At 67.2% G+C, this 57671-nt stretch carries 43 protein-coding genes and 1 pseudogene (1 of these 44 running past the window's edge); 25 read left to right on the forward strand and 19 right to left on the reverse strand.

Annotation, left to right across the window (positions count from 1 at the left end; genetic code table 11):
- Together CXZ05_RS12900 and lipB are read right to left on the reverse strand one after the other, a co-directional pair.
- Positions 1-816, reverse strand: an 816-nt coding sequence (locus tag CXZ05_RS12900; protein WP_102973005.1) for a lipoyl synthase, incomplete at its 3' end; no start/stop codon positions are given.
- Complete coding sequence (lipB, locus tag CXZ05_RS12905) at positions 813-1481, reverse strand: lipoyl(octanoyl) transferase LipB (protein ID WP_102973006.1); 669 nt, start codon at positions 1479-1481, stop codon at positions 813-815. The genes lipB and CXZ05_RS12900, both read right to left, overlap by 4 nt.
- A 162-nt stretch (positions 1482-1643) precedes the next feature.
- Here lipB and CXZ05_RS12910 point away from each other — a divergent pair, with 162 nt between their 5' ends.
- A complete protein-coding gene (locus tag CXZ05_RS12910) occupies positions 1644-3518 on the forward strand; it encodes a protein kinase (protein ID WP_258006574.1) in 1875 nt (624 codons plus the stop codon).
- 21 nt (positions 3519-3539) lie between these two features.
- Here the strand turns inward: CXZ05_RS12910 and CXZ05_RS12915 are convergent, their stop codons facing one another.
- Positions 3540-4433, reverse strand: coding sequence for a TIGR01777 family oxidoreductase (locus tag CXZ05_RS12915; RefSeq protein WP_102973007.1), 894 nt, complete (start codon positions 4431-4433; stop codon positions 3540-3542).
- Positions 4434-4506: 73 nt separating this feature from the next.
- On the opposite strand from CXZ05_RS12915, the gene CXZ05_RS12920 reads away from it, so the two are divergent.
- Positions 4507-8079, forward strand: coding sequence for a S41 family peptidase (locus tag CXZ05_RS12920; RefSeq protein WP_102973008.1), 3573 nt, complete (start codon positions 4507-4509; stop codon positions 8077-8079).
- 100 nt (positions 8080-8179) lie between these two features.
- Here CXZ05_RS12920 and CXZ05_RS12925 read toward each other — a convergent pair whose 3' ends face one another.
- From CXZ05_RS12925 to CXZ05_RS12945, 5 genes are all read right to left on the reverse strand, one after another.
- Positions 8180-8608, reverse strand: a complete 429-nt coding sequence (locus CXZ05_RS12925; protein ID WP_102973009.1) for an OsmC family protein — start codon at positions 8606-8608, stop codon at positions 8180-8182.
- Between the two features lie 193 nt (positions 8609-8801).
- Complete coding sequence (locus tag CXZ05_RS12930) at positions 8802-9152, reverse strand: hypothetical protein (RefSeq protein WP_102973010.1); 351 nt, start codon at positions 9150-9152, stop codon at positions 8802-8804.
- A 131-nt stretch (positions 9153-9283) separates the two neighbouring features.
- Positions 9284-11050 (reverse strand): 2-oxoglutarate dehydrogenase, E2 component, dihydrolipoamide succinyltransferase, encoded by a 1767-nt coding sequence (sucB, locus tag CXZ05_RS12935; RefSeq protein ID WP_102973011.1) that lies wholly within the window; start codon positions 11048-11050, stop codon positions 9284-9286.
- A gap of 117 nt (positions 11051-11167) precedes the next feature.
- Positions 11168-12550, reverse strand: a complete 1383-nt coding sequence (gene lpdA / locus CXZ05_RS12940; RefSeq protein WP_102973012.1) for a dihydrolipoyl dehydrogenase — start codon at positions 12548-12550, stop codon at positions 11168-11170.
- Positions 12551-12806: 256 nt separating this feature from the next.
- Positions 12807-14324 (reverse strand): leucyl aminopeptidase, encoded by a 1518-nt coding sequence (locus CXZ05_RS12945; protein WP_102973013.1) that lies wholly within the window; start codon positions 14322-14324, stop codon positions 12807-12809.
- A gap of 206 nt (positions 14325-14530) precedes the next feature.
- Between CXZ05_RS12945 and CXZ05_RS12950 the strand changes: the two genes are divergently transcribed.
- The 4 genes from CXZ05_RS12950 to CXZ05_RS12965 all read left to right on the forward strand — a co-directional run bounded on the left by CXZ05_RS12950 (position 14531) and on the right by CXZ05_RS12965 (position 20018).
- Positions 14531-15469, forward strand: coding sequence for a proteasome assembly chaperone family protein (locus CXZ05_RS12950; RefSeq protein ID WP_102973014.1), 939 nt, complete (start codon positions 14531-14533; stop codon positions 15467-15469).
- 93 nt (positions 15470-15562) lie between these two features.
- Positions 15563-16903, forward strand: a complete 1341-nt coding sequence (locus CXZ05_RS12955) for a nitrate/nitrite transporter (protein ID WP_102973015.1) — start codon at positions 15563-15565, stop codon at positions 16901-16903.
- 178 nt (positions 16904-17081) lie between these two features.
- On the forward strand, positions 17082-18467 hold the full coding sequence (locus CXZ05_RS12960; RefSeq protein WP_102973016.1) for a DUF4192 domain-containing protein: 1386 nt from the start codon (positions 17082-17084) through the stop codon (positions 18465-18467).
- 282 nt (positions 18468-18749) lie between these two features.
- Positions 18750-20018, forward strand: coding sequence for an RNA polymerase sigma factor (locus tag CXZ05_RS12965; RefSeq protein WP_102973017.1), 1269 nt, complete (start codon positions 18750-18752; stop codon positions 20016-20018).
- Between the two features lie 140 nt (positions 20019-20158).
- Here CXZ05_RS12965 and CXZ05_RS12970 read toward each other — a convergent pair whose 3' ends face one another.
- Positions 20159-21817, reverse strand: coding sequence for an HNH endonuclease (locus CXZ05_RS12970; protein WP_258006575.1), 1659 nt, complete (start codon positions 21815-21817; stop codon positions 20159-20161).
- 130 nt (positions 21818-21947) lie between these two features.
- Complete coding sequence (locus tag CXZ05_RS12975) at positions 21948-22169, reverse strand: hypothetical protein (RefSeq protein WP_102973018.1); 222 nt, start codon at positions 22167-22169, stop codon at positions 21948-21950.
- A 225-nt stretch (positions 22170-22394) separates the two neighbouring features.
- On the opposite strand from CXZ05_RS12975, the gene CXZ05_RS12980 reads away from it, so the two are divergent.
- On the forward strand, positions 22395-24500 hold the full coding sequence (locus tag CXZ05_RS12980; RefSeq protein ID WP_102973019.1) for a type IIA DNA topoisomerase subunit B: 2106 nt from the start codon (positions 22395-22397) through the stop codon (positions 24498-24500).
- A gap of 49 nt (positions 24501-24549) precedes the next feature.
- Here CXZ05_RS12980 and CXZ05_RS12985 read toward each other — a convergent pair whose 3' ends face one another.
- Positions 24550-25536 (reverse strand): M56 family metallopeptidase, encoded by a 987-nt coding sequence (locus tag CXZ05_RS12985; RefSeq protein ID WP_102973020.1) that lies wholly within the window; start codon positions 25534-25536, stop codon positions 24550-24552.
- Between the two features lie 6 nt (positions 25537-25542).
- Positions 25543-25929 carry a BlaI/MecI/CopY family transcriptional regulator gene (locus CXZ05_RS12990; RefSeq protein WP_102973021.1) on the reverse strand — a complete coding sequence of 129 codons (387 nt, stop codon included), beginning with the start codon at positions 25927-25929 and terminating at the stop codon, positions 25543-25545.
- Positions 25930-26199: 270 nt separating this feature from the next.
- On the opposite strand from CXZ05_RS12990, the gene CXZ05_RS12995 reads away from it, so the two are divergent.
- From CXZ05_RS12995 to cydD, 3 genes are read left to right on the forward strand one after another with little or no spacing between them, the layout of a single operon-like run.
- Positions 26200-27801 carry a cytochrome ubiquinol oxidase subunit I gene (locus CXZ05_RS12995; RefSeq protein ID WP_102973022.1) on the forward strand — a complete coding sequence of 534 codons (1602 nt, stop codon included), beginning with the start codon at positions 26200-26202 and terminating at the stop codon, positions 27799-27801.
- A gap of 34 nt (positions 27802-27835) precedes the next feature.
- Positions 27836-28885: a cytochrome d ubiquinol oxidase subunit II gene (gene cydB, locus CXZ05_RS13000; protein ID WP_102973023.1), complete on the forward strand. Its 1050-nt coding sequence runs from the start codon at positions 27836-27838 to the stop codon at positions 28883-28885.
- A 6-nt stretch (positions 28886-28891) separates the two neighbouring features.
- The gene (cydD, locus tag CXZ05_RS13005) at positions 28892-32422 is read left to right on the forward strand and encodes a thiol reductant ABC exporter subunit CydD (protein ID WP_102973024.1); all 3531 of its coding nucleotides are present in this window, start codon (positions 28892-28894) and stop codon (positions 32420-32422) included.
- On the opposite strand, the gene CXZ05_RS13010 is transcribed toward cydD, so the two are convergent.
- Positions 32419-32649 carry a zinc-ribbon domain-containing protein gene (locus CXZ05_RS13010; protein WP_102973025.1) on the reverse strand — a complete coding sequence of 77 codons (231 nt, stop codon included), beginning with the start codon at positions 32647-32649 and terminating at the stop codon, positions 32419-32421. The two genes, cydD and CXZ05_RS13010, sit on opposite strands and share 4 nt — an antisense overlap.
- Positions 32650-32792: 143 nt before the next feature.
- Between CXZ05_RS13010 and CXZ05_RS13015 the strand changes: the two genes are divergently transcribed.
- Complete coding sequence (locus tag CXZ05_RS13015; RefSeq protein ID WP_102973026.1) at positions 32793-33860, forward strand: GNAT family N-acetyltransferase; 1068 nt, start codon at positions 32793-32795, stop codon at positions 33858-33860.
- A gap of 19 nt (positions 33861-33879) precedes the next feature.
- Here the strand turns inward: CXZ05_RS13015 and CXZ05_RS13020 are convergent, their stop codons facing one another.
- Both CXZ05_RS13020 and CXZ05_RS13025 read right to left on the reverse strand, forming a co-directional pair.
- Positions 33880-34398 (reverse strand): DinB family protein, encoded by a 519-nt coding sequence (locus tag CXZ05_RS13020; RefSeq protein WP_102973027.1) that lies wholly within the window; start codon positions 34396-34398, stop codon positions 33880-33882.
- A gap of 9 nt (positions 34399-34407) precedes the next feature.
- Complete coding sequence (locus CXZ05_RS13025) at positions 34408-36924, reverse strand: DNA topoisomerase (ATP-hydrolyzing) subunit A (RefSeq protein WP_102973028.1); 2517 nt, start codon at positions 36922-36924, stop codon at positions 34408-34410.
- A 56-nt stretch (positions 36925-36980) separates the two neighbouring features.
- Here CXZ05_RS13025 and CXZ05_RS13030 point away from each other — a divergent pair, with 56 nt between their 5' ends.
- The 4 genes from CXZ05_RS13030 to CXZ05_RS13045 are packed head-to-tail and all read left to right on the forward strand — an operon-like array spanning position 36981 to position 42483.
- Entirely contained in the window at positions 36981-39671 is a 2691-nt protein-coding gene (locus tag CXZ05_RS13030) for a bifunctional GNAT family N-acetyltransferase/acetate--CoA ligase family protein (protein WP_102973029.1), read from the forward strand.
- A 44-nt stretch (positions 39672-39715) separates the two neighbouring features.
- Positions 39716-40456: a DUF5998 family protein gene (locus CXZ05_RS13035; RefSeq protein WP_102973030.1), complete on the forward strand. Its 741-nt coding sequence runs from the start codon at positions 39716-39718 to the stop codon at positions 40454-40456.
- 1 nt (position 40457) lies between these two features.
- Positions 40458-41726 carry an alkaline phosphatase family protein gene (locus CXZ05_RS13040; RefSeq protein WP_258006576.1) on the forward strand — a complete coding sequence of 423 codons (1269 nt, stop codon included), beginning with the start codon at positions 40458-40460 and terminating at the stop codon, positions 41724-41726.
- On the forward strand, positions 41719-42483 hold the full coding sequence (locus CXZ05_RS13045; protein ID WP_102973031.1) for a thymidine kinase: 765 nt from the start codon (positions 41719-41721) through the stop codon (positions 42481-42483). Before CXZ05_RS13040 ends, CXZ05_RS13045 begins: the two co-directional genes overlap by 8 nt.
- Positions 42484-42486: 3 nt before the next feature.
- On the opposite strand, the gene sepH is transcribed toward CXZ05_RS13045, so the two are convergent.
- On the reverse strand, positions 42487-43974 hold the full coding sequence (sepH, locus tag CXZ05_RS13050) for a septation protein SepH (protein WP_102973032.1): 1488 nt from the start codon (positions 43972-43974) through the stop codon (positions 42487-42489).
- Positions 43975-44232: 258 nt separating this feature from the next.
- Here sepH and CXZ05_RS13055 point away from each other — a divergent pair, with 258 nt between their 5' ends.
- On the forward strand, positions 44233-44532 hold the full coding sequence (locus CXZ05_RS13055; protein ID WP_102973033.1) for a DUF4193 domain-containing protein: 300 nt from the start codon (positions 44233-44235) through the stop codon (positions 44530-44532).
- Between the two features lie 28 nt (positions 44533-44560).
- On the opposite strand, the gene CXZ05_RS13060 is transcribed toward CXZ05_RS13055, so the two are convergent.
- Complete coding sequence (locus tag CXZ05_RS13060; RefSeq protein ID WP_102973034.1) at positions 44561-45049, reverse strand: DUF3093 domain-containing protein; 489 nt, start codon at positions 45047-45049, stop codon at positions 44561-44563.
- A 77-nt stretch (positions 45050-45126) separates the two neighbouring features.
- Here CXZ05_RS13060 and dut point away from each other — a divergent pair, with 77 nt between their 5' ends.
- From dut to CXZ05_RS13080, 4 genes are all read left to right on the forward strand, one after another.
- Positions 45127-45687 carry a dUTP diphosphatase gene (gene dut / locus CXZ05_RS13065; protein ID WP_102973035.1) on the forward strand — a complete coding sequence of 187 codons (561 nt, stop codon included), beginning with the start codon at positions 45127-45129 and terminating at the stop codon, positions 45685-45687.
- A gap of 73 nt (positions 45688-45760) precedes the next feature.
- Entirely contained in the window at positions 45761-46474 is a 714-nt protein-coding gene (locus CXZ05_RS13070) for a DUF3710 domain-containing protein (RefSeq protein WP_102973036.1), read from the forward strand.
- Positions 46467-46796 carry a hypothetical protein gene (locus CXZ05_RS13075; RefSeq protein ID WP_102973037.1) on the forward strand — a complete coding sequence of 110 codons (330 nt, stop codon included), beginning with the start codon at positions 46467-46469 and terminating at the stop codon, positions 46794-46796. The genes CXZ05_RS13070 and CXZ05_RS13075 overlap by 8 nt, the downstream gene beginning before the upstream one ends.
- On the forward strand, positions 46793-47548 hold the full coding sequence (locus CXZ05_RS13080; protein ID WP_102973038.1) for a DUF3159 domain-containing protein: 756 nt from the start codon (positions 46793-46795) through the stop codon (positions 47546-47548). Before CXZ05_RS13075 ends, CXZ05_RS13080 begins: the two co-directional genes overlap by 4 nt.
- Here the strand turns inward: CXZ05_RS13080 and CXZ05_RS13085 are convergent.
- Both CXZ05_RS13085 and CXZ05_RS13090 read right to left on the reverse strand, forming a co-directional pair.
- On the reverse strand, positions 47518-48306 hold the full coding sequence (locus tag CXZ05_RS13085) for a TrkA family potassium uptake protein (RefSeq protein WP_102973039.1): 789 nt from the start codon (positions 48304-48306) through the stop codon (positions 47518-47520). The two genes, CXZ05_RS13080 and CXZ05_RS13085, sit on opposite strands and share 31 nt — an antisense overlap.
- Positions 48307-48978: a TrkA family potassium uptake protein gene (locus CXZ05_RS13090; protein ID WP_102973040.1), complete on the reverse strand. Its 672-nt coding sequence runs from the start codon at positions 48976-48978 to the stop codon at positions 48307-48309.
- Positions 48979-49072: 94 nt separating this feature from the next.
- Between CXZ05_RS13090 and CXZ05_RS13095 the strand changes: the two genes are divergently transcribed.
- The 5 genes and pseudogenes from CXZ05_RS13095 to CXZ05_RS13115 form a co-directional block, all read left to right on the forward strand.
- Complete coding sequence (locus tag CXZ05_RS13095) at positions 49073-51049, forward strand: APC family permease (protein ID WP_258006577.1); 1977 nt, start codon at positions 49073-49075, stop codon at positions 51047-51049.
- Positions 51046-52419, forward strand: a complete 1374-nt coding sequence (locus CXZ05_RS13100; protein WP_102973041.1) for a class I SAM-dependent RNA methyltransferase — start codon at positions 51046-51048, stop codon at positions 52417-52419. The genes CXZ05_RS13095 and CXZ05_RS13100 overlap by 4 nt, the downstream gene beginning before the upstream one ends.
- A gap of 154 nt (positions 52420-52573) precedes the next feature.
- Positions 52574-55399 (forward strand): aconitate hydratase, encoded by a 2826-nt coding sequence (locus CXZ05_RS13105; protein WP_102973042.1) that lies wholly within the window; start codon positions 52574-52576, stop codon positions 55397-55399.
- Between the two features lie 158 nt (positions 55400-55557).
- The gene (gene dxs / locus CXZ05_RS13110; protein WP_102973043.1) at positions 55558-57531 is read left to right on the forward strand and encodes a 1-deoxy-D-xylulose-5-phosphate synthase; all 1974 of its coding nucleotides are present in this window, start codon (positions 55558-55560) and stop codon (positions 57529-57531) included.
- Positions 57528-57671: pseudogene (locus tag CXZ05_RS13115) on the forward strand (DUF402 domain-containing protein) (its annotated part continues 399 nt past the right edge of the window); the annotation flags it as partial. The gene dxs and the pseudogene CXZ05_RS13115, both read left to right, overlap by 4 nt.

Below are 57671 nucleotides of genomic sequence, written 5' to 3' on the forward strand. Positions count from 1 at the left end.
CTGGAGGTCCACGAATTCCTGCGGCTTGACCCAGCGGTCCACGGGGAGGTGGCGTTCGGAGGGGCGCAGGTACTGGGTGATGGTGATCAGGTCGCAGCCGGCCTGGTGCAGGTCGCGCAGGGCCTCGGAGATCTCTTCGCGGGTTTCGCCCATGCCCAGGATGAGGTTGGACTTGGTGACCATGCCCAGGTTCCGGCCCTGGGTGATGACGTCCAGGGAGCGTTCGTAGCGGAACGCGGGCCGGATCCTTTTGAAGATCCGCGGCACGGTCTCGACGTTGTGCGCGAACACCTCGGGTTTGGAGTCGCAGATCGCGGCGATGTGTTCGGGTTTGCCGGAGAAGTCCGGGATGAGGAGTTCGACGCCGGTGCCGGGGTTCAGTTCGTGGATCTTGCGGACCGTTTCGGCGTAGAGCCAGACGCCTTCGTCCTCGAGGTCGTCACGGGCGACGCCGGTGACCGTGGCGTAGCGCAGCTGCATGGCCTGGACGGAGCGGGCCACCTTGGTGGGTTCGAACCGGTCCACGGGGGAGGGTTTGCCGGTGTCGATCTGGCAGAAGTCGCAGCGGCGGGTGCATTCGGAGCCGCCGATCAGGAAGGTGGCTTCCTTGTCTTCCCAGCATTCGAAGATGTTGGGGCAGCCGGCCTCTTCGCAGACGGTGTGCAGGCCTTCTTTCTTGACCAGGTTCTTGAGCTGGACAAATTCCGGGCCCATCTGGACCTTGGCCTTGATCCAGTCCGGTTTGCGTTCCACCGGGGTGGCCGCATTGCGCTGCTCGATCCGCAGCATTTTCCGGCCTTCTGGTGCCAGTGTCACAGGAGTGCTCCTTCGGGGGTTGCAACTAGGGCGTCTTCATTGTTGCGCAGTTCTTCGGTGATCCGCGAAACGAGATCGGCCGGAGACACGTCGCGGCCCGTTTCCGCGGCGATGGTGGTCACACCGGCATCGGTGATCCCGCAGGCGATGATCTGGCCGTAGGGAGCGAGGTCGTTGTTGCAGTTGATGGCGAAGCCGTGCATGGTCACCCCCTGGCTGACCCGGATGCCGATGGCGGCGATCTTACGGGCGGGGCCCTTGGCATCCTCTTCGATCCAGACGCCCGCACGCCCCTTGATCCGGACCGCCGCGATGCCATAGTCCGCGAGTACGGCGATGATCACGGCCTCCAGACGCTCCACGTAGTCGCGGATGCCGGCCTTGTTCTTCAGCTTGATAATCGGGTATCCGATGAGCTGGCCCGGCCCGTGCCACGTGAGTTTGCCGCCGCGGTCCACCGGAACGACGGGGGTGCCGTCGAAGGGCCGCTCGTGATCCTCCGTCAGTTTTCCGGCCGTGTAGACGGCGGCATGTTCCAGGAGGAGTACCGTACTGGGGGCCTTGCCGGCCAGAACATTTTCATGGATTTCGCGCTGGAGGTCCCAAGCGTGGCTGTAATCAACGAAATCCGGGGCAAGACCGAGCTTTGTGAACTCAAGAGTCATGCGTTCCAGCTTAGACCTCGGCCGGCGTCCTGCCCGATAGTGTGCCGAACCTCTCATGCCTCTCCGGTCACATTCCGCGCCATTCCCGAGGACGGCGGAGGGCCCATGCCTGCCTGTGGATAACTTCTGCAGGAATTACAGGTTTCCGGTATTCCTTAAGCCATGGACCAGCACAGCTTGGGAAGCCACAGCCTGGAAAACCACAGCCTGGAAAACCACAGCCTGGAAAACCACAGCCTGGAAAACCAGAACGCGAACATGCACGGTCCCGGGGGCGCGGCACCTGCCGTCCAGGGCTACTCCGTATGCCGCCGGCTTGGCCGTGGCGGCAGCGCGGAAGTGTGGCTGGTTTCGCAGGACACCACCGGCGTGAAGCTTGCGCTGAAGTGCTTCGGCCGCCCGCCGGGCAGTGTTGAATCAGGCGCTGCGGACTCACGGCCTGCTGTGACACGGGAGGAGGATGTCCGCCGGGAACTCCTGGTCATGTCCGTGCTTGACCACGAGCACCTGGTCAAGGCCTATGGCGTGGTCAGGACCGATAAACCCGGCCGGACGGGTGAACCCGAAGAGGGCAGCTTCGGCCTGCTGATGGACTACGCGGCCGGCGGCTCGCTCCAGCAGCTGGTCGCGGCGAGGGGCACCCTGAGTGTGGGCGAGACGGTCACGGTCCTGACGCCGATCGCGCAGGTCTTGAGCTATCTGCACGGAAAGGGCTTCACGCACTCGGACGTCGCACCCGGCAATGTACTCTTCACCGCCCATGGAAAGCCCCTGCTGGCAGACCTCGGCGTGGCCCGGATGGTGGGGGACGCTTCCGGCGTTCCGGATCTGCACACCGACGGCTTCGCTGATCCGGCTCCGGTGGACGCGGTCCGGGCCGGACTGCAGCCGGAGCGCGACGTCTATGCAGCCGCTGCCTTGGGCTGGTACTGCCTGACCGGACAGCCCCCTCCGCCATCCGCGGCCAGACCACCCCTCTCCCTGCTTGTCCCGGACGTGCCGGCGGAGCTGGCAGCGGCGCTCGAGGCGGGGCTCAGCGATGACCGGCGGCAGCGTCCGGCGGCTGCCGAGCTTGCCACGGCTGTGTACCGCAGCGCGGCCGCAGCACCTGTGGACCTGTCCCGCTCGGTCCATGACACCGTCCTGCCCGAGTTGCTGACGCGTCGGCCCGTCCCGCCATCCGGCGGACGGCTGAGGAAGCGCCTGTTCACCTGGCGAAGGCGGCTGAAGACCACGGGATGGGGCAGGTCCCCGGGCCGGCTATCACCGCGTGCAGCGCCGGCGGGAACGGTTGCGTCCCTACCACAAGCGGCTGTCAGGCATGCCGGAGACAGGAACGCTGTCAGGCACGCGGGGGTCCGGCAAACCGCTGCCAGTCACGCGGCGGTCCGGCACGCCGCTGTCAGGCACGCGGCGGCCAGGCACAGGACGGCGACGCAAAGCAGCCGCCGTCTGGCAGTGGCTGGCAGCGTGCTCACGGCAGCGGTGCTTACCGGTGCCGTGCTTCTGGGGCTGCCAGGGGTGGCGCAGGAGTCGGGCCAGGCGGCCCAGCAGCCGGGTCCAGCGGCGCGGGAAGCAGTCCTCCCGGCGGGCAGCCCCGGTTCCCCGCAAGGTTCCGGCGTGCCGAATGATGTCCGGCGGCGGCTCGCGGCAAAGGATCCGGCGGAGGCGGTCCTCGGACTGGCGCAGCTTCGTTCGCTGGCGCTGCGGGAGGGCATGCTGCACCTGCTCGATGAGGTTAACGCCCCGAACACCCCGGCCCGGGCCGCAGACAGACGGATCCGCGCCGGGCTGGAGGAAGCCGGGACAGTGCTGGCCGGGTTCACCACGAGCCTGTCCGGTGCGCGCCGCCTGCCCGAAAGCACGCCTGCGAGGGCAGTGGTGGCGGTGACGTCATCGACCTCGGCCTATGAGGAGCGATCGGCCGGAGGCGCCGTCGTGGCCACAGGAGCGCGGCAGCAGGGTATTAGGCTACGGCTGGTTCTGGTCCAGGTGGAGGGACGGTGGCGCATTGCGGACATCCTGCGGGCGGACTGAATCATCAACTGAACCGAACGGCTACTTTTCGCCGGCCACCCACCCGGCTGCTAACGCCACCGACGGATGGTCCCACGTGAACCCGCTGTCCCTGAGCAGTGTGGGCTCGATCCGCTGGCTGGCGAGCAGGAGTTCGTCGGCCAGCTTGCCCATGACGAGGCGCAGCGCCGGGGCCGGCGCGCGCAGCAGCGCAGGGCGGTGAAGCGCCTTTGCCAGCCCGGCCACGAGGGTGTTCACGTCCGTGGCTTCCGGTGCCGCAACATTTACGGGGCCTGAATTCCCGGATGTGAGGAGGAACCCGAACACTGAGGTGAGGTCGGGGAGGGTGATCCACGGCCAGTACTGCCGGCCGTTGCCCAGCGGACCGCCAATGCCTGCCCGCAGCAGGGGCAGCAGGCGTCCCAGGGCACCGCCCGACCTGCTCAGCACCACTGCGGTCCGCGGGGTCACAACCCGGACTCCGGACGGGGCCTCGTGGGCTGCCGTTTCCCACTCGACGCAGATGCGCGCCATGATGCCCTGCCCGGCGGGGGAGTTCTCCGTTAGCTGGGAGTGCCCGGCGTCGCCGTAATAGCCGGCCCCGGACTGGCTGATGAAGGTAGCGGGTGGCGAGTCGAGGCGGCGCATGGCCGAGGTAAGCGTCCGCGTGGGATCCAGGCGTGACCGGAACAGCTCATCGATCCGATGCGGTGTCCATGGCTTGGCGCCGATGTTCGCGCCGGAAAGATTGATGACGGCGTCGGCTCCCTCAAGGGAAGCCGGGTCCAGGGTTCCGGTGGCGGGATCCCAAGGGATTTCCGACGGCGACGACGGCGGCCGCCTTACCAGCCGGACGACGTCGTGCCCGTCCGAGGTGAGGCGGGAGGAGAGTGCGGTTCCAATGAGCCCGGAGGCGCCGGCCATGACGATGCGCATGATCCATCTCACCATGTCCGGCACGGCAGGGCACCTCCCCGATGGCTCATGTCCCGTTGACTATGATCGAACGATGACCTCTTCGAGTTACCTCCGGTTCCCTCATGTTCACGGCGATCTGGTCACGTTTGTGGCCGAGGACGACGTCTGGATTGCACCCGTCAGCGGCGGGCGCGCCTGGCGTGTTTCCTCGCTCCAGCTGCCGGCCCGCAACCCGCGCTTTACGCCAGACGGAACGAAGCTGGTCTGGACCGTCGTGCAGGGGACGGCCCCCGAGGTGGTCATCGCTGACGTCGACGGCGGGGGATACCGCCAGCTGACTTTCTTCGGGCACAGCACCACTCGGGTCAAGGGCTTTACCCCTGCCGGGGACATCGTGGTCACGAGTGCGTTCCGCCAGGCCGAGAGCCGCCACACGTACGCTTACCGGCTGTCCACGGAGGGCGGCTGGGCCGAGGAGCTCCCGCTGGGGCCGGTCGAGTCCGTGGCGTTCGGTCCGGAACTCGGGGACGAAAAGCCGGTAGTGGTGGGCAGTGTGCTGTCCCGCGAACCTGCCTGGTGGAAGCGCTACCGTGGCGGCACCGCGGGCAAGCTCTGGATCGACGGTGACGGAAACGGCGAGTTTGAGCGGTTCCTGCCGGAACTGGACGGCAACCTGGCTGACCCCATGTGGGTAGACGGGCGCATCGCCTTCCTCTCAGACCACGAAGGCTACGGCAACCTGTACTCGGTCCTGCCCGGCGGCGGGGACCTGCGGCGGCACACCGACCACGAGGACTTCTACGTCCGCCACGCCTCCACGGACGGCAAACGCGTCATCTTCGAATCGGCCGGTGAGCTCTGGCTCCTGCATGACCTTGGGTCCGAGGCCGTCCGGCTGGAGATAACGCTCGGATCGGCGTCCCAGGGCCGCCGTCCCTCGCTCCTCAAGGTCTCCAAGCACCTCGGGGACGTCCGGCCGGACACCGCGGGGGAAGCCAGTGCTGTGGAGGCCCACGGAACAATCCACTGGCTCCGGCACAAGGACGGCCCGTCACGCGTGGTCGAGGCAACGGCTGGCGTGCGCGCCCGCCTGCCGCGTCCTCTTCCCGACGGCCGCATCGCCTACGTGGCAGATCACGACGGCGACGAAGCCCTGTTCATCAGGGAAATCGCCCCGCAGGTCCCGGCACACGACGGAGCAGTCCGGGCAGCAAAGGCCGTGACAGCAGCCAAGGGCAACGGCGCTGACAGCGCTGCCCCGGACAGTGCACCCGCTGGGGATCAGCCGGAAGCTGCGGCTCCGGCAGTTCCGCTGCCCAGCCCTGTTTCCGCCGCCGGCGTCGCGGGGCCCCGCACCACCCACCCGGTGGCCGATGACGCTGCGGCCGACCTCGCACCTGCCGAGGCAGCAACCGAAACCACTGCCGGCCAGGCAACTGGCACCGTTGCGGCCGATCCAAGCCCGCTCACAGTCCGGTTCCCCAGGCCTTCACGCGCCAGCGCGATCGAAGCCAGCCCCGACGGCCGCTGGATTGCGATCGGGACCGCCTTTGGCGACCTGTACATCGCTAACGCCCAGGACGGGGCACTGACGGCGGTAACCAGCATTGGCGAGGGCAGCATTGAGGACCTCGCCTGGTCGCCGGACTCCGCCTGGCTGTCCTGGTCTGAACCGGTGACGTCCTTCGGGTCACGCAGCCGCCTGCGGGTGGTCCGCGCCGCAGCTGCGGAGGAGCCGGCCATTGTGGAGGTGACGGACGGGCGCTTCCGGGACGAATCGCCGTCGTTCTCCCCGGACGGCAAGTTCCTGGCCTTCCTCTCCAACCGCAGTTTCGATCCGGTTTATGACGGCCATTCCTTTGACCTGTCCTTCCCCAGCCCGATCAAGCCCTACCTCGTGGCACTGGCGGCGGACACCGCTTCGCCGTTCGGCCCCAGCGTCGCCTTGGCGGACGGCAGCGCATCCCAGTCCGGTACCTCACAGTCTGATGCAGCCAAGCCCGGTGCAGCCGCCGGAGGAGAGACGGCGCCGGCCGCCGTGAAGGTTGACGCCGAAGGCCTCGCCCACCGGGTCATCAGCGTCCCGGTTCCGCAGGGCAACTACTCGGCCCTGACCGCCGCCGACGGTGCGCTGCTGTGGCTCGACAGCGCCCTCGCCGGCGTCACCGGGGAGGGCAGGGCCAGCCTGGAGGACAAGAACGCCGCCCCGAGCCTGGTCCGCTTCGACCTGGCCAAGCGCAAAAGCACCACCCTCGTGGACTCCCTGGACAGCTACCGCCTGTCCGGCGACGGCAAGAAGGTGGTCCTGGTCCACGACAAGCAGGTCCGGGTGGTGCCCTCCGACACCAAAGCCGACGAGGACTCCGGCCAGCTGGTCAAGGTGGACCTCACCCGCATCCGCGTCCTGATGGATCCGCTGAGCGTCTGGGCCCAGGCCTTCGACGAGGCATGGCGGCTGCAGCGCGACTTCTTCTGGACCGAGGACATGGCGGGCCAGGACTGGGACTCCATCCACGCCCGCTACCGTCCGCTGGTGGAGCGGCTCGGATCGCATGACGACCTGGTGGACCTGCTGTGGGAGCTGCATGGCGAGCTCGGCACGTCCCACGCCTACGTCCGCCCGGCGGCAGCCACCGAAAACGGCAGCAACGGCCAGGGCCGGCTGGGTGCCGACCTCGCGTTCAATGGCGAGGGCTGGGAAATCGAGCGCATCCTCGCCGGCGAATCGTCGGACCCGCTGGCCACCTCGCCGCTGACCCGGCCGGGCGCGGACGCGAAGGCCGGGGACGTCCTGCTGGCAATCGACGGCGTGCGCCTTACGGAGTCGCTGACCCCGGCCATGCAGCTGGTGGGCGCGGCGGGGCGGGCTGTGGAACTGACCATCCGCAACGGCGCCGGCCACGGCCCTGCTGCCGGGGCCCAGCGGAGGATCGCCGTCGTCCCCATCAGGGATGAGGAACGGCTCCGGTACCAGGACTGGGTGAATGCCAACCGCCGCACGGTACGCGAAGCGTCGGACGGCAAGTTCGGTTACCTGCATATCCCGGACATGCTGGCCAACGGCTGGGCGCAGCTCCACCGGGACCTGGACACCGAGACTGCGCTTGACGGCCTGATCGTGGACGTTCGCCGCAACCGCGGCGGGCACACCTCCCAGCTCGTGGCCGAACTGATCGGTCGGAAGGTGACGGGCTGGAGCATGCCCCGCGGCGAAAAGCCCCGGACCTATCCGCACCACGCGCCGCGCGGTCCGGTCATCATTCTGGCCGATGAATTTGCCGGTTCCGATGGCGACATCATCACGCAGGTCTCGAAGCTGCGTGGCATCGGACCGGTGATCGGCACCCGCACCTGGGGCGGCGTCGTCGGCATCGACAACCGCTTCACGCTGGCCGACGGGACAGGCGTTACCCAGCCCCGCTACGCCACATGGTTCGGCGGCGGCGTGGGCTGGAGCGTCGAAAACCACGGAGTGGCTCCGGACATCGAAGTGACGTTCCCGCCGCACGCCTACGCTGCCCGCCGGGACCCGCAGCTGGAGTCCGGCATCACGGCGCTGAAGGAGATGGTGCAGGAGCTCCCCACGGACCGGCCGCCGGCCCGCGAGGGCTACCGCCGGCTGCGCCCGGAGCCGCTGCCGGCCCGCCGCCACAGCAAGGCGTAGCGCGGTGCCGCCGGCGTAAGCCGGCGGCACTCCGGAAAAGCACGAAGGCCCTGTTCCCGACTGGATTCACCAGCGGGAACAGGGCCTTCGGGCTTTAGGGCTAGGAAGCCAGCGTGGCGTCCAGGGTGATGTCGATGCTGGCGAGGGCACCGGAGACAGGGCAGCCGACCTTGGCTTCCGCTGCGATCTTCTGGAATTCATCTTCGGTAATGCCGGGGACCTTGGCGTTGAGGGTCAGGTGGCTGCCGGTGATGCCGGTGCCCGGCTGGAACGTGACGTCCGCCTTGGTGTGCACCTCTTCCGGCGTGTGGCCGGCCTGTGCCAGTGCGTGGCTGAAGGCCATGGAGAAGCAGGCGGAGTGGGCTGCGGCGATCAGCTCTTCGGGGCTGGTCTTGCCTTCTGAGGCCTCGGTGCGGGCCTTCCAGGTGACCTCGTAGGTGCCCAGTCCGGAACTGTCGAGTGTGGTATTGCCGGCACCCGTAATCAGGTCGCCGTTCCATACAGTGTGTGCGGTACGTGTTGCTGCCATTTCCACTCCTTAGCTTGGGATCAATCATGGCCAGGCTGACGCCCGGACCTTCCTGCATAATCCTATGGATTAGCGGGCGCGGGTGCACGGGTTGTCCGCTGTCAGAGGATTATGACCGGACGCGCCAAAACGACGACGGCGACGCCCCCTCCCAAGGGGGCGTCGCCGTCGTCGTTGGCATGGCAGAGGGCGGTTACCGCCAGAGCGTCGCGATAGCGACGTTCAGCAGTGCCAGCCCGCCGACGCTGTGGGCAAGGCCTGTGGAGATCGGCTCGCCCTTCTTGTACTTGCGGCGGCCGATGAAGGCCAGAACGCCGACGACCAGGGCGACGGCGAACTTGATGCCCAGCTTGGCGTAGTTGGCGTCCATGTCGAGCGCGGGGATCAGGCCCATCATCACGATGCCGGTGAGGAGCTGGAGTGCCGCGCCGTCGAACTGCCGGGGATGGACGGTCGGCTTCTTCATATTGCCGATCCAGATGCCGACGATCATGGCGGCGCCGACGATGTGCAGGAAGACCATGACGTTATAGACGATGTTCATGGCACCAGTCTAGCCAGATCCTTCTACACGCCGTAGTAAGACACAGCCCTTAAAAAGAAGCGGCGGCCGCCCGGAACTCCGGTGGTTTCCCACCCGGAGCCGGACAGCCGCCGCCGTCGAAAGGCTGGAGCCTAGAGTCCCAGGTCGGCTTCGAACGCGCCCTCTTCGAGGCGGGCCTTCAGCGTCTGCAGGAAGCGGCCAGCGTCCGCACCGTCCACCAGGCGGTGGTCGTAGGTGAGGGACAGGTACATCATGGAGCGGATGGCGATCGAGTCGTCACCGTTCTCGTCCTGGACCACCACGGGGCGCTTGACGATCGCACCGGTGCCCAGGATGCCGACCTGCGGCTGGTTGATGATCGGGGTGTCGAACAGCGCACCGACGGAACCGATGTTGGTGATGCTGAACGTACCGCCGGACAGCTCGTCCGGGCCGATCTTGCCGTTGCGGGTGCGGTCCGCGACGTCGGCGATCTTGCCGGCCAGGCCGGCGAGGTTCAGGCTTCCGGCGTCGGAGATGACCGGAACCAGCAGGCCCTTGTCAGTGTCGACGGCGATCGCCAGGTGCTCGGCGTTGTGGTACGTGATTTCCTGCTTGTCCTCGTCGTACGCAGCGTTGAGCGTGGCGTGCTGCTTGAGGGCCTCGGCCACGGCCTTGGCGATGAAGGGCAGGAAGGTGAGCTTGACGCCGTTCTGGGCCTGGAACGAGTTCTTGGCCTTGAGGCGGAGCTTGGCCACCTTGGTCATGTCCACTTCGTGCACCTGGGTCAGCTGGGTGGAAACATCCAGCGACTCACGCATGCGGCGGGCGATGACCTGGCGGATCCGCGGCGCCTTCTTCACGGTGCCGCGCAGCGAGGACGCTGCGGCCGACGGAGCTGCGGATGCGGCAGGCGCTGCCTGCGCTGCGGCTGCCGGAGCGGCCTTGGATTCGGCAGCGGCCAGGACGTCCTGCTTGCGGATGCGGCCGCCGACGCCCGTGCCCGAGACGGAGGCGATGTCCACGCCGTGCTGGTTGGCGAGCTTGCGGACCAGGGGAGTGACGTAGCCGGAATCGCCGCCTGCGGCCGGAGCGGCCTGCGGAGCGGGTGCTGCCTGGGCAGCCGGTGCAGCTTGCGGCGCGGGCGCTGCCTGGGGAGCGGGAGCTGCCTGTGGAGCGGGGGCAGCGGCGGGCTTCTCGGCTGCCGGGGCGGGCTGTTCCGCTACCGGGGCGGCGGGAGCCTCGGCGGGCTTTTCGGGAGCCGCAGCAGGAGCAGCGGCGCCGGAGCCGATGACGGCGAGGACAGAGCCAACTTCGGCGGTCTCGTCCTCGCTGACGCGGATTTCCTGCAGCGTGCCGGCCACGGGGGACGGGATCTCGGTGTCCACCTTGTCGGTGGAGACCTCGAGCAGCGGCTCATCAACCTCAACGGTGTCGCCAATGGCCTTGAGCCAGCGGGTGACGGTGCCTTCGGTGACGCTCTCGCCAAGTGCCGGCAGAGTGACCTCGTGGCCTTCGCCGGAGGAGGCGGGTGCTGCTTCCGCGGCAGGTGCTTCCTGGGCCGGTGCTTCCTGGGCCGGTGCTGCAGCGGGTGCCTCTTCGGCGGGTGCTGCGGGGGCTGCTGCAGGTGCCTCTTCGGCAGGAGCTGCTGCGGGTGCCTCTTCGGCAGCGCCGCCGCCCGAGCCGTCACCGATGCGCACCAGCGGCGCGCCAACTTCAGCGGTCTCATCTTCGGCCACGAGGATTTCCTCGATCACGCCGGCGATCGGAGAGGGGATTTCAGTGTCTACTTTGTCGGTGGAAACCTCGAGCAGCGGTTCGTCCACCTCTACCCGGTCACCTACCTGCTTGAGCCAGCGGGTGACAGTTCCTTCGGTGACGCTCTCACCGAGGGCGGGCAAGTTAACGGATTCAGACATGTCGTCCCCGTTCTCCTTTATTGATCTAAAGTGCGGATGGTTGCTGCATTGTTCGGGCCTGGTGCACGCGGCTGTTGGAGCCGGGTGCACCAGGCCCTGATTGTCTTGCGGAACGAATTAGCCGTGCAGGGCTTTGCCGGCGAGGGCAAGGTTGGCCTCGCCCAGGGCCTCGTTCTGGGTCGGGTGGGCGTGCAGCAGCTGGGCCACATCCTCCGGGTAGGCCTCCCAGTTCACGATCAGCTGTGCTTCACCGATCTGCTCGCCCATGCGCGAGCCGAGCATGTGGACGCCCACCACGGGGCCGTCCTTCTGGCGGACCAGCTTCACGAGGCCGCCGGTGCCGAGGATGGAGCTCTTGCCGTTGCCGGCCAGGTTGTACTCCTGGGTCTCCACCTGGTCGTCGCCGAACTTTTCCTTCGCGGCCTTTTCGGTGTAGCCGACGGTGGCGATCTCGGGCTCGGCGTAGGTCACCTTGGGGATGTTGACATCCTCGACGATGACGGGCTTCAGGCCGGCAATTTCCTCGGCCACGAAGATGCCCTGCTGGTAGCCGCGGTGGGCGAGCTGGACGCCGGGGACAATGTCGCCGACGGCGTATACGTTGCCCACGCCCGTGTGCAGGCGTTCGTTGGTGATGACGAAGCCGCGGTCGATGGTGATGCCGGCCTCTTCGTAGCCTAGGTTGGCGGTGACCGGTCCGCGGCCGACAGCCACGAGGAGCAGCTCGGCTTCGAAGGTCTTGCCGTCAACCAGGGTGACCTTGACGCCGTCGTTGTTCTGTTCGACGCCCTGGAAGAAGACACCGGTGGAGAACTTGATGCCGCGCTTCTTGAAGGCACGCTCAAAGTTCTTGACGATCGCTGCGTCCTCGTTCGGGACCAGCGACGGCAGGCCCTCAACGATGGTGACGTCGACGCCGAAGGACTTCCAGACCGAAGCGAACTCGACGCCGATCACGCCGCCGCCCAGGATGATGACGCTCTTGGGGATGTTTTCCATCTTCAGGGCTTCGTCGGAGGTGATGACCTTGCCGCCGATTTCCAGGCCCGGCAGGGAGCGGGAGTAGGAGCCCGTGGCGAGAACGATGTTCTTGCCCTTGTAGGCCGTGCCGTTCACGACGACGGTGTCGGTGCCCTGCAGCTTGCCTTCACCTTCGATGACGGTGATGCCCTTGGACTTGATCAGGCCCTGCAGGCCCTTGAACTTGCCCGCGATGATGCCGTCTTTGTAAGCGTTGACAGCGGTGATGTCGATGCTGTCCAGGGTGACGTTCACGCCGTACTTGGCGGAGTCGCGGGCGTGGTCTGCCAGTTCGGCCGAGTGCAGCAGCGCCTTGGTGGGGATGCAGCCGTTGTGGAGGCAGGTACCGCCGAGCTTGCCCTTCTCCACGAGGCCAACGGTGAAGCCAAGCTGAACGGCCCGGAGAGCCGTGGCGTACCCGCCGCTGCCACCACCGAGTACCAGGATGTCGAATTCTTGCGCAGTTGCCTGATCGGCCACTTAGACGCTCCCTCGCGTGAACGATGACACGAGAGTACGCATCATCTGGTCTTGGAAATTGCTCTGCCGTGATTATGCCAGCAGGCCATTTCCCTTTCATTTGTGACTACCGTGGTTCACCTTAGCGAACCACTTATCCATGCTCCACCTTGCCGGTGCTTTTGTGGAGCGCTTGTGTCGAGTGTCACGCGACTGTGTGGCGAGCGGATCACGCTGCCACACAGCCGCGGCGCACCGGCCTGTGTGGGCGATAGGCCTAGGCCAGGAGATCCTCGACATAGGCCACCAGCGTGCGAACAGTGCAGCCGGTGCCCTGCTTCGGCGTATAACCGTAAGGCGCCCCGTTGTTGAACGACGGTCCGGCAATGTCGATGTGCGCCCAGGGGATGGTCTGGCCGCCCTTGTCCTTGCCCACGAACTCGCGCAGGAACACGGCCGCCGTCATCATGCCGCCGTGGCGCTCACCGATGTTGGCGAGGTCCGCCACCTGGGAATCCAGGCTGGGCCGCAGCTCGTCCGGCAGGGGCATGGGCCACACGAGCTCGCCGGCCCGGTCCGCGGCCGCCTTCAACGGGCCGGTCACGCTGTCCGCGCCCATGATGCCGGCGGTGCGGTTCCCGAGCGCGATCAGCTGGGCGCCGGTCAGGGTGGCAACGTCGATGATGGCGTCCGGGTACTCCTGGCTTGCCGCGACGATGCCGTCGGCCATGACCAGCCGGCCTTCGGCGTCGGTGTTCAGCACTTCCACCGTCTTGCCGCCGAACATGGTCAGCACGTCGGCGGGACGCGAGGCGGCGCCGGAAGGCATGTTCTCGGCAATGCACAGCCAGGCGGTTGCCTTGACGGGCAGCCCCAGGCCCGCGATTGCCAGCACCGTGTTAAGCACGACGGCGGCTCCCGCCATGTCGCTCTTCATGTCACCCATGCCTAGGGCCGGCTTGATGGAAATGCCGCCGGTGTCGAAGGTGATGCCCTTGCCGACGAGTGCGATTTTCCGCGTGGCCTTGGCGGGGGAGTACTCCACCTTGACGAGCCGGGGCTGCCGGGCGGAGCCCTTGCCGACGCCCATGATGCCGCCGAAGCCTTCCTTCTCCAGGCGCTTTTCGTCCCACACCGTGACCTTGACGGGCAGCCCCTTGGCCAGGTCCCTGGCGGCGTCGGCAAACGACTCGGGGTAGAGGTGGCTCGGCGGCTGGTTCACGAGCGAGCGGGTGGCGTTGACGGCCCTGCCCAGCAGGCGCGCGCGGTCAAGAGCCGAGTTCAGGTCCTTGTCGCCGGCCAGTTCAGTGAAGATCGCGACGTCGGCCACGGGGTCCTTGAGGCCGTCCTTGGACGAACGGAACTCGGTGAAGGAGTACGCGCCCAGCGCGGCACCCTCGGCGACGGCGGCAACGTCGGCGATAGTCGCCGTCGGGAAGGCCAGCGTGACCGAGGACAGGCCGGCAAGCTGGCGGACTGCGGAGCCGGCGGCCCGGCGCAACGCCTCGCCCGAGACCCTTCCTCCGGCGTCGACCTTGCCGACGCCTGCCAGGACCAGGATTCCGGAGCCCGTTTCCGGAAGGCCGGGAAGGCGGACGGCCTGGTCCGGAGCGCCCGTGATGCCGAGGACCTTCAAGGAGTCGGCCAGTGCCTCGACGGACTTCGCAGTCAACGGGTTTTCCAGCAGGAACGGGCCGTCCGTGCCCTGTCCGACGCCGATGACCACTGCGTCGCTTGCCGCCTTCTTCAGGTCCCTTGCAATGGCACTAAGGTTGACTTCAGTATTCTTGACCACGAGGATCGGTCCTCAATTCTCTGTGATTGTTCCGGCAGGGAGCGCAGGCAAAAGAGCCAATTCCGATCGTAGTCTCTCGTTCCGCGACTGCGGGGAAGCGCCCGGGAGCCGGGCCGGTTGAGACCCGCGCCACAGCGCGCCGAGGAATGACGCCGCTCTGCCGGGCGTTATGCAGATTAACTCCCTGACCACGAAAGGAACTCGCCGTGTTTGAAAGGATTTCCGGCTCGCTGCTGGACCCCGACGCGCTCTATGCCAAGAACATTGGGCTGTTCCATAACCCTGAGCTCCGCGGGCTGAACCTGGTGATGGGTTTCACCGGTTTCGCCGATGCCGGCCACTTGGTCCGGCAGATCACGGACGAACTGCTGGACACACTCGACTCCGAGCGTGTGGCCGTGTTCGACGCCGACCAGCTGATGGATTACCGGTCCCGGCGCCCGCATGTGAGCTTTGTCGAGGACCATCTGCAGGACTACCAGCCGCCCACACTGGCCCTGTACAGGCTGGTTGACGGGCTGGGCAAGCCCTTCCTGTTCCTCGCCGGGTTCGAGCCGGACCTCCAGTGGGAGCGTTTCGCCCGTGCCGTGGTGCAGATCGTCGAGGCCCTGGACGTGAATCTGGTGACCTGGATCCACTCGATTCCCATGCCTGTGCCCCACACCCGTCCGGTCGGGGTGACTGTGCACGGCAACCGGCCTGAACTCATTGAAGGCATCTCCTCCTGGAAGCCGACCGTGGAAGTGCCGGCCGCCGTCGGGCATGTCCTGGAACTTCGCCTGACCGACGCCGGCCGCAATGTTGCCGGGTACGTGATCCACGTGCCTCACTACCTCGCCGAAGCCGAATACCCCACGGCGGCAGTGGCGGGCCTGGAGTACCTGGGGGCCGCCACCTCGCTGATGCTGCCGACCGACCGGCTCCGCGAGTCGGGCCGTGAAGTGGGCCGGCAGATTGCTGAGCAGATCGAGGCCTCGGAGGAGGTCCAGCAGGTGGTGGCCCGGCTCGAGGCCCGCTACGACGAAAAGGCCGAGGGCACGGTGCGCCGGTCCCTGCTCGCCAACGAGAACGATGAACTGCCCGATGGCGATGCACTGGGCGCCGCTGTGGAGGCCTATCTCGCCCGGGAGAATCCCGCGCCGTAAGCCCCGTCACTGGGAGGCATAAGACTTGTCACTGCTAGGGCAAAACCGGGCAAATTAAATAGTATTTTTGTTCGCGCTGAGGATAATAAAAGGGTGACTGCACCCCGCGCCTGGCTCATCTGGTCCATCGGCATCTTCTCGTACCTTGTGGCTGTGACGCAGCGTACGTCGTTTGGTGTGGTCGGACTGGAGGCCACCGAGAGGTTCCATGCCAGTGCCTCGGCCATCTCCTTTTTCACCGTGCTGCAGCTGCTGGTGTACGCCGGACTTCAGATCCCGGTGGGCGTGCTGGTGGACAGGTTCGGTTCCCGGGCCATGATTGCCGGGGGCGCCCTGCTGATGGGCCTCGGCCAGCTGCAGCTGGCATTTGCGGACAGCGTCCCCGCAGGTGTGCTGGGCCGCGTGCTCGTGGGTGCCGGCGACGCCATGACCTTCATCTCCGTCATCCGGCTGATTCCGCTGTGGTTCGCGCCCGCCCGGGTTCCGCTGCTGACCCAGCTGACCGGCATGTCCGGACAGCTCGGCCAGCTGCTGAGCGTGGTGCCGTTCGCCTTCATCCTGCACAGAGCTGGCTGGACCCCGGCGTTCCTTGCGCTGGCGGGATTCTCCGGTGTCGCCGTCGTGCTGGTGGTTCTGATGCTGCAGGACGTGCCGCCCGGCACGCCCAAGCGGGACGCGGCCAAGGGGCTGCGCGCCACGGGCGTTTCCCTGTCGCGTGCGTGGAAGCAGCCGGGGACGCGGCTGGGGATGTGGAGCCACTTCACCATCCAGTTCAGCGGCACTGTGTTCGCGATGACCTGGGGTTACCCGTTCCTCATTTCGGCGCAGGGGCTCGACGCCGGCACCGTCGCCTCGCTCATGTCCCTCTACGTGGCCGGTGCCATCGGGGCCGGGCCGCTGATCGGACGCTTTGTTGCGCGGCATCCCCTCCGTCGCTCCACCATGGTCCTCCTCCTCGTCGCTGCCACCGCGGCAGCCTGGGCGGCCGTGCTGCTGTATCCCGGCCGCTCACCGCTGTGGCTGTTGGCGCTCCTTATCGTGGTGCTGGCCATCGGCGGCCCGGGCTCAATGATCGGCTTCGACTTCGCGCGCACCTTCAACCCGGCGCACCGGATCGGCACCGCCACGGGCATCGTCAACGTCGGCGGCTTCTTTGCAGCGCTCATGGCCATCTACCTGATCGGCGCCGTGCTGGACATCCTTAACTCCACGGGCTTTTCCCGTGGGGAGCTCTATGGCCTGGAGCCGTTCCGCATCGCGCTCTGCGTTCACTTCCTGATCCTCGGCGTCGGCTCCGTCGCCATGCTGGTGGTCCGCCGCAAGGTCCGTCGGCAGATGGCGGCCCAGGGCGTGGTGGTGCCCCCGCTGTTGCAGGCAATGGCCCAGCAGCGCAGGGCACGGATCGCCCGCCGCAAGACTCCTTCCCGCGACTAGAGGGGTTATCGCCACGGGTGGCGGGGCTGTTGCCCGGGAGGGCCACAGGACTACTGGTGGGGCCACTGCTCCTCAACAGGCGCCGTTATCCACATAGCGTCAAAGTCCACATAGCTCAGTGTCCACATGCAAGAACTCCCTGTCGCGCCGGCGGTAACCGCCAGCGGAAGCTGTTTCCATGACAGCACCGGAGCATCTCACTATCAGCGGACCCGAAGACATTCTTGGCTACATCCCGCACAGCCTGGGGTATTGGCCCTCGCAGAGCCTCGTGGCCATGACCATGCAGGGCAAGCGCCTCGGAGCGACGCTTCGGGTCGACCTCCCGGAGGGCGGCGGACGCCGCGGCCGGGAGGCATTCGCCAGGACTGTGGCGGAGTACCTTCTGGCGGACACGGAAGCCGACGGCACACTGCTGGTCTTCTTTGCCGACGGCGGTTTTGGCGACAGCCTTGACGACTACGGCCTGTACGACGACGGCCGTTGCGACGACGGCAAGGAAGGTGCGGCGGTGTGGTCCTTTCGGCCCTTACTTGCCGATCTGGAATGCGCGCTCGGCCTGGCCGGCATGCCGGTGCGGGATGCCTGGCGCGTCGGCGACGAGTACTGGGGCAACGTCTACTGCACCGACAGCAGCTGCTGCCCGCCACCAGGCCGGCCCATTGCCGAGATCCGGGACAGCAGGCTCAATGCCGAAATGGTGTATCTGGGCAGCAGCGTCGGCGCGCCTCCCAGTACTCCTTCGCCCGGCGTCGCTGACACTCCGGCAGCGGAGGATGCGGCTGTCATGGCAGCTGAACGCGAGTGGACTCTGGCCTTGGCTGGTAAGGGGACTCTTCGGGCGCAATTCGACGCGGTCCTCGATGCCTGGGCAGCTGCGCTGGAAGCGGTTTCGCCTGAAGCCGTTCCGGGGGGAGGCGTCCACGGGGGATCGGCGCTGATTGCGGCCCGTCCACTCTCAGGCGTTCCCGGCGGCGGGCTTGAACCGGAACTCGCCGGCTTCCTGCGCGCGTCCCTCCGTGTTCCGGCCTGGCGCGACGCCGTCCTGGTCATGGCGGCCGCGGGGCGCGCCGCAGCGGCCGCAGGGGCTGAAGCCTTTGGGATTTTCTCGGCGGGGGAGGGATTGCCCGTGTCCTGTCCGCCCGTGCCGGAACCGCAAGTGCTTCCAAGCTGTACTGAACAAGGGCAGGCACCAAACAAGCCCGACCAGCCGCCGGTCTCCTGCGGCGGCCCGGACGCCCTCCCCGGCTATGGCGAAGTCCTGTTAGGCCTAAGTCCGCCGGTGCCGGACTGGGACACGCTGAATCGTTTGGAGGTCCTGATGGTGGGGCTCTCGTGCGGAGGGGGTGAGGCGCAGGCCGCAGTACTAACGGCCGCAGGTTGGATCGAATGGTGCCGGGGGAGGGGTTCCTTCGCGCACGCATCATTGACCCGTGCTCTGGAAGCCAGCCCGGGATACCGGTTGGCCGAGCTGCTGTCCGAGGTGGTCCGGCGTGGAACGATCTGCGGGTGGGCGGGGCGCCGTGAAGCCGCATGGCAGAAATTCGGATCGGACGCTGCCTAGAGCAAGGGGGCCTGCTGACGCCGACATGCCCCCTCGGCAGGGTGTATTACGGCCCGGTCGGCCCCCGGTGCGGAAAATCGTGAGACAATGGAGGCCGAGACCCGGTTGGGTCCGTGAATCAATGCTTGCAGTGGGTCCCATTCGGGAACATTGCGGCCGCCCCGGCAGTTCTACTTAGTGGCCCTGTCGGTCGGTTGCAGCTGATGTCAATCACGGACTTGACAGGGTCATAGTGGTGTTGCCCGAAGGTGACTCCACAGACCGCCGCTAGAAAGGTTTTCTGTGACCCCGTCTTCCGCGAAGAAGGAACCCGCCGCCCTGGCCGTTGAAACTGCCGAGGAGAAGCCGGCGGCATCCAGCGCCAAGCGTGCCGCCACCCGTGCCGCTGGGAAGCCCGAGCCCAAGAAGCGCGGACCCAAGCCCGGAGCCAAGGCTGCGGCCGAAGCTGCCGGAAGCCGCTCAACCGATGACGACACGGAAGTCGAGGAGGACCTCGACGAAGCGCAGCCCGACACCGCTGATCTGGTCGATGAACCCGACGAGGCCGGCAAGGAAGCCGCAGCGCCTACCGGTTCGGGATTCGTTTACTCTGACGCCGATGACGACGACGCACCTGTCCAGCAGGTCATGTCGGCCGGCGCCACTGCCGACCCTGTCAAGGATTACCTTAAGCAGATCGGTAAGGTAGCCCTCCTCAACGCCGAACAGGAAGTTGACCTCGCGCTCCGCATTGAGGCCGGCCTGTTCGCCGAAGAGAAGATTGCCGCCGACGACGGCTCCATGGATCCGAAGTACAAGCGCGAGCTTGAGTTCATCATCCATGACGGCAAGCGCGCCAAGAACCACCTGCTCGAGGCCAACCTCCGCCTCGTGGTGTCGCTGGCCAAGCGCTACACCGGTCGCGGCATGCTGTTCCTGGACCTCATCCAGGAAGGCAATCTTGGCCTCATCCGTGCCGTCGAGAAGTTCGACTACACCAAGGGCTTCAAGTTCTCCACCTACGCCACCTGGTGGATTCGCCAGGCCATCACCCGTGCCATGGCGGACCAGGCCCGCACCATCCGTATCCCGGTGCACATGGTGGAAGTCATCAACAAGCTGGCCCGTGTCCAGCGCCAGATGCTGCAGGACCTGGGCCGTGAACCCACGCCCGAGGAGCTGGCGCTCGAGCTCGACATGACCCCCGAGAAGGTCGTCGAGGTCCAGAAGTACGGCCGCGAGCCCATTTCGCTGCACACCCCGCTTGGCGAGGACGGCGACTCCGAGTTCGGTGACCTGATCGAGGACTCCGAAGCCGTGGTGCCGGCCGACGCCGTGAGCTTCACCCTCCTGCAGGAACAGCTGCACTCCGTGCTGGACACCCTGTCCGAGCGCGAAGCCGGTGTTGTTGCCATGCGGTTCGGCCTCACGGATGGCCAGCCGAAGACTTTAGACGAAATCGGCAAGGTCTACGGCGTTACCCGTGAGCGCATCCGCCAGATCGAATCCAAGACGATGTCCAAGCTCCGCCACCCGTCCCGGTCGCAGGTCCTGCGGGACTACCTGGACTAGGAAACGCTGGGCTAGTACACACGAACAAAGGCCAGGCCTTCGTCGGAAATCGGCGGCAAGCCTGGCCTTTGTCGTACCGTTACGACATCAACAACGTGCACGTGCACGTTTGGCTGCCCACACGGCATGGCGGCATTCGATTAGTTTCCACCCCGACCGGGTCCCGATAGTCCGCCACCGGGCAACGGCGGCGCCATGGAGTGGTATGTGCGGCCGGTGGGTGTGGTGAGTTCGATGGTGTGGCGCGGCCCTGGTCTGGGTTTTGCTTTCCAGTCGGGGAGTTCTTTGGTGTGGTTGCACGCCTCGCACAGTCCCGCGCCATTGCTCAGCGACGTGGGGCCGTCGTTGTGCCAGGGGATGATGTGGTCGTGGTGGCGGATGGGGGCGTCGCAGTAGGGGGTGCGGCAGGTGTCGTCGCGGATTTGGATGAAGCGGCGCAGCGGCGCGGGGAAGTGGCGCCTTCGCGAGTCCAGGGCGACGAGGTCGCCGGTCCCGGGTGCGGTGTAGAGCCGCCGGATCCAGGTCTTGAGTTCCTTCACAGCGGTTGAGTCGACCGGTGCCGAACCGGCCACGGTTGGCTGGAGGCGATCCGGTTCTCCTTGCCCTTGCGTGAGGAGGTTGCGCGCCCAGTCGGCGGGGACGATGCCGTAACCAGGAATCCGGGCGGGTTCGCTGTCGCCCTGGAAGAGGGTTCGGTCGGTCATGACGAGGTTGAGCTCGATGCCGGTGATGCCGCCGGGGGTGCCGGTGATCGACTCGACCAGGGTGTCGGCCTTGATCTGGTCGCGGGAGCGCGGGTCTCCGGCGGCGTGGAGGGAGTCGGCGTTCCGGGTCAGTGCCGCGTACACCGCGACGCCCTGCTGAACGGGCAGCAGCGCCGTGAAATAGGTCATGCAGTCCGGGGCCGGGCGAAGGCTTACCCTGCGCCCCGAGGCGGCATGGCTGGCCCGTTGGGCGACGGACCGGGGGTCCCTGCAGGTGGCGGCGGCCCTAACCGCGGCGATGACGGTGCGGGTCCCGGCGCCTTTGAAGGTTCCGGTGTCGGCGGCGAGTTCCTCATCAACGGCAGTCCGGTCGCTCGGGCTCAGACAGTCAGTCTCTTTAACTACGTGCATGACGCGTTCTTCGTTCAGCTGCCCGCTGTCCAGCGCGGCCAGGGTATGGGGCATCTGCACCAGGGCTTTGGCGGTGCCGAGGAGCCGATGCCCGCGATTTGGGGACTCGCCCCGCGCCAGCGCGATCTGCTCGGCCGCGCCCAGGCCCCGGTCTTTGCCGCGGTCCTTGCCCAGGTCCTCCGCGGCCAATGGCGGCCGGTCGGTGGTTTCCTGGCGGAGCCTGGCCTCGAAGGCCACCGAAAGCCGGGCCTGCTGCCCGGAAGCCCAGCACTTGACATTCTCGTACGCTCGGACTTGGTCGATCAGCCCGGCATTGTCGGCGCTGAGGTCTGCTGCCGGGAGAAACGGACCTGATGTTGTTGTAAGGGTACCGGCCGCAACATGCCAGGCAGCAGCGGCGCTGGAGGGAACGCCGTCATCAAATGCGCTGTCCCTAAAAACGCCGTCGTGATAAGCACTGTCGTCAAAGAGGTCCTCGTCGAAAGGACGGCCGGCAAACAGAAACTCCGGAAACGGGTCCTCAGGAAACGATGCCGGAAACGCGGCGTCGAGATCATCGTCATATGGCAACCCGTTGTACGGGTCGGCGTGGGGAACCGTGGCGCCAGGGAACGCGGCAGTCAGCAGAGTGCCGGCGCCTGCAACGGCCGCCAGAACCTGCTCCGGTTCCCCAAATCCATCCATACATACAGTCTGATGAGGGGGACTGACAATTAAGTGCTTGGGGCAGCTGGAGAATTTTTGCGCAGCGGAACTGGCGACAAAGAAAAAGCCAGGACCCCCGCGCGGGGATCCTGGCTTTGAGCTTTGTTGTCTAGTCGACCGGAACCGGTGCCTTTTCGTGCAGCCGGCCCGTCTCATCGTGCCAGTCGGAGCTGAGCGGCCTAAGGGTCGCTTCGACGGCGCGTGAATGGTGGGCGCAAAAGAGCAGCTCGCCCCCGGAGGACTCGAGTACAACCCGGACGTATGCCTGCGCTCCACAACGGTCACACCGGTCAGCTGCGGTGAGTGTGCGGTCGGCAACTGCTGTTGTCATGTCGGCCTCCTTAGTAGATCTGTACATCTATATAACCAGCATTCGCTGACAAAGCATGGCAAGGATGGGTCACTTTCGCTGTCCGCGTATCACGTCTGCGTAACGAACCTCCGGAGCGGTGGCTCGTGCCGGGAGTGGCAGTCAGTCGTTTGGCGGCAGCGGGACTAGGCTAGAGGGAGCCTTTTAACGCCGATCCGGCCTGTTCCTCAAAGGAGTTCACTACCTGTGGCACCGAGTTCTGATTACACCGCCCGCCACCTTTCGGTGCTGGAGGGGCTGGAGGCCGTGCGCAAACGCCCCGGCATGTACATCGGATCCACGGACTCCCGGGGCCTCATGCACTGCCTCTGGGAAATCATCGACAACTCCGTCGACGAGGCGCTGGCCGGCTTTGGCCACGACATCAGGATCATCCTGCACGCGGACAACTCTGTAGAGATCCACGACGACGGCCGCGGCATTCCCGTCGACGTCGAACCAAAGACCGGCCTCACCGGCGTCGAAGTGGTCTTCACCAAGCTGCACGCGGGCGGCAAGTTTGGCGGCGGCTCCTACACCGCCTCCGGCGGTCTGCACGGCGTGGGCGCCTCCGTCGTCAACGCACTTTCGGCACGTCTCGACGCCGAGGTGGACCGGGGCGGCAAGACGTACAGGATGTCCTTCCGGCGGGGTGAGCCCGGCCGCTTCGACGACAACGGCCGGCCCAACCCGACCGCCACCTTCGCTCCGTTCGTCGAAGACTCTGTCCTCGACGTCGTCGGCAAGGCCAAACGCGGCGTCACCGGAACACGCATCCGCTACTGGGCAGACGGCCAGATTTTTACGCCGGATGCCAGGTTCTCCTACGAGGAACTCACGGCACGGGCCCGTCAGACCTCTTTCCTGGTGCCCGGACTGAAGATCACCGTCCGCGATGAGCGCAAGCTGCCCGGCACGCCCGGTGAACTGGGGGCGCACGAGGAAGTGTTCCACCACGACGGCGGCATCTCCGAGTTCGTGGATTTCCTCGCCGCGGACTCCGGGGTCACGGACGTCTGGCGCCTGCACGGTGCAGGCAAGTTCAAGGAAACCGTCCCTGTGTTGGATGACAAGGGTCACAGTAAGATGGCGGAAGTGGAACGCGACTGCGAAGTGGACGTCGCACTGCGCTGGGGGATCGGGTACGACACCACTGTCCGCAGCTTCGTGAACATCATCTCCACCCCGAAGGGCGGCACCCACCAGGCCGGCTTCGAGCAGGCCCTTGTGAAGACGTTCCGGAAAACCGTGGAAGCCAACGCGCGGAAGCTCAAGGCCGGCAACGACAAGATCGAGAAGGACGACATCTTCGCCGGGCTCACCGCCGTCCTGACCGTGCGGCTCGCCGAGCCGCAGTTCGAGGGCCAGACGAAGGAGATCCTCGGCACGTCGGCGGTCAAGGCCATCGTGGCCCGGGTGGTGGAGAAGGAGATAGCGGCCAAGCTCAACTCCTCCAACCGCAACGACAAGGCCCAGTCCGCACTGCTGCTGGAAAAAATCGTCAGCGAGATGAAGTCGCGGATCTCCGCGCGCGTCCACAAGGAGACGCAGCGCCGGAAGACCGCGCTCGAGACGTCGTCGATGCCCACCAAGCTCGCCGACTGCCGCACCGACGACGTCGCCCGCTCCGAACTGTTCATCGTGGAGGGCGACTCAGCCCTCGGTACGGCCAAGCTGGCGCGCTCCTCCGACTTCCAGGCACTGCTGCCGATCCGGGGCAAGATCCTCAATGTCCAGAAGGCCTCCGTGGGCGATATGCTCTCCAACGCCGAGTGCGCGGCCCTCATCCAGGTGGTCGGGGCCGGTTCCGGACGCAGCTTCGCGATCGAGGCGGCGCGCTACGGGAAGGTCATCCTGATGACCGATGCCGACGTCGATGGTGCGCACATCCGCACACTGCTGCTCACCTTGTTCTTCCGCTACATGCGGCCCATGGTGGAGGAGGGCCGGGTCTTCGCTGCCGTCCCGCCTCTGCACCGGGTGGAAGTCATCAATGCCGGCCAAAAGGCCAACGAGATGGTCTACACCTATTCCGAGGCTGAACTGCACACGTTGCTGGCGAAGCTCGCCGCGGAGGGCAGGAAGTACAAGGAACCGATCCAGCGCTACAAGGGCCTCGGCGAGATGGACGCAGAACAGTTGGCGGAGACCACCATGGACCCCCGGCACCGCATGCTCCGCAAGGTGAACATTGAGAACGCCCAGCAGGCGGAAGCCACCTTCGACCTGCTGATGGGATCGGACGTCGCGCCGCGCAAGGACTTCATCATCGCCGGTGCCTCCAGCCTGGACCGCGAACGCATCGACGCCTGAGGCTCGGCGCCCAGCGCCGGCACGGCGCCGGCCCAGCCGGCAGGCCGGTTCAGCCCAGCAGGCCGGGAACGATCAGCAGGGCGGTCGGCATTGCCAGCAGCAGCGCGCACCCGGCAAGGACGGCTGCGCGGAGGCCTCCGGCGAGCGGTGGCTGGGGTGAGAGAAGGCGGCTGACGCGTGACGCCGTCGTACTCGCCGGGCCGGCGCCGCCGGCACCGTCCGGCAGCTGCAGGCCCGCCCCGGAAAAACCTGCCGGTTCGACGACGGCGGCCCCCTGGGGTGCCGCCGAGCCGCTGGCGACGATGGCTATCGCCTTGATCAGCGTCACCTTGCTCTCGGTCTTGAGGGCAACGTCGTCCGCCAGCATTTCGATCAGGGAGTTCACGGCTTCCTGGGCCAGACGCGTGGTGGGGAGCCACGGCAGTGCCTGGCGCCAGGCGGCGAAGGCCCACAGCAGCAGGTGATGGCGCTGGGTCAGGTGCGCGTTTTCGTGGATCAGGACGGCCCGCAGTTCCGCCGGTTCGAGGGCCGCCATGAGGCCGTCGGAGAGGACCGTGACGGAGCGGGCGCCGCCCGGCAGGCAGTACGCCACCGGGGAATCGTGGTTGATGACCACCGTGCCGGGCCCGTCGTCGGACGGCGACGCCAGGAGGGCCAGCAGCTCGCGGTGGCGCCTGCGCTGGCGCTCAATCTTGTAATAGGTCAGCAGCAGCGTGAAGACGAGGTGCGCCGTCAGCAGCGCCGCCGCGGAAAGCGCGAAGAGATGCCAGAATCCCAGTGCGGTGGTGGGCGCCGCAAACAGCACCATGCCTGCCAGTGCGCGCAGGCCCGCCAGGAGGTTGTCGCCGACAGGTTCGAGGCCGTACACCAGCATGGCGCCGATCATGGACAGCCCGCCGGCGAGGCCGATGGCCTGCCACAGCACCATGGCCGTGAAAGGATCACGCGCCGGCCAGTGGGCGCGCGAAAGAAGGATAGGTACCGGCCAGGCCAGTACTATCGCCAGGACCGCCAGGAAATATGAGGTCCAGAACATTAGGTGTTAGCTGTGGCCAAGCAGTTTGCGCAGCGTCTCGGCTTCACTTTCCGTCACCGATCCGATGAACCGAGCCAGCACGGCCTCGCGGTCCGGAGCGGATCCCAGCACTTCGTGCATGAGTTCGGCGGTGTGGTCTTCGCGGCTGGACACAGCCTGGTAGCGGTGCGGACGCATGCCGCGTTCGCGCTCCACGAGGCCCTTCTTTTCGAGACGCGAGAGGACCGTCAGTACGGTGGTCACCGCCAGGTCCTTGCCCTCATGCCCTGCTGCTCCGCCATGCGCTGCCGTGGTCTGCGCAAGCAGGTCCCGCAGCGTGTTGGCCGTGGCCGCTTCGTGGCCCGCCCAGAGCAGGTCCATGACTGCGCGTTCGAGTTCCCCAAGACTTGCCATCTGTACATCCTTTGACAACGCACTGCCGGGGCCGGCTGCCCGGCCCGTGCCGTGATTCCAATACTGCAACTTCAAATCTATCGTGTTTGGCCGCTCGTTTCTACATGAGGTAGAACGTTCGGCGCGTCGCGGGTGATTGCGTTCCTCTGATGTGCATGCAACCGTGTTTACAGTGTTCGCCCCGTGTTCTACAATCTGTAGAAGTTGAAGTTCTACGTCGCGTAGAAAACAACGCTGGAGAGCTAGACCCAACCGTAAGTAGGGACCGCCTTGGACGCCTTGGAAATCGCACGCTGGCAATTCGGAATCACTACCGTCTACCACTTCATGATGGTGCCGCTGACAATCGGCCTGGGCCTGGTCGTCGCCGTGATGCAGACCATCTGGCACCGCACCGGGAATCCGGCCTATCTGCGGATGACCAAGTTCTGGGGGAAGCTCTTCCTCATCAACTTCATCATGGGCGTGGCCACGGGCATCGTCCAGGAGTTCCAGTTCGGCATGGCCTGGAGCGAGTACAGCCGGTTTGTGGGTGACGTCTTCGGCGCCCCGCTGGCCCTTGAGGCACTCCTCGCCTTCTTCGTCGAGTCGACCTTCCTGGGTTTGTGGATCTTCGGCTGGAAGCAGCTCAAGCAGGGCGTCCACCTCGCGTGCCTCTGGATCGCGGTGGTGGGCTCCTTCTTCTCCGCGTACTTCATCATCGTGGCCAACAGCTGGATGCAGCACCCAGTCGGCGTCACGATGATTGACGGCCGCCCGGTTATGACCGACGCCTGGGCCGTCTTCACTAACAACACCGCCCTGGTGGCCGTGCCGCACACGCTCTTTGGTGCACTTGCCGTGGCCGGCGGATTCCTGCTGGGCATCGCCTGGTACCACCTCTGGCGGCGGCGCCGCGACGGCATCGACGCCGTCGGGGCGGACGGCAAGGTCATCGCCGGTGAGGCCGCGATCCCTGGCCGCGACCGCACCGACTACACAGTCTGGATCAAGTCGCTGCGGATCGGCGCCGTCGTCGCCATGATCTCCTTCGCCGGGACCGCGCTCACCGGAGACCTGCAAGGAAAGCTGATGTTCGAACAGCAGCCCATGAAGATGGCCGCCGCCGAGGCCGCGTGCCACGACGGTACGGGATTCTCCGTCCTGAGCGTCGGCAACGTCGGCTCCCGCAACTGCGACGACATCGTGGCGCTGATCGAGGTGCCGGGAATCCTGTCCTACCTCGCCAAGGGCGACTTCACCACTGAGGTCAAGGGCGTCAACAGCCTGATCGACCAGTACAAGGCGGACTACGGCACGCACGTTCCGGACAACCCCATCTACGGTGACCGGGCCGGCCAGGAGGTCGAGTACGTGCCGGTCATGGAGGTCACCTACTGGGGCTTCCGGGCCATGATCGGGTTCGGCGGCCTCGCTGCCCTCGCCGCCCTGGTGGCACTTTGGCTGACCCGCAAGGGAACCGTTCCCGAGTCGCGCTGGCTGATGCGGCTGGCCGTGTTCGGCATCCTGGCTCCCTTCGGTGCCAACGCCGCGGGCTGGATCTTCACGGAAATGGGCCGCCAGCCGTTCGTCGTGGCACCCAACCCCGACCTCAACGGCATCGACCAGGTCTTCATGTTCACCGCCGCGGCTGTTTCACCAGGGGTTTCCGCCGGCGAAATCCTGACGTCCCTCATTGTGCTCACCCTGATCTACGCGGTGCTCCTCGTGGTGGAGGTGAAGCTCCTCGTGAAGTACGTCCGGGGCGGCGTCGCCTCGGCAATGCCCGAACTGGTCCACGCGCCGGTGGACGAGAACGAGGATGCCACACCCCGCGACGGCGGACCGGACAAGCCCGGGACCCCCGACGACGTCCTGGCCTTCGCCTACTAACACCCGAGCCTCCTAAGACCCGAGGATACAAAGCATGGAACTGCTGCCAACCATCTGGTTCATTGCCATCGCCGTCCTGTGGACCGGCTACCTCTTCCTGGAGGGATTCGACCTGGGCGTCGGAATGCTGATGAAAATCTTTGCCCGCAACAACACCGAACGCCGGGTGCTCCTCAACACCATCGGGCCGGTCTGGGACGGAAATGAAGTCTGGCTTCTCACCGCCGGTGGCGCCACCTTCGCGGCCTTCCCGTTCTGGTACGCCTCCCTGTTCTCCGCCCTGTACCTGCCGCTGCTGCTGGTCCTCGTCGCCCTGATCTTCCGGGCCGTCGCGTTCGAATACCGCGGCAAGGTGGACACCGACCGCTGGCGGAACACCTGGGACTGGGCGATCGCCGTCGGGTCCTTCCTGGCCGCCTTCGGCGTGGGTGCCGCGCTGGGCCTGACCACCACCGGACTGCCGCTGGACGCCAACGGCGACCGCGACGGCGGGCCGTTCGCATGGTTCAGCTGGTACGCCGTGCTGGGAGGCCTGGCCGTGGCTGGCTTCGCCCTGCTGCACGCTCTGGCGTTCCTGGCACTGAAGACCGACGGCGACGTGCGGCACCGGGCTCGGCAGTGGTTTGTGCGGCTGCTTCCCGTCCTGCTCCTCCCGATGGCGGGCTGGGCCATCGGCGTGCAGGTCCTCAGCGGTGAATCCTGGACGCTGGTTGTCCTCGGGGTGGCCGTGGTTGCCGCGGCTGCGGCCTGGGCCCAGGCCCGGAAGGGAAACGAAGGCCGGGCCTTCCTGGCAATCGGCGTGTTCCTGCTGGGCGGCTCCGCCTCCATCTTCGGGGCTGTGTTCCCGGTGGTCCTCCCGTCCACCATCGACCCCGCGTTCAACCTCACCATCGCCAACGCCTCGTCCTCGGACTACACCCTCGGTCTGATGAGCATCGTGGCGTGCGTCGGGCTGCCGCTGGTGATCGCCTACCAGGCGTGGACGTACTGGGTGTTCCGCCGCCGCGTCAGCGCTGCCCACATCCCGGAGGCGCACAGCTTCCTGCCTGCGGTCGCCGCTAAAGCACTCATCAGGAAAGACTGACCCGCAGTGAAACCCCAGTTCCCGTCAGGACCCTCCACCCGCCGCGCCCTTTACGGGCTGGGCCTGCTGGCTGCCCTAAAGGCCCTGTCCCTGGTTCTCCTGGGGCAGGCCGTCGCCTCTGTGCTGGCCGGCCTCATGACACAGGACACCGCGTGGGCTGACCAGCTGGGCTGGGGCGCAGCCGGCGTGGCGCTGCGGTCCGTGACGGTCTGGGCGCAGGGCGTCGCCGCAAGGCGCGCCGCCCTGGGCGTCAAGGAGGAACTGCGCGCGCAGCTCTTGGAGACGGCTCTGCGCAACGGCGTCCGGTCCGCAGGCCCTTCCGACGGCGGCCTGGCTGTGCTTGCGACGCGCGGCCTGGATGCCCTGGACAGCTACTACACGCAGTATCTCCCCGCGCTGGTGAACTGCGCGGCCATACCGCTGCTGCTCGGCGCCCGGATCCTTTTCGCCGACTGGGTCAGCGCGGTGGTGATCGTGCTGACGGTGCCCCTGGTCCCCGTGTTCATGGTGCTGATCGGCCGCTACACGGAGGACAAGGTGCGGGATGCGCAGGCGGCCCTGTCCCGGCTCTCCGGGCACATGCTCGAACTCGCCAAGGGTCTGCCGGTGCTGGTGGGGCTGGGCCGCGCCGCCGCCCAGCGCCGCGCCCTGGAGGACATTTCCGAGGACTACCGGCAGCGGACCATGGGGACCCTGCGGACCGCGTTCCTCTCCGCGCTCGCCCTGGAACTGATCGCCACCATCTCCGTTGCCGTGGTGGCGGTGTTCATCGGTGTCCGGCTCGTCCACGGCGACATGGCGCTGGAGGCCGGGCTGCTTGCGCTCATCCTCGCACCCGACTGCTACCTCCCGCTCCGTGAGCTGGGGACCGCGCACCACGCGAGCGACGACGGCCGGGCCGCCCTTGCCGAAACTACGGCGGTGCTGGAAGCGCCGGAGCCCCGGCGGCTCGTGCCTGATCCGTCCTCGTCAGGGCCGGCCGGTGTGGAGGCCGCCGATGTGGCGGGCCCGGGCAGACTCACAGTCCGGGACCTTGCGGTCAGCTATCCGGGACGGCAGGGTCCCGCCGTCGGCCCCCTCAGCTTCACGGCGCCGGCCGGAATGGTCACCGCGCTGGACGGCCCCAGCGGGGCGGGCAAAAGCACGGCGCTGGGAGTCCTCGCGGGCACGGTCGGAACCGGGGGCGGCACCGCGGTCTCCGGAACTGTTGAAGGGTTCGCGGCGGGGGATGTGGCCTGGGTGCCGCAGCACCCGGTGATGGTGGCGGACACCGTGCGTGGTGAAGTCCTGCTGTACCTGACGGCGGGGACTCTGGCGGACGGCACCGCAGCGACCGGTGCAGCCGCTGGCGGCGAAGCACATGCCGCAGGAGTGCTGCGCTGCCTGGCGGCCGTGGGTGCGGAGCATCTGGCGGACAAGCATCCTGCCGAACTGAGCCCGGGCGAGCTGCGCCGCGTGGCCCTTGCCCGCGGGCTGGCCCGCATCGAGGCGGGCGCCACGGTACTGCTCCTGGACGAGCCCACCGCGCACCTCGACCGGGAATCTGCCGAACGCGTCCACGACGCAATCCGGTCGCTGCGGGGCCGGGCCACCGTCATCCTGGTGGCCCACGACCGCCAGACGAGGGAACTCGCCGACCGGATCGTGCCGCTGTCCGGAAGTGGAGCGGCGGCATCTGCTGCGCCCACGGTTAAGACGTCGGCCGCTGCCCCTGCTTCGGCCAGCGCTGCCGACCCCACTGCCGCCGTTCCCACTGCGTCGCCCGACGGCGGGCGAGCCTTCTCGGTGGAGGCCGGAACTACGGCGGCCGGCGTCCCGGTGGCCGAGGCGCAGCCCGGCTCCGGCCACGTGGCCGGGATGCTTGCGCGGCTGCTCGCGCCCGTCCGCGGACGGTTCGCTGCCTCCGGGTTCGTCGGCGCCCTGGCCGCCCTTTTCGCCGTCGCGCTGTCGGGGCTGTCCGGCTGGCTCATCCTCCGCGCCAGTGAGCAGCCGCCCATCATGTACCTCCTGACGGCCATCGTCGGCGTCCGGTTCTTCGGCATCGGCCGGGCCGTTCTGCGTTACTGCGAGCGGCTCCTCCTGCACGAAGCCGTGTTTGCCTCCCTGACGAAGCTCCGCGGCGGACTCTGGGCGTCCCTCAGCCAGCGGGCATTGTCCCTGCGCCGGCTGCTGCAGGGCGGCAACGTGCTGGGCGCCGTCATCGAGGATGTTGACACCGTCCGGGACCTGCTCCCGCGGGTGGTGCTGCCGCCGGTTACCGCCGTGGCGGTGGCCGGGGCTGCTGCCGGTACGGTGGCTTGGCTGCTTCCGGCGGCCCTGCCGGCAGTGCTCGCCGCAGCCCTGGTAAGCCTGCTGGCCGCGCCCGCCGCGGCCCTGCTCGCCGACCGGATGTCGGCTCAGGCCGAACAGCGGCTGCGCTCCGGGGTTCTCCGGCGGGTCGCTGCGGCACTCGATGCCAGGGCTGAACTGCACGCGAACGGAGCCAAGGAGCCGGTTCTCGACGGCATCCGTGCTCTGGACCGGGACGCTACCGCCGCCGTACGGCGTTCGGCCTGGGCTGAAGGACTCGGCCAGGCACTGACCGTGGCCGCGTGCGGCGCGGGCGCCCTCTGCAGCGCCGTGCTTGCGGCTCCGCAGGTGCTGGCCGGTTCCCTTCCGGCGACCACTGTTGGCGTCGTGGTCCTGCTGCAGCTGGCGCTCGCCGAACCCTTTGGGGCCATGACGACGGCGGTCCGGCAGTTTCCGGCGCTGCGTGCGGTCCTGCGCCGCATCGGTGAGTCGGGCGTCCTGCAACCGGGAGAATCCGGCGCTAACGGTAAAGACACCGGGCAGCCCTCCCGGCCCGACTCCCGGGACTCTGGGCTGCCGGGCGTTGAACTGGACGGGTTGTCGGCCGCGTGGCCTGGGGGCGCGACTGTCTTCAGTGGCCTGTCCGCCGTGGCTGAGCCCGGCCGCTGGCTGGCGGTGACCGGACCGTCCGGCGCCGGCAAGTCCACCCTGCTGGCAGTGATGCTGGGCTTTCTCCCTGCCCGGGCAGGCCGCATCGCGGTGACGGGCACCGCGGCGTGGTGCCCGCAGGAGGCGCACCTCTTCGACTCCACGGTCCGCGGGAACCTGCTGCTCGGCAGCCCGCGGCAGGAGTCCGGCACCGGGTCCGCTGCGGAGACAGAGCAGGCGATGCGCGAAGCGCTCGCGGCGGTGGGCCTAACGCCCCTGCTGGCGCGGCTGGAAGACGGCCTGGATACCCGCATTGGCCCGGGCGGGGCGTTTCTCAGCGGTGGCGAACGCCAGCGGCTGGCAGTGGCGCGCACGCTCATGACACAGGCCGATGTGATCCTCCTGGACGAGCCCACGGCACACCTCGACGCCGAATCCGGGCGGGCGCTCATTGCGGACCTGCGTGCCGGACTTGCGTCACGCACCGTGGTGCTGGTGACCCACAATCCGGCCGATATCAGCCCCGGCGATGCGCTCCTGGACCTTCGCCCCGAACACCGGTTGGCTGCCTCCGCGGTGATGGCGTCCGGCCGCGGTTAGCCCACCAGCGCCTGCTTCTGGCGGCCGTTGACCACCGACGTGGCTCCGCAGTTCGAGCAGGTGATCCGGTAGGAGCGGGACGTCGTGAAAACCGGGATGAAGAACAGCGTGAACTTCGTGGCGCGCTCCTCCAGGTGGTGGTGGATGAACACGCCGCAGTACCGGCAGGATGCCGCCCGGCCGGGGAGCAGCTTCTGGACTGTCTTGAACCCGAAGAGTAGAAGCATGCTGTGCCTTTCAGGGAACGCCGGGGTAACTGTCCCAGCCCGATGATGGCACCAGCCTAAGGCTTCCCGTGCCATCGCGTCAGGAGTACCAGCCAGCGTCAGGAATGATGGCGCCGCCTCTTCCCGGCGGCTAGCCTGTTCCCATGACGCACACGGACGCCTCTGACCTGACCGCGGACGGCTCACCTGAGCTGACGGCCGTCGGCTTTCCGGAACTGCACTGGCGCAGCGCCAGACCCGCGGACCTGGACGCGTGGGCTGCGCTGATCGCCCGCACCGCGGCCGTCGAGGAGCCGGTGTGGTTTGAACGGCGGGCGGACCTGGAACAGATCATGGAGTCCAAGAACAACCCGGTGGGGCCGAACACGGTACTGGGCCTGGACTCCGACGGCATCGCCCGGGCATACGCCCGCCTCACCAAGAACAAGGACGGGGCCAAGGCTCACGGATTCTGTGCCGTGGACCCGCAGTGGCAGCGCCGCGGCGTCGGCTCAGCCCTCCTGTCCTGGCTGGAGGCGCGGACCAGGCAGCGGTTCACCGAGGATGCCGGTGTGGGGCCGGACGGAGCAGGGCCAGGCAATGCAGGGCCAGGCACTGCAGAGCTTGTACCGCGGCTGCGGATTTTCATTGAACAGAAGCAGCAGCACCAGTGCGCGCTCCTGGAGGAGTCCGGGTATGGGGTGGTCCGCTACTACAACGAGATGCACCGTCCGCTCTCGGCTCCGCTGCCCGAGGCGCCACTGGAGCACGGCTTGGAGCTGGTGCCGATGGAACCAGGACTGAGCGAAGCCCTGCGCCTGGCGCACAACCAAATCTTCGCCGATCACTGGGGAAGCGAACCGCGGGACGAGGAGTCATGGGGCTTCGTGGTCAACGACCCCCTGGCCCGGCCCGATCTCAGCGCCGTTGTGCTGGCGAGCAGCACGGGTGAGGTCGTTGGCTACCAGCTGGCCAGCCACGACCCGGACACCGCCGTGACGCGCGGATTCAGCGAGGGCTACACGGACCTGCTCGGTGTCCGCCGGGAGTTCCGCGGGCGCGGCGTCGCGCAGGCACTTCTGGCCGACGCCATGCGGCGCTTTGCCGCCGCCGGCCTGGACAAGGCGTCACTGGACGTGGACTCCGAGAACCCCACCGGGGCCATGGCGCTGTACCGCAAGATGGGTTACGTCCCGGTCAATACGAGCCTCGCGTGGGACAAGGTGCTGTAGCTCTGACGTAAACCGCCGGTCAGCCGTCCACGTCCGCAAGGTGATGGACGACGTCGTGCAGGAAATACTGCGCGAGCGTCAGGACGGTGAACTCCGAGCCGTTGCTGCGCAGCCCGGTCCGGTCCCACTGCGACTCCTGCACCCTGGCGAAGGACGCCGCCACCTGCCCGCCCTCCGCGGTGAGCTCGGCGCTCACCACGGCGGGGTCGGCGTTCGCGTAGTCGCTCTCCACCGCCGTCTGGTCCTGGTCCCAGTTCTCAAACTTGGCATTGTCCTCGCTGAGCATCAGGTTGAGACGGCGGTCGAAGAGGTTGAACACATCCCTGACATGGCAGGCGTACTCCAGCGCGGACCAGGTGCTGCTGTCCGGGCGTTCGCCGGCGTCCGGCCGCCGGAGCACGGCCCGCCAGCGCGGCAGCATGTTTTCGACGCTGCCGGGAACAGTCGACGGCGTAACGGTGGACGCGTCGAAGCCGCACTGGCTGCAGGGGCGGGACAGGACCCAGGTCCAGTCCTTTTCATCCGGGATGATAGGCATGGCAGTAGTCTAGGCGGATTCCGGCCAGGCCATGCTCGGACCGATCACGTCCACCGCCTGCGAAAGCGGGATGCCCGAACCGTCGCGCCGGCCATGCTCCTGGGGCAGCGAGCGGGCTACGCCTGCCGACGACGACGCCTTCGCCGGGCCGTGGCCGGCCCACGCCAGCAGCAGCGTGTCCTCACCCTTCAGGAACCGGTGTGCCCGGACTCCGGCGGTAGCGCGGCCCTTCGCCGGGTATTCGTCAAAGGCCGTCACCTTGGCAGCCCCGGGGGCGGTGCCCGGCAGGGCACCTTCCGTGCCGGAAATGGTGACGACGACGGCGGCCTCGTCGCCGGGGGCGACCGCACCGAAGAACACCACCTGGTCGCCGGCGGCAAGTTTGATGCCCGCCATGCCGCCGGCCGTCCTGCCCTGCGGGCGGACGACGGCGGCGCTGAACCGCAGCAGCTGTGCCTGCCGCGTCAGGAACACAAGGTCGGCGTCGTCGGACCCTGCCGGCGCCACGCCCACCACGGTGTCCTTGTCCTTCAGCGTGATCACCTCCCAGTCCTCACGGTTCAGGGGGTAATCCGGCTGCACCCGCTTCACGATGCCCTGCGCCGTGCCGATCGCCAGCACAACATCAAGCGGGGCGAACGCCACGAGGGTCTCACCCTTCAGCAGGGTAATGAAGTCCTTGGCCGGAACACCGCCGGCGAGGTTCGGCAGGCCCGAGACCGGCGGCAGGACGGGCATATCCATCACCTGGATCCGCAGCATGCGCCCGTGGGACGTGATTGCGGCGATCTCGCCCCGGGCGGAGGTCTTGACCACCGAGCGGAACACGTCGTGCTTGGAGCGCGGTCCGGTCTCGGCCAGGCTGTCCTGGTTGGCGGTGCGGGCAATCTGCCCGGAGGCCGTGAGGATCGCCCAGCACGGGTCGTCCGCGATCTCGAGGGCCAGGGGAGTGGGCTTGCCCTTGGCCCCTGCCTTTCCCTCGACGGCGGCGGCGCTGGCCACAGTCGGGGACACTGCCTCGGATTCGAGGAGCACCGTCCGCCGCGGCGTTCCGTATTTCTCCGCGATCTCCGCGAGTTCGCCGGACACCAGCTCCCGCAGCAGCTGATCGGATTCGAGGATGGCCTCCAGTTCGGCAATCTCCTTGCGAAGCTGGTCCTGTTCCTTTTCGAGCTCGATCCGGCTGTACTTGGTCAGCTGGCGGAGGCGGAGCTCAAGGATGTAGTTCGCCTGGATTTCGGAGAGGTCGTAGATGGACATCAGCCGTTCGCGCGCCGCGGAGGCCTCGTCCGAGGACCGGATGATCTGGATGACCTCGTCGATGTCCACGATGGCGATGAGGAGGCCCTCGACCAGGTGGAGTCGGTCCTTCTTCTTTCCGAGCCGGAACACCGTGCGGCGGCGCACCACCGAGATGCGGTGGTCCACGTAGACGGTGAGCAGCTGGAGCAGCCCCAGCGTCTGCGGCTGCCCGTCCACCAGGGTGACGTTGTTGATGCCGAAGGAGTCCTCCATCGGCGAGTAGCGGTAGAGCTGTTGGAGCACGGCGTTGGGGTTGAAACCGTTCTTCAGCTCGATGACCAGCCGGAGGCCGTGCTTGCGGTCGGTCAGGTCCACGACGTCGCTAATGCCCGCCAGCTTCTTGCCGTTGACCGCGTCCTTGATCTTCTCGATCACCTTTTCCGGGCCCACCATGTACGGCAGTTCGGTGACCACGAGGCCGGTCCGGCGGGCCGAGAGCTGCTCCACCTCCACCTTGGCGCGGGTCTTGAAGGAACCGCGGCCCGTGGCGTAGGCGTCCCGGATTCCGTCCAGGCCCACGATGCGGCCGCCGGTGGGCAGGTCGGGGCCGGGGACGAAGCGCATGACGTCTTCCAGCGTGGCGTCCGGGTTGGCGATGAGGTGCCGGGCGGCGGAGATGACTTCCACCAGGTTGTGGGGGGCCATGTTCGTGGCCATGCCGACGGCGATGCCGGTGGTGCCGTTCACCAGCAGGTTGGGGAACGCGGCGGGCAGGACCTCCGGCTGGGTGAGCTGGTTGTCGTAGTTGGGGACGAAGTCCACCACGTCCTCATCGAGGTGGTCCGTCATGGTGAGCGCTGCCGCCGCCAGGCGGGCCTCGGTGTACCGCGGTGCCGCGGGGCCGTCGTCGAGGGAGCCGAAGTTGCCATGGCCGTCGATCAGGGGAAGCCGGAGCGAGAAGTCCTGGGCCATGCGAACCATGGCGTCATAGATGGCGGTGTCGCCGTGCGGGTGGAGCTTGCCCATGACCTCACCCACCACGCGGGCGCTCTTGACGTGGCCCCGGTCCGGGCGGAGGCCCATGTCGCTCATCATGTAGAGGATGCGCCGCTGGACGGGCTTCAGGCCGTCCCGGGCGTCGGGCAGCGCCCGGGAGTAGATGACCGAGTACGCGTACTCCAGGAAGGAGCCTTCCATCTCGGAAGTCACGTCGATATCAACGATGTTTTCGGTGTAGTCCTGGACTGTTTCCCCTGCGGGGGTGCGTGTTTGGCGGCGTGCCATGGGGCTGGTGGATCCTTTTTGGGGTGCACTTCGGGAGGTTTAGCTAGGCTAAGCCTATGGTGGATCAGCCCGGGGACGGCGAATATCCGGAATATTGGGAGGCCGATGTCGTTCTGAGGGACGGCGGAACAGCGCATTTGCGGCCCATCCATCCCACTGACGCGGACGCCGTGCAGACCTTCCACACACGGCAGTCGCAGAACTCCATCTACATGCGGTTCTTCGCCTTCAAGGAGCGGCTCTCCAGCCGCGAACTCAAGCGTTTCACCGAGGTGGATTACCGGGACCGGGTGGCCTTCGTGATCACCATCGGCGGGGACATCATCGGCATCGGCCGGTACGACCGGCTCGACGACCCCGCGGAGGCCGAGGTGGCCTTCAACATCGCCGACGCGCACCAGGGCCGCGGCATAGGCTCGATCCTGCTGGAGCACCTCGCGGCGGCGGCCCGCGAAAACGGGATCCGCCGGTTCAGCGCCGAGGTCCTGCCCGAGAACCGCAAAATGCTCATGGTCTTCTCCGACGCCGGGTACGACGTCAAACGCCATTTCGACGACGGCGTGGTGAGCCTGGAGTTCAACATCGACCCCACGGACAAATCACGCGCCGTGATGGAAGCCCGGGAGCACCGCGCGGAGGCGAGGAGCGTCCAGGACCTGCTGGCGCCGTCGTCGGTGGCGGTGATCGGTGCGAGCCGCCGGTGGGGGACTGTGGGTTACCAGCTCCTGGAACACATCATCGAGGGCGGCTTTACCGGCCCCGTCTACGCCATCAACCCCGAAGCCTTTGAGCTTGCCGGTATGCAGTCCTTCGGCAAGCTTTCCGAGGTGCCCGGTCCGGTGCAGCTGGCGATCGTCGCGGTGCCTTACGAGGAAGTCCCCAAGGTGGTGGATGAGTGCGCGGCCGCCGGCGTGAAGGGGGTCCTGGTGGCCTCCGCGGGATTCACCGAGGACGGGGAGCGGGGCCTTGCCCGGCAGCGTGAGCTGGTGCGGCAGGCGCGGGCCAACGGGATGCGGGTCATCGGGCCGGCCTCGCTCGGCATCGTGAACACCAACTCCGCGGTGTCGCTGAACGCCTCCATGGCGCCCAGCCTGGCCCGCGGCGGCGGCCTGGGGCTGTTCAGCCAGTCCGCGGCGATCGGTGTGGCGCTGTACGCGGCGTCCAGCCGGCGCCGCGCCGGCATCTCCACCTTCCTGTCGGCCGGAAACCGGGCCGATGTGTCCGGCAACGACATGATGCAGTTCTGGGAGGACGACGCCGACACCACCGCCGTGGGCCTCTACCTGGAGTCGATCGGCAACCCGCGCAAATTCTCGCGCATCGCCCGGCGGCTCGCGCGTACCAAGCCGGTCATTGTGGCCAAGTCCACCTCCATGGGGCTGCAGTTGCCGCCCGGCCATGCCGTGCGCACCACCCAGGCTCCCGCCGATGCGCTGGACTCGATGATGCGCCAGTCCGGCGTGATCCGCGTGGAGACCATCGAACAGCTCATGGACGTGGCGCAGATCGTGTCCTCCCAGCCGCTCCCCAAGGGAGCCGGCGTCGCGGTGTTCAGCAACTCCGGGGCGCTGGGGAAAGTAGTGGCGGACAGCGCCGTGTCCCACGGCCTGGGCGTTGCGGAGCTCGTGACGGAGCTGGATCTGGACGCCGGCATGTCCCGTGCCCTGCCCGCCCTGCGGGACCGGCTCCGGGAAGTCCTGGCCACAGAGGCGGTCCACGCCGCCGTGGTTGCCTTCCTTCCGGCCCGCGGGCTGACCGTGGAAAAGATTGCCGGGGCGCTCGCAGAATCCTCCGCGGAGGCCGGAAAGCCGGTGGTGGCGGCGTTCACCGGCATCCTCGATCCGTCGGTGTACGTGGAAGGCATGGTGGGGGAAGGCTCCGGCGCGGCACCGGTGCCGTGCTACTCGAACCCCGGGGCGGCGGTGGCCGCCCTGTCCGCCGTGGTGCGGTATGCCGAATGGGCGGAACGGGACCAAGGCCTCTTTGTGGATCCTGACGGGTGCGATCCTGACGCCGCGCACGCCGACCTCGAAAACCTGCTGGCCGATGTCCGTGGCGAGCAACTCAAGAAACTCAGTCCCGGCGACGCGGCCCGCCTGCTGGCCCATTACGGGATCAGGGTCATGCCCTCGGAAGGCTTCGAAACGGACGATGAAGCCGTGGAGGCGGCGGGCAGGCTGGGCTGGCCGGTGGCACTGAAGACCACCGATCCCACTCTGCGCCACCGGCTGGACCTGGGCGGGGTGCGGCTGGATATCCAGGACGCCGAATCCCTCCGGGTGAATATCCTTCAGATGCGGCGGGCGCTGGAGCCCTATGGTTCCTCGTCGCTGGAGGTCCAGACCATGGCTCCGGTAGGACAGGCCTGCACCCTGCGCGCCATCGAGGACCCCCTGCTGGGTCCGGTGGTGTCCTTCGGGCTGGCCGGCGACGCCGTGAACCTGCTGGACGACTGGGCGCACCGGGCACCGCCGCTCTCCGGCGCCGACCTCCGCGACCTGATCCGCAGCCCGCGCGCGTCCCGGAAGCTGTTCGGGTACCAGGGCCTGCCCGCCGTGGACGTTGCAGCCCTGGAGGATGTGACGGCCAGGTTGGCACGGCTCAAGGATGCGCACCCGGAGATAGCCCTCGTCGAGTTCAACCCGGTCCTGTCCACGCCGCATGGGGCGTTCATCCTTGCCGCCGACGTGCGGATCGGCAACGCTGCGCAGCGCACCGACAGTGCGCGGCGGGCAATGCGCAGCTAGCTGCCGGGTTAGCATGTGCCACACCGATCTGTGAAAATGGGGAAATGAGCTCCCAGCCTCCCACCTCGAAGCCTCAAGCGCCCGACCACAGCCCGCAGGCTTTCCACCACAGCTCACACAACCACAGCGTGCAGGGCCAGAGCCTCGAAGGCGCACTGCAGCAGGCCGGCTTTTACCCGCTGCTGGTAGCCGACGTGGTGGATGACGCCCTGGACGGCCGGGACTGCCTTGCACACCTGGTCCACCTCGAGACGCATTTTGACCGTGCCGAGGTCCGCAGGCACATCACCGTCCTGGTCCTCACCGAGGACATGCTGGTGATCACGCACGTGGACGACCAGCAGCTCGATGAGGCGGGCGAGCAGATCGTGGCACAGATTTCCACGGAGTCCGTCCCGGTGGCGCAGATCCGCTCGGTGGTCCTGAGCTACATGTACGCCCAGCCGCAGAACTACAAGCCTTCCGATCCCGTCCGCGAGGTCACCCTGTCCATCGCCTGGTCCGGCGGCCAGCGCCTGGACATGGGCCCGGCGAGCTGCGGCGACCCGCAGTGCGAGGCCGACCACGGCTACAGCGGCACCATCGCCCAGGAGGACATCGTCCTGCGCATCAGCGCTGAGGCGGACGGCCTGCAGGCGGTCCAGGATGCCAAGCTTTTTGCCCGTGCCCTTCGCGCGGTGAACACCGGATCCCCCACCCCGGCGCGGCACGCGCCGTCAGCCACCCACCCGCGTCCCCGCATGGGCGTTTTTGCCAACCGGCTCAGCCGCGGGCACAAGCGCTGAGATGCGGGTACAGGACAACCATTCCTCAAACTCTGAAATACGAACCACGGAATCCGGGCCTGCCGTAAGCGGGTTGCCGGCCGCCCCGGCCTACGGCCGCCGCTCCGTGGCCGAGGTGCTGGGCAGCGCGGCGGCCAGCCTCGGGGTACCGGGCTTCGAGAACGCGCTGGGCCTCCCGCAGGCCAAGCGCGTGTGCGTGGTCCTGGCCGACGGGCTGGGACGCGGCCTGCTCAAGCAGAAGACCGCGCACACGCCCTTCCTCCGGGGCGTCCTGCAGCAGGGCCAGGGTGCCGTGCCCGTATGGCTGGATGCCGCGTTTCCTTCGACCACCGCAGCCTCCCTCGCGAGCCTGGGCACGGGACTTGCTCCGGGCCAGCACGGACTGGTGGGATATGACGTGCTGGATCCGGACCAGGACAAGGTGGTCAACATGCTGGGCAACTGGGATGCCGGCGTGGACCCGCAGCAGTGGCAACCCTTCCCCACGGTCTTCGAACGTGCCTCCGCACACGTTGCCGTCACCACCGTCAGCCTGCCCCAGTTCGGCGGCTCGCCCATGACCCAGGCTGCGCTGCGCGGCGGCACCTTCGTCGCCGGCACTAGCTCCCACGCCCGCACCGAGGCGGCGGCCGAGGCGATGGCTGACGGGGAGCCCGCCCTCATGTACTTCTACGTGAACGACCTGGACAAGGCCGGACACCGGTACGGCGCACAGTCGCCGCAGTGGGAGCACCAGCTCGAGGAGCTGGATGCCACCGTCAAGCGCCTGGATTCGACCCTCCCGGCCGGAACAACAGTGCTGGTCACGGCCGACCATGGCATGCTGGACGTCGCCGAGTCACAGCGCCTCGACTACGCCGCCGATCCCGCCCTCGTGGACGGCGTCCGGCACACCGCGGGGGAACCGCGCATGGTGCACCTGTACATGGAGGACGACGCCGGCGATGCCGCAAGGGATCGTCTCCTGGGGGCCTGGCGTGGCCGCTTCGGCGATAGGATCTGGGCCTTCACCAGGGCGGAAGCCGTGGCTGCAGGGCTCTTCGGAACGGTCCGGCCCGAGGTCACGGGTCGGCTGGGCGATGTGATGGTGGCAGCCCGGGACTCGCTGGCGTTCTACGACACGCGCCGGGTGCGTCCGACGGCCATGGAAGTGGTGGGCCAGCATGGTTCCCTGACCAAGGCCGAACGCGAAGTCCCGCTGCTCAGTTTCCAGGCTTCGGGCAAGACAGCGTCCGGCAAGGCAGGCAGCCGCCGGGGATCCCGTGGCTGAGCTCGTCTTCTTCTCCGGAACCATGGACTCCGGCAAGTCCACGCTTGCCCTGCAGATGGACTACAACCACCGGGCCCGCGGCCGGGGCGGGGTGCGGTTCAGCCGCAACGACCGTGCCGGCGACTCCAAAATCTCCAGCCGCCTGGGGCTGCAGACCGAAGCTGTGGAAGTCGTCGATTCCACGGACTTCTGGGACGAAGTGGTGCTCCGCCGGACCCAGGGGATCCGCGTGGACTACCTCATCTGCGACGAAGCACAGTTCTATTCAGCGGCCCAGGTCGAGCAGCTGGCACGCGTGGTGGATGAGATCGAGGTGGACGTCTTTGCCTTCGGCATCACCGCGGACTTCCGGACCCGCCTCTTCCCGGGTTCGCAGCGCCTGATTGAACTCGCGGACCGCGTGCAGGTCCTGCAGGTCGAAGCGCTGTGCTGGTGCGGCCGGCGCTCGACGCATAACGCCAGGACGGTCGACGGCGTGATGGTCACCGAAGGTGCCCAGGTGGTGGTCGGTGACGTGGACATGGCCGTTGATCCTGCGGCCGGCGGTCCCGGCAGTGGTGCAGGCTATGTACCTGTCGTGGGCTACGAAACGCTGTGCCGGAGGCACTTCATGCGCCGCGTCACCGCTCACGGCGCCAGCATCATTGCCCAGCAGGACCAGCTGCTCCCGTTCGAGGTGGACGCCTGCCTGTGGCACGGTTCCAGCGGGTCCAGTGCTGGTGGAAGTGCCGGTGTCGGCGGCCGGTCTGGAAGCTAATACTTAGTCGCCGCGGGTGCCGAACACGATTTCGTCCCAGCTGGGAACACTCGAGCGCTTCGGCCGGGACGGCTGCCGTTCCGGTTCGTCCCGCTCCTGATCGGCGCGGGCCGCTCCCTGGCCAGGCTGCGGCCGTGCCCCGTCCATGCGGCTTCCCTCTATGCGGCGCCGGGCATTGCCGCGGCCCAGGAGCTCGTCCAGTCCCGGGTTGGCAGGCGCCGGACGGCCGGTAACCGGGCCGGTGGCTTGCCCCGCCGGTGATGCCGGCTCGTCAGGCTTGGCCGGACTGTCTTTTCCGGCTGCTGGGTGACCCGGGACTATGGTGATTTCGCGCGTTTGGGTGCTGACGCCGTCGTGCAGCTTCAGCGACTCGTCCTCGGGGTCCTCGTGTCGCGGAACCAGGTTGAGGCGGGAGACCATCGAGGGCCGGCCGTCGCGGCGTCGTGCCAGCGTGAACTCCGCCGCCGGAGCCTCGGCGGCGCCGTCGTTATCCTCCGGGTCCGACCCGGGATCCTGTTCTGCACCGTCCTGCTGCACAGAATCATCCGGATCCACCGAACTATCTGACTGCCAGGAGCCGTCGGCCGGGGATTCGGCTTCTGTGCCTGCAGGTGCTTCCTCCGCCCGCGGGTGGGCGGCCGGGACACCGTTTGCCAGCAGCAGCGCCAGGGCGTCGTCGCTGTCCTCATCCACGCCGAGCCGCTGGCCGCGCCGCGAACGCAGCATGTCCAGCAGGCCGTCCGGGTCCTTCTGCTGCTCGATGCCGGTGCCAGCGCCGGCCCCAATGCCGGTGCGGGCGGCCGCCTCCGCGTCGGTTTCGAAGTCGAAAGGCCTGTCGGACACCGCGGACAGCCGGCGGGCCGGCACAGGTCCGTCCAATGGCTCCAGTTCGCTGAGCTGCTGGGCCCAGCGGTTCGCGTTTTGCAGGGATTTGCGGGTGGGGTTGAAGGTCCACACCGCGGGGGGTTCTTCACCGATGCTCGCATGGCCCCCGGGGGCGGCGTCAAACTTGGCCACCACGGTCCAGGTGCCGTCCGGCCGGCGCCACGAATCCCACTCAAGTGTGGAGGACTGGATGCCATGGGCGGTGAGCCGGTGGGCCACCATGTCGCCGAGGGTGGCAGAGTTGTCGCCGAAAGCTGAACGGTAGGCGTCGTGCCCCGGGGCGGGGGAGGCGACCTCCACCTTCTGGGCCCGCTGGGCGATGTACGCGCGTTCGGCCAGGACTGGCCCTTCGTACCGCTCCACCTTTTCCAGCGGCATGCCGCAGGCGGCGGCAACCTCGGCTGCCGTGGAGCCGCTGCGGATTCTCGCCTGGATGTCGCGGGGGGACAAGGCCACGGGGGCAACCGCGGACGGGCGTGCAGAGGGCCGGCTGGCAGCCAGTCTGAGCGCCTCGTTGATCGGCAGCCGGAACATTGCGCCGGCGGTACCGCTTAACAGGAGATGCTCCCCGTCGTCGTGCACGCCTACAAGCCGTAGATCCTGCATACAATCCTCCACCCTGGCATTACTATCATTCGAAACTCTGCCACCCCGCACTGTCTTTTCCCGTTAGGGGAGAGGGCGCGCCGCGAAATTCCGGGAGTTTTGGCCGGCAGGTGGAGGCCCGGGGGAGGCGTTGGTTCCGGATATGGCTTTTCCCCGCGGCAGAAGGGAAAATGTCGCGTGACCGGGCACAAACCAGGTTCGTTCCGTGTTGTGCCGGATGAGTCATTCGAGCGATTCGACGGAGTGTGACAGCAGGCCATGGCGACTGATTACGATGCGCCGCGGAAGTCTGAAGAGGACCTCAGCGAGGACTCGATTGAGGAGCTGAAGACCCGCCGTGTGGAGAAGCCGACGGCGGTGGTCGAGGAGGACGAATCCGACCTCGCCGAAGGCTACGAGCTTCCCGGAGCGGACCTGTCCGGCGAGGAGCTGACGGTCCGCGTAATGCCTGCCCAGGCTGATGAATTCACGTGTGCCTCATGCTTCCTGGTCCGGCACCGCTCCCAGATCGCCAGCGAAAAGAACGGGCTGCTGTACTGTCGCGACTGTGAGGGCTAGGCGCGACTGTGAGGGGCTAGGCGCCTGCTTACTTCCCGTTGATGGCGGCCGCGAGTTCCTCCGGGCGGCGGGTGGACGTCAGCCAGTACGGCGTGGGGTCCGACGGGTCGGTGATCTCGATCCTGACCACCGGATCGATCCACCCCCGGATGCACATGTAGGCGAGGCCGTTCAGGCGTGTGCCGCGCTCCGCCGTCGCCTCTTTGCCGCGGTGCGGCGCAGCCCCGCCGATCAGGCTGCGCTCGATGCTGGCCCGGCCCACCTGGACGGTGCGCGTGGTCACAGACACTGACGGCGTGGACAGGACCAGCAGTACGGCTTCGATGGCGAACAGAACAGCAGCCGCGGTGAAGCCAGCCACCATACTGATGGGGGCGAAGACCAGGATGCCGGCCGATGCGATACCTAAGGCGACAACCCAAATCCAGGCGCCGGGCCACAGCTTCTCGGAGAAAATCACCGTTTCGTCCGGTGAAGACGGGTTGCGGGAAGGAACGGCGGCGCTTGATTCGGGCATGACCCCAGCTTAGTGGCCAGTAGTGCGGACCTTCTGCAGTAGGAGGAGTCAGAGCCCGGGCGATAGAGTGTGGGACTGTGACTGACGAATCAACGGCCATGACATCCCTCGCACATCAGGCTCCGGCGCAGCAGGCCCCCGCGGGTGACGCTGCGCAGCCCCCCAGGGCGGACTTCGGAGCACCCACGGTGCAGGTGCAGCTGAAAATGCTCGACGACGGTTTGGAAGCGCCGTCGTACGCCCACCCCGGTGACGCCGGGGCGGATCTGCGGGCCCGCGAGGACGTGGTGCTCGAGCCGGGCGAGCGGCGCCTCGTCCCCACCGGTGTATCCATCGCCCTGCCGGATGGCTTTGTGGCCCTCATCCACCCCCGCTCTGGCCTCGCCACCAAGCACGGCCTTACCGTCGTTAATGCACCGGGCACTGTGGACGCCGGGTACCGCGGAGAGATCGCGGTGACGCTGCTCAACACCGACCGGGACCAAGCCATAGAGCTGCGGCGCGGCGATAGAATTGCACAGATGGTGATCCAGCGCGTGGAGCACGCGCAGTTCGTCGCCGTGGGCGAGCTGAACGACTCTGTCCGCGGTGCCGGCGGGTTCGGCTCCACGGGCGGGTTTGCCGTCCCGGGTGCGTAGCGGCACAACACCGGCTTAGCTGCACACCCGCGATTCGGGGCGCGCGACACGATCACAACTAAGGAGACAACGCATGGTTTTTGGGCGGGGCAAGAAAGCCAAGAAGCAGGAATCGGCAGAACTGGAGGACGTCCAGGAGGATGTCACCCCGGATCCGGCCGGGAATGCCGCGGACGACCGCAGGGCCAACGGCCCCTTCGACGTCTCCGAGGTCAGCAGCCGCGACGGCTATGTGGACCTCGGCGCCCTGCTCATTGCCCCGCGCGACGGACTCCAGCTCCGGCTCGAAGTTGAGGAAGCAACCCAGCGCGTCGTCGCCGTAACCATGGACCTTGAGGGGTCGAGCCTGCAGCTGCAGGCATTTGCCGCGCCCCGGTCCGAAGGGCTTTGGGACGAGATCCGGGAGCAGCTCGGGCAGTCTGTCGGTGGACAGGGCGGCCAGGTTGAGGAGATCCCGGGAGAGTACGGCGTCGAACTCATGGCCAAGCTGCCGGCGGGTGCCCCGGACGGCAGCCAGGGTTACCGCGTCGCCCGCTTCATTGGCGTCGACGGCCCCCGCTGGTTCCTTCGCGGCGTTTTCGGCGGCGAGGCCGCGCTGGACCGTGAAGCGGCCGCCGGCCTCGAGGACCTGTTCCGGAAGATCGTCGTCATCAGGGGCGAGAACCCCATGCCGCCCCGCGAACTGTTGCAGCTGCGCCTGCCCAAGGACGCCGCCGGACCCGTGCCCCCTGCAGAGCCGGACCTCCAGCAGCCCGAGCGCGGTCCGGAGATCACCCAGATTGGTTGATGCAGGCGGCCCGCAGGACCACGCGGTACCCATCCGCGGGCTGCCGGGGCGCGGGCGCGTCCTGTGCCACGGATTTATCGAGTCGGTAACCTACGCGCCCCCGTCGCAGGTGGCAGCCTTCATGGCCATCGTCTCGGACCATGACACCCCGGTCACGGAACGACGCGGGCGGCTGCGGGTCATCTGGCTGGGCCGCCGCCGCATTCCAGGGATTGACGCGGGGACGGAACTCAAACTCGAAGGCATGCTGACCGTCAAGGAAGGCATGCCCACCATGTTCAACCCCCGCTACGAGATACTTTCCCGCCAGGAGAACCAATGACTTTGCCTGAGAACCCCGACTCGGGACCGGGCCGCGAGGAGCCCAAGCCCGCGCCCGAGACCCCGGGTTTTGCAGGGCTGGCCGAGGACTACGCGTCCAAGGCAGGGCTGCACCGCACCCACGACGGCCGCATCGACGTGCTCAAGAGCGCCGGCGGTTACCAGGGAATCGCCGAGAGCATCTTGCCCGGCCTGGTCTTCCTGGTCGCCTTCACCGCCACCACTGCCCTGACGCCGTCGCTCATTGCGGCCCTGGGCACTGCCGCCGTCTTCACGGTGGTCCGGCTCGTGCAGCGCCGTCCGCTGACCCAGGCACTGGCTGGCGTCGTCGGTGTGGGCATCTCCGCGTGGCTCGCCAACACCACCGGCAAGGCAGAAAACTTTTATCTTCCCGGATTCCTGACCAACGCGGCCTACATCGTGGCGATGGTCATCTCCATTGCCGTCCGCTGGCCGATCGCGGGCCTGCTGTTCGGGTTCATCCGGAACGAAGGCCTGAACTGGCGCAAGGACCCGGCCCGGGTGCGCGCCTACCGGCTGGGCACATGGATCATCGTCGGCGTGCTGCTGCTGCGCCTGCTGGTTCAGGTTCCGCTGTACCTGATGGGTCCGGACGGGCTGACGGCATTGGCCACCACCAGGCTCATCATGGGAGCGCCGCTGTACATCCTCGGTGTGTGGCTCGCCTGGCTCATCACCCGGCCCGCGGCAACGCCTGACGGTCAGCCGTCGAAGCCGTCGTCGTCCAGCTGATCTGCAGTTGCCGGCGCCGCCGCTGCCCCGCCCTGCCCCTCACCTGAACCGTTCCCCTCACCTGAACCGTTCCCCTCACTGGGCGCGTCCCCTTCGCTGGAGCCGGGCGACAGGAGCTCCCGCAGCTGGTTTTCCGCCGCGATGGTGGTGACGAAAAACAGCTCGTCGCCGCCGTCTATGACATCGTCGCGGCTGGGCGTGATCGGAGCCTGGTCCCGCAGGATGGCCACCAGCGTGGAGTCCTCCGGCCAGTCAATGTCGCCTACCGTCAGTCCGATGGCGTGGGAGTCATGCGGCACCGTGAACTCGACGATGGACGAGACACCAGTCTGCAGGGTCAGGAGCCGGACGAGGTCGCCGATCTCAACGGCTTCCTCCACCAGTGCTGTCATGAGCTGCGGCGTGTTCACGGCAACGTCCACGCCCCAGGAGTCATTGAACATCCAGTCGTTCTTCGGGTTGTTCACGCGCCCCACGGTGCGCCCGATGCCAAACTCGGTCTTGGCCAGCAATGAGACGACGAGGTTCACCTTGTCATCGCCCGTGGCGGAAACCACCACGTCCGCATCCTCAAGCTTCGCGTCCTGCAAGGTGCTCAGCTCACAGGCGTCGCCCACCAGCCAGTGCGCGCCGCGCAGGCCGCTGCGCCCGATCACTTCGGGCTTCAGGTCGATCAGCAGGATTTCGTGTTTGTGGGCCAGCAGCTCACGGGCAATCGAGGAGCCGACGCTTCCGGCCCCGACGATGACGACTTTCACTTAGGACTCCTTGGCGGGTGCTTTGGCGAGGATGTGGGCGACTTCGGACGTGCGGTCCGCCCGCAGCATGGCGTGCACGCTGTCGCCGTCCTGGTAGGAAGTGCCCGCGGCGGGCAGCATCCCCTCGCCGAACCTGGTCAGGTAGGCGACCCGCACGTCGGCCACCTTTTCGATGGTGGTGACCGGATGGCCCACCCATTCCGGGTGGAGGTCGAGTTCGGCCAGCACGAGGCGGCCCGAGGGGTCGCGGAAGTCTCCGGCGAGGTGCTGTTCGGGAAGGATGCGGCGCAGGACCTGGTCGGCGCTCCAGCGCACCGCGGCCACCGTGGGGATGCCCAGCCGCTGGTAAATCTCGGCGCGGCCGGGATCATAGATGCGGGCCACGACGTGCGGCACGTGGAATGTCTCGCGCGCCACCCTGGTCGCCAGGATATTGGAGTTGTCGCCGCTGGAGACCGCTGCAAAGGCATAGGCGTCTGCAACGCCTGCCTGCTTCAGGGTGTCGCGGTCAAAGCCGACGCCGGTGACTTTCCGGCCGGTGAAGCCCGAGCGGAGGCGGCGGAAGGCGCGGTCGTCCTGGTCGATGATGGCCACCGAGTGGCCGGCATCCTCGAGCGTGTGCGCCAAGGTGGCCCCGACGCGTCCACAACCCATGATCACGAAGTGCGCCACGCGTTCTCTCCTCAACTCTCGCCCACTGCTCCGTAAGACTCTACCGCCGGAAACCTGCCATGACATCGCGTGCGAATCAGACTAACTTTGTGTGGTGCTGACAATTCTGAATGCCGCGAAGCGCGTGCTGGTGGGGAGGCCCTTCAGGAACGACAGGATGGCCCACACCCTCCTGCCGAAGAGGATCGCCCTGCCCATCTTCGCCTCGGATGCACTGTCCTCCGTGGCCTACGCCCCTGATGAGATTCTCCTCACGCTGGCTTTGGCCGGCGTGAGCGCCGTGGCATTCTCCCCGCTCGTGGGCCTCGCCGTCATGGTGGTCCTGCTGACCGTCGTGGCTTCCTACCGCCAGAACGTCCACGCCTACCCCTCAGGCGGAGGCGACTACGAGATCGCCAACGAGAACCTGGGCAAGTACGCCGGACTGACTGTGGCGTCTGCGCTGCTCGTGGACTATGTGCTCACCGTTGCCGTGTCCATGTCATCGGCGGCCGCCTACCTCACCACCGCCATCCCGTCGCTCCATGGCCGGCAGGCAATGATCGCCACCATCGGCGTGGTGATCCTGGCGCTCGTCAACCTGCGCGGCATCAAGGAAGCCGGCAGCGTTTTCGCGGTGCCGACGTACATCTTCATGGCATCCATCCTGGGCATGACCGCCGTCGGCATCTTCCAGGCCGTGACCGGACAGCTGGGCCAGGCGCCGTCGGCGGCGTTCACGATCGTCCCCTCACCCGGCTTCGACGAGGGCCTGGTCGGACTCGCGGGCGCGTTCCTGCTGCTGCGGGCATTCTCATCGGGTGCCGCAGCCCTGACAGGTGTGGAAGCCATCAGCAACGGCGTGCCGAACTTCCAGAAGCCCAAGAGCAAGAACGCGGCCAGCACGCTGCTGCTGCTCGGGATCATCGCCTCGGCCATGCTGGCAGGAATCATCTACCTGGCCAACGCCACCAAAGTGCACATCGTGCTGGACCCGGCCACTGAATTCCTGCTTAACGGGCAGCCGTTGCCGGAGGGCTACATCCAGAACCCGGCCATCAGCCAGATCGCGCAGACCATTTTCGGCGCCGGCTCCATTCCGTTCTACATCGTGGTCGCGGCCACCGGCGTCATCCTCGTCTTTGCCTCCAACACGGCCTTCAACGGCTTCCCCGTCCTGGGGTCCATCCTCGCGCAGGACGGGTACCTGCCCCGGCAGCTGCGCACCCGCGGCGACAGGCTTGCCTTCAGCAACGGTGTGCTTGCCCTGGCGGCCGGCGCGCTGATCCTGATCCTGTCGTTCAACGCGGATGTCACCAAGCTCATCCAGCTGTATATCGTCGGAGTTTTCATCTCGTTCACGGCAAGCCAGCTGGGCATGGTCCGGCACTGGGGCCGCGAGCTGAAACTGGCCAAGGACAAGGCAGTCCGGCGCAGGATGATCAAGTCGCGAACCATCAACATGATCGGCTTCGGCATGACCGCGCTGGTGCTGGTGATCGTGCTGATCACCAAGTTCGAACAGGGTGCCTGGATTGCCCTGCTCGCCATGTTTGTCCTGTTCCTCATCATGTGGAGCATCCGCGCCCACTACGACAACGTGGCCAAGGAGCTGGCGGTCGACGAGGATTCGTCGCCGCGCGCCCTGCCCACCCGCGTGCATGCCGTACTGCTGGTGTCCCACGTCCGCAAGCCGGTGCTCCGCGCCCTGGCGTATGCGCGCGCTTCCCGGCCGTCACGGCTGGATGCCATCACGGTGGACATCAACGCCGAGGAAACAGCGCACACCCTTGCCGACTGGGAGAAACTGGAGATCCCGGTTCCGCTGACCATCCTCGCCAGCCCCTACCGCGAGACGGTCACGCCGATCATGGACTACATCAAGAACATGCGCCGGGACTCGCCCCGGGACCTGATCGTGGTCTATATCCCCGAGTACGTGGTGGGCAAATGGTGGGAGCAGCTGGTGCACAACCAGACAGCCCTCCGCATCAAGACCCGGCTCCACTTCGAGCCGGGCGTCATGGTTGCCAGCGTCCCCTGGCAGCTCAAATCATCCGAAGAAGCCAAGAGACTGCAGGACATTCAATGAGCCCGGACACCCAGACCACCTCCACCGGACTCGAACTGGTGGTCGACGTCGGCCCCGTCGCCCACGGCGGACACTGCGTTGCCCGCCATGACGGCCGCGTCGTCTTCGTCCGCCACGGCATCCCGGGGGAGCGGGTGCGGGTCCGGCTTACCGACGCCGAAGAGAAGGCCAAGTTCTGGCGCGCGGACGTTGTGGAAGTCCTCGATGCCTCGCCCGACCGGGTGCCGCACTTCTGGCGGACCGCCGACTCCGCAAGCTCCTGGGCGCACGGGCGCCCGCCGGTCGGCGGCGCCGAACTCGGCCACGTATCGCTGCAGCGCCAGCGGAGCCTCAAGGCGGAGGTGCTGGCCGAACAGCTCAGCCGGCTGGCCGGCGTCGAACTCTCCCCGGACGTGGAAGGGGTCGGACAGGCCGCAAAAGCCAACGGCGCCGGAAAGACGGACGACGGCGGGGCCGGCCTTGCGTGGCGCACGCGCGCCAGCTTCGGCGTCACCCAGAGCGGCCGGCTCGGCATGCACGCCCACCGCTCCGACCAGGTGATTCCCGTACAGGAAATGCCGCTGGCCGTTGACGGCATCAACGCCCTGCGCCTGTGGGATGTTGACCTTCAGGGCATCGAGCGGGTGGAGGTGGCCGCGCCTGCCAATGGCTCGCGGCCGCTCGTGCTGCTCGCCCCCGCCCCCGGGACCCGCGCCAAACGGCTGAACTCCATCCTGGCCCAGCTTCCCGCGGACGTGTCCGTGGCCAGCTACGATCCGCTCAAGAATGAGACGCTGCAGCTCCGCGGCCGGACCTGGGTGCAGGAATCTGCGGCCGGCCACGACTACCGGGTCACGGGTGCAGGGTTCTGGCAGATCCACCGCGACGCACCGGAAACCCTGGTGGGCGCCGTCACCGGATTCCTGCACGAGGGCGGGTTCCTGGAACCCGGTGCCGCGGTGGCGGACCTCTACGCCGGAGCGGGGCTGTTCACGGCGCCGCTGGCCGACGCCGTGGGGGAGACCGGATCCGTCCTGTCGGTGGAGGGCGCCCCGGGCACCAGCCGGGACGCCCGGAAAAACCTGCACGGTTCACCGCAGGTGGAGATCGTGCAGGGCAAGGTGGAACGGGTGCTCCGCCAGCGGCCCCGCCAGTTCGACGCCCTCATACTCGACCCGCCGCGCGCCGGTGCGGGCAAGGCCGTGGTCAGCCAGCTGATTGCCTCAAGCCCCCGCGCCATTGCCTACGTGTCCTGCGACCCGTCGTCGTTCGCACGAGATATTGGTTACTTCCAGGAGGGCGGCTGGTCGCTGGCAGGGCTGCGGGCCTTCGACCTGTACCCCCACACGCACCATCTGGAGACAGTCGCACTGCTGACTCCCCGCGGCTGATGTGGCTAGGATGGGCCTAGTAGTCCCGCGTCGCGCGCCGTATTCCCGGCTGACCCCATGCTCTTGTGTACGACCTTGTACTAGTTAGGATGACCTAACTAGCAAGCGGTCTACCGCGCGACAAAGATGAAACTGTTGCGAGAGGAGTCCTGCGATGAGCACTGTGGACAGCTTCGGTTCAAAAGGCAAACTTAATGTAGCCGGAACCGAATACGAAATTTTCCGGTTGAACTCCGTTGAAGGTTCAGAAAACCTTCCGTTCAGCCTCAAGGTATTGCTTGAAAACCTGTTGAGGACCGAGGACGGCGCGAACATCACCGCCGAGCACGTCCGCGCCCTGGCAGGATGGGACCCTAATGCCCAGCCCGACACCGAAATCCAGTTCACGCCTGCCCGCGTGATCATGCAGGACTTCACTGGTGTTCCCTGCGTGGTGGACCTTGCCACCATGCGTGAGGCAGTCAAGGAGCTTGGCGGCGATCCAAAGAGGGTGAACCCGCTTGCTCCGGCCGAGATGGTCATTGACCACTCCGTCCAGATCGATGTCTTCGGTAACTCCGGCGCACTGGAGCGCAACATGGAGATCGAATACCAGCGCAATGGTGAGCGCTACCAGTTCCTGCGCTGGGGCCAGACCGCGTTCGACGACTTCAAGGTTGTCCCGCCGGGAACCGGGATCGTGCACCAGGTCAACATTGAGTACCTGGCTCGCACCATCATGACCCGCGAAGTGGACGGCGCGCTGCGCGCCTACCCCGACACCTGTGTCGGCACCGACTCCCACACCACCATGGTCAACGGCCTGGGCGTGCTGGGCTGGGGCGTTGGCGGCATCGAGGCCGAGGCCGCAATGCTGGGCCAGCCCGTTTCCATGCTGATCCCGCGCGTCGTGGGCTTCAAGCTGACCGGTTCCATCCCGGCCGGTGCCACCGCCACCGACGTCGTCCTCACCATCACCGAGCAGCTGCGCAAGCACGGTGTTGTGGGCAAGTTCGTGGAGTTTTACGGCGAAGGCGTGGCGGCAGTGCCGCTGGCCAACCGCGCCACCATCGGCAACATGAGCCCGGAGTTCGGTTCCACGGCCGCCATGTTCCCGATCGACGACGTCACCCTCGACTACCTGCGCCTCACCGGCCGCTCCGAGGAAAACGTTGCCCTGGTTGAGTCCTACGCGAAGGAACAGGGCCTCTGGCACGATCCTTCCCGAGAGATCAAGTTCTCCGAGTACCTCGAACTGGACCTCTCCACCGTTGTTCCGTCGATCGCCGGCCCGAAGCGTCCGCAGGACCGCATCGAGCTGACCGAGGCCAAGGACGAATTCCGCCACGACCTCAAGAACTACGTCACCCACGACGCCGACGCCGGCTCGCTGGATGAGTCGCTGGAGGAATCCTTCCCGGCTTCCGACCCGCCCTCCTTCACCACCGGCGCCACGCACGTGACCGACAGCGACCGCGTTCCGCCGAAGTACTCGGCCGCGCACGGTGCCGAAGGCCGCACCTCCAGCCCTGTCGCCGTAAAGATGGAAGACGGCCGCGAGTTCGACCTGGACCACGGAGCGGTGACCATCGCGTCGATCACCTCGTGCACCAACACGTCCAACCCCTCGGTCATGCTTGCCGCCGCCGTGCTGGCACGCAACGCCGTGAACAAGGGCCTCACCGCCAAGCCGTGGGTCAAGACGTCTGTCGCCCCCGGTTCCAAGGTGGTCACCGACTACTACGAGAAGTCCGGCCTCACCCCGTACCTGGAGAAGCTCGGCTTCTACATCGTGGGCTACGGCTGCGCCACCTGCATCGGCAACTCCGGTCCGCTGGAAGCCGAGATCTCCGAGGCCATCCAGGCCAACGACCTCGCCGTCAGCGCCGTGCTCTCGGGCAACCGCAACTTCGAAGGCCGCATCAACCCGGACGTCAAGATGAACTACCTGGCCTCCCCGCCGCTGGTCATCGCCTACGCCCTGGCCGGTTCCATGGACTTCGACTTCGAAACCGACGCCCTGGGCAAGGACGAAGCAGGCAACGACGTCTTCCTCAAGGACATCTGGCCCAACCCGGTTGAGGTCCAGGAAGTCATCGACTCCTCCATCGACAAGGAGATGTTCGCCAAGGGCTACGAAGGCGTCTTCGAGGGCGACGACCGCTGGAAGGCGCTCGACACCCCTGCCGGTGACACCTTCGCCTGGGACGAGAAGTCCACGTACGTCCGGAAGCCCCCGTACTTCGAGGGCATGAAGGCCCAGCCGGAGCCCGTGCAGGACATCAGCGGTGCCCGCGTGCTGCTCAAGCTCGGCGACTCCGTCACCACGGACCACATCTCCCCGGCCGGTTCGTTCAAGTCCGACACCCCCGCCGGCCAGTACCTGCTGGCCAACGGTGTGGAGCGCAAGGACTTCAACTCCTACGGCTCGCGCCGTGGCAACCACGAGGTCATGATCCGCGGCACGTTCGCGAACATCCGGATCAAGAACCAGCTCCTGGACGGCGTGGAGGGCGGCTTCACCCGCGACTTCACCCAGGCCGGCGGCCCGCAGGCCTACGTCTACGACGCCGCGCAGAACTACCAGGCAGCCGGCACCCCGCTGGTGGTCCTGGCCGGCAAGGAGTACGGCTCCGGTTCGTCCCGTGACTGGGCAGCCAAGGGCACGGCACTGCTGGGCGTCAAGGCCGTCATCGCCGAGAGCTACGAGCGCATCCACCGCTCCAACCTCATCGGCATGGGCGTCCTTCCGCTGCAGTTCCCGGCCGGCGAGTCCGCTGCCACGCTGGGCCTGACGGGCACGGAAACCTTCGCTGTGGAGGGCGTCACCGCCCTGAACGAAGGCACCACGCCCAAGACCCTCAAGGTCACCGCCACCGCCGAGGACGGCTCCGCGAAGTCCTTCGACGCAGTGCTCCGCATCGACACCCCGGGTGAGGCGGACTACTACCGCAACGGCGGCATCCTGCAGTACGTTCTGCGCCAGATCTCCGCTAACTAGCGGAATTTAGCCGGGCCAGCCCCGGTAAGCAGTGCGAAGAGGCTCCGGCCGGTCAGCAGACCGGCCGGGGCCTCTTGCGTTGGTGCTGGCGCGGCCACATGGGCCGGCGCAGAGGCGTTAGAGTTAATGGGCATGTCTACCAGCCGAAGGAGGGGCCGTTGGGAATCTTGGAGACCATCCGGAATCCGCAGGACCTGAGCAAGTTGTCCGCGGCGCAGCTGGATCAGCTGGCCGCCGAGGTCAGGGAATTCCTGATCGGCAACGTCTCCCAGACGGGAGGGCACCTGGGTCCCAACCTCGGCGTCGTCGAACTGACCATGGCGGTGCACCGGATCTTCGATTCGCCCCGCGACAGCATCGTCTTTGACACCGGCCACCAGTCATACGTGCACAAACTCCTCACCGGACGGCACGACTTCAGCACCCTGCGCCAGCAGGGCGGCCTGTCCGGCTACCCGGACCGGGGCGAGTCGGAGCACGACATCGTCGAAAGCTCCCACGCCTCATCCTCACTGTCCTGGGCCGACGGCATTTCCCGTGCCCGGCAGCTGACCGGTGACGGCGACCGGTACGTCGTCGCCGTCGTCGGAGACGGCGCGCTCACCGGCGGCATGGCCTGGGAAGCCATCAACAACATCGCGGCGGACAAGAAGCGCCGCGTCGTGATTGTCGTGAACGACAACGGCCGCTCCTACGCCCCCACCGTCGGCGGCTTTGCCGACTATCTGGCGTCCCTGCGCCCCACCATCGACTCCCTCCGTGCCGCCCCCGCCTACGAAGTCGTCCTGGACTGGTGGAAGAAAAAGCTCCAGAACGGCGGTCCCGTCGGCCAGTTCACCTACAAGAGCCTGCACGCCATGAAAAAGGGCATCAAGGACTGGTGGGCGCCGCAGGGCATGTTCGAGGACCTCGGCATGAAGTACATCGGCCCGGTGGACGGCCATAACCTGCAGGCCATGGAACACGCCCTGTCCACCGCCAGGAACTACGCCGGCCCGGTCATTGTGCACGCCATGACCGAAAAGGGCCACGGCTACGCGCCGGCCCGCGCGCATGAAGCGGACCAGTTCCACGCCGTCGGGATCATCGATCCCGAGACGGGCGAGCCCGCCGAGGCCGGCGGCGCCAAGTCCTGGACGTCGGTGTTTGCCGACGAAATCGCGGACATCGCGGACGAGCGCAAGGACATTGTCGGCATTACCGGTGCCATGCTCATCCCGGTGGGGCTGCACAAATTCGCGGCACGGCACCCGGAGCGGGTGTTTGACGTCGGCATCGCCGAACAGCACGCCCTGACTTCCGCGGCGGGCATGGCTTTCGGCGGGCTGCACCCGGTGGTGGCCGTCTACGCCACCTTCCTCAACCGCGCCTTTGACCAGCTGCTGATGGACGTCGCCCTGCACAAGGCGGGCGTAACAGTTGTCCTGGACCGCGCCGGCGTCACCGGTCCCGACGGCGCAAGCCACCACGGGATGTGGGACATGGCCATGGTCCAGATCGTTCCCGGGCTCCACCTGGCTGCGCCGCGCGACGCCTCCCGGCTGCGCGAAGAGCTCCGCGAAGCCGTCGCGATCGAGGACGCCCCCACTGTCATCCGCTATTCCAAGGGAACGGTCGGCGCCGAGGTCGAGGCCATTGAACGGCTGGCCGACGGCGTGGACGTGCTGTCCCGCCGCCCGGCCGGATCCACCGAGAATGACGTCCTCATTGTCAGCGTGGGCGCCATGTCCGAGCTGGCCCTGAACGTCGCCAACCGGCTGGGCGCCCAAGGGATCAGCTCCACCGTCGTGGATCCTCGCTGGGTACTCCCGGTGCGGAAGTCGATCATCGCCCTGGCCGCCAGGCACCGCCTGGTCATCTGCATCGAGGACGGCGTCCGGGCCGGGGGAGTCGGATCCCGGATCCGCCAGGAAATGCGCGCCGCCGGTGTGGACACTGCCCTGAACGAGGTTGGCCTGCCCGTCGAATTCCTGGACCACGGCACCCGGAGCCAGGTGCTGGAACGCGTGGGCCTCACTGCCCAGCAGATCACCCACGACGTCGTTGCCCAGGTCCTCGGGACCAAGGTTCCGTTCGCCCGTCCGCTGCCCGGTCAGGAACACCCCACCACCGGAAGCCTGCCGAAGCTGTGAGGGAGCCCGATTCCCTGCAGCCAGGGGAACTGGTGGTGTCCCGCAACAGCAAATGGGACGGCTCGGCACACTGGGTGGTGCCCGGCAGGTACCTCGGCGAGGACCAGCACGGCTGGTGGATCTTCCAGCCGGCCAACGAG

It is taken from the genome of Arthrobacter sp. AFG20, from assembly GCF_002892795.1.
In the GTDB taxonomy this organism is placed as follows: Bacteria; Actinomycetota; Actinomycetes; order Actinomycetales; family Micrococcaceae; genus Arthrobacter.

What these genes read in the sequence shown, in the direction of transcription:
- CXZ05_RS12970 (WP_258006575.1), bottom strand. Translation starts at nt 21,817, where the DNA reads ATGGATGGATTTGGGGAACCGGAGCAGGTTCTGGCGGCCGTTGCAGGC.
- CXZ05_RS12910 (WP_258006574.1), top strand. Translation starts at nt 1,644, where the DNA reads ATGGACCAGCACAGCTTGGGAAGCCACAGCCTGGAAAACCACAGCCTG.
- CXZ05_RS12985 (WP_102973020.1), bottom strand. Translation starts at nt 25,536, where the DNA reads ATGTTCTGGACCTCATATTTCCTGGCGGTCCTGGCGATAGTACTGGCC.
- CXZ05_RS13015 (WP_102973026.1), top strand. Translation starts at nt 32,793, where the DNA reads ATGACGCACACGGACGCCTCTGACCTGACCGCGGACGGCTCACCTGAG.
- CXZ05_RS12920 (WP_102973008.1), top strand. Translation starts at nt 4,507, where the DNA reads ATGACCTCTTCGAGTTACCTCCGGTTCCCTCATGTTCACGGCGATCTG.
- CXZ05_RS13080 (WP_102973038.1), top strand. Translation starts at nt 46,793, where the DNA reads ATGACTTTGCCTGAGAACCCCGACTCGGGACCGGGCCGCGAGGAGCCC.
- CXZ05_RS12915 (WP_102973007.1), bottom strand. Translation starts at nt 4,433, where the DNA reads ATGCGCATCGTCATGGCCGGCGCCTCCGGGCTCATTGGAACCGCACTC.
- CXZ05_RS13060 (WP_102973034.1), bottom strand. Translation starts at nt 45,049, where the DNA reads ATGCCCGAATCAAGCGCCGCCGTTCCTTCCCGCAACCCGTCTTCACCG.
- CXZ05_RS12990 (WP_102973021.1), bottom strand. Translation starts at nt 25,929, where the DNA reads ATGGCAAGTCTTGGGGAACTCGAACGCGCAGTCATGGACCTGCTCTGG.
- CXZ05_RS13070 (WP_102973036.1), top strand. Translation starts at nt 45,761, where the DNA reads ATGGTTTTTGGGCGGGGCAAGAAAGCCAAGAAGCAGGAATCGGCAGAA.
- CXZ05_RS13020 (WP_102973027.1), bottom strand. Translation starts at nt 34,398, where the DNA reads ATGCCTATCATCCCGGATGAAAAGGACTGGACCTGGGTCCTGTCCCGC.
- CXZ05_RS13105 (WP_102973042.1), top strand. Translation starts at nt 52,574, where the DNA reads ATGAGCACTGTGGACAGCTTCGGTTCAAAAGGCAAACTTAATGTAGCC.
- CXZ05_RS12960 (WP_102973016.1), top strand. Translation starts at nt 17,082, where the DNA reads ATGACAGCACCGGAGCATCTCACTATCAGCGGACCCGAAGACATTCTT.
- CXZ05_RS13040 (WP_258006576.1), top strand. Translation starts at nt 40,458, where the DNA reads ATGCGGGTACAGGACAACCATTCCTCAAACTCTGAAATACGAACCACG.
- CXZ05_RS13025 (WP_102973028.1), bottom strand. Translation starts at nt 36,924, where the DNA reads ATGGCACGCCGCCAAACACGCACCCCCGCAGGGGAAACAGTCCAGGAC.
- CXZ05_RS13100 (WP_102973041.1), top strand. Translation starts at nt 51,046, where the DNA reads ATGAGCCCGGACACCCAGACCACCTCCACCGGACTCGAACTGGTGGTC.
- CXZ05_RS12925 (WP_102973009.1), bottom strand. Translation starts at nt 8,608, where the DNA reads ATGGCAGCAACACGTACCGCACACACTGTATGGAACGGCGACCTGATT.
- CXZ05_RS12975 (WP_102973018.1), bottom strand. Translation starts at nt 22,169, where the DNA reads ATGACAACAGCAGTTGCCGACCGCACACTCACCGCAGCTGACCGGTGT.
- CXZ05_RS13030 (WP_102973029.1), top strand. Translation starts at nt 36,981, where the DNA reads ATGGTGGATCAGCCCGGGGACGGCGAATATCCGGAATATTGGGAGGCC.
- lipB (WP_102973006.1), bottom strand. Translation starts at nt 1,481, where the DNA reads ATGACTCTTGAGTTCACAAAGCTCGGTCTTGCCCCGGATTTCGTTGAT.
- sepH (WP_102973032.1), bottom strand. Translation starts at nt 43,974, where the DNA reads ATGCAGGATCTACGGCTTGTAGGCGTGCACGACGACGGGGAGCATCTC.
- CXZ05_RS12930 (WP_102973010.1), bottom strand. Translation starts at nt 9,152, where the DNA reads ATGAACATCGTCTATAACGTCATGGTCTTCCTGCACATCGTCGGCGCC.
- CXZ05_RS13055 (WP_102973033.1), top strand. Translation starts at nt 44,233, where the DNA reads ATGGCGACTGATTACGATGCGCCGCGGAAGTCTGAAGAGGACCTCAGC.
- CXZ05_RS13010 (WP_102973025.1), bottom strand. Translation starts at nt 32,649, where the DNA reads ATGCTTCTACTCTTCGGGTTCAAGACAGTCCAGAAGCTGCTCCCCGGC.
- sucB (WP_102973011.1), bottom strand. Translation starts at nt 11,050, where the DNA reads ATGTCTGAATCCGTTAACTTGCCCGCCCTCGGTGAGAGCGTCACCGAA.
- cydB (WP_102973023.1), top strand. Translation starts at nt 27,836, where the DNA reads ATGGAACTGCTGCCAACCATCTGGTTCATTGCCATCGCCGTCCTGTGG.
- CXZ05_RS13035 (WP_102973030.1), top strand. Translation starts at nt 39,716, where the DNA reads ATGAGCTCCCAGCCTCCCACCTCGAAGCCTCAAGCGCCCGACCACAGC.